At 42.9% G+C, this 40,659-nt stretch carries 32 protein-coding genes and 2 pseudogenes; 9 read left to right on the top strand and 25 right to left on the bottom strand.

Annotated features, from left to right (window positions below; translation table 11 throughout):
• Positions 1–277: 277 nt before the first annotated feature.
• From ACYRY3_RS22885 to ACYRY3_RS22895, 3 genes are all read right to left on the bottom strand, one after another.
• Positions 278–1,987 carry a glycosyltransferase family 39 protein gene (locus tag ACYRY3_RS22885; protein ID WP_460203938.1) on the bottom strand — a complete coding sequence of 570 codons (1,710 nt, stop codon included), beginning with the start codon at positions 1,985–1,987 and terminating at the stop codon, positions 278–280.
• A gap of 12 nt (positions 1,988–1,999) precedes the next feature.
• Positions 2,000–2,566: an aspartyl/asparaginyl beta-hydroxylase domain-containing protein gene (locus tag ACYRY3_RS22890; RefSeq protein WP_460203939.1), complete on the bottom strand. Its 567-nt coding sequence runs from the start codon at positions 2,564–2,566 to the stop codon at positions 2,000–2,002.
• A 405-nt stretch (positions 2,567–2,971) separates the two neighbouring features.
• Positions 2,972–3,808 carry a class I SAM-dependent methyltransferase gene (locus ACYRY3_RS22895; protein WP_460203940.1) on the bottom strand — a complete coding sequence of 279 codons (837 nt, stop codon included), beginning with the start codon at positions 3,806–3,808 and terminating at the stop codon, positions 2,972–2,974.
• Between the two features lie 511 nt (positions 3,809–4,319).
• Here ACYRY3_RS22895 and ACYRY3_RS22900 point away from each other — a divergent pair.
• Together ACYRY3_RS22900 and ACYRY3_RS22905 are read left to right on the top strand one after the other, a co-directional pair.
• On the top strand, positions 4,320–4,451 hold the full coding sequence (locus ACYRY3_RS22900; protein ID WP_460203942.1) for a hypothetical protein: 132 nt from the start codon (positions 4,320–4,322) through the stop codon (positions 4,449–4,451).
• 36 nt (positions 4,452–4,487) lie between these two features.
• Positions 4,488–6,305: an ArnT family glycosyltransferase gene (locus ACYRY3_RS22905; protein WP_460203943.1), complete on the top strand. Its 1,818-nt coding sequence runs from the start codon at positions 4,488–4,490 to the stop codon at positions 6,303–6,305.
• A 37-nt stretch (positions 6,306–6,342) separates the two neighbouring features.
• Here ACYRY3_RS22905 and ACYRY3_RS22910 read toward each other — a convergent pair whose 3' ends face one another.
• The 10 genes and pseudogenes from ACYRY3_RS22910 to ACYRY3_RS22955 all read right to left on the bottom strand — a co-directional run bounded on the left by ACYRY3_RS22910 (position 6,343) and on the right by ACYRY3_RS22955 (position 18,488).
• Positions 6,343–6,591, bottom strand: coding sequence for a hypothetical protein (locus ACYRY3_RS22910; protein ID WP_460203944.1), 249 nt, complete (start codon positions 6,589–6,591; stop codon positions 6,343–6,345).
• 47 nt (positions 6,592–6,638) lie between these two features.
• Positions 6,639–7,340, bottom strand: a complete 702-nt coding sequence (locus ACYRY3_RS22915) for a tetratricopeptide repeat protein (protein WP_460203945.1) — start codon at positions 7,338–7,340, stop codon at positions 6,639–6,641.
• A 26-nt stretch (positions 7,341–7,366) separates the two neighbouring features.
• A complete protein-coding gene (locus tag ACYRY3_RS22920) occupies positions 7,367–8,161 on the bottom strand; it encodes a Uma2 family endonuclease (RefSeq protein ID WP_460203975.1) in 795 nt (264 codons plus the stop codon).
• 118 nt (positions 8,162–8,279) lie between these two features.
• Positions 8,280–9,035 (bottom strand): annotated as a pseudogene (locus ACYRY3_RS22925) (AMP-binding enzyme); the annotation flags it as partial.
• A gap of 616 nt (positions 9,036–9,651) precedes the next feature.
• A pseudogene (locus tag ACYRY3_RS22930) lies at positions 9,652–9,873 on the bottom strand (PspA/IM30 family protein); the annotation flags it as partial.
• A gap of 292 nt (positions 9,874–10,165) precedes the next feature.
• On the bottom strand, positions 10,166–11,452 hold the full coding sequence (locus ACYRY3_RS22935; RefSeq protein ID WP_460203946.1) for a serine hydrolase: 1,287 nt from the start codon (positions 11,450–11,452) through the stop codon (positions 10,166–10,168).
• A gap of 215 nt (positions 11,453–11,667) precedes the next feature.
• Positions 11,668–13,050, bottom strand: coding sequence for an oxygen-independent coproporphyrinogen III oxidase (gene hemN / locus ACYRY3_RS22940; protein WP_460203947.1), 1,383 nt, complete (start codon positions 13,048–13,050; stop codon positions 11,668–11,670).
• 121 nt (positions 13,051–13,171) lie between these two features.
• Positions 13,172–13,882 (bottom strand): biliverdin-producing heme oxygenase, encoded by a 711-nt coding sequence (locus ACYRY3_RS22945; protein ID WP_460203948.1) that lies wholly within the window; start codon positions 13,880–13,882, stop codon positions 13,172–13,174.
• A 645-nt stretch (positions 13,883–14,527) separates the two neighbouring features.
• Positions 14,528–16,000, bottom strand: a complete 1,473-nt coding sequence (locus tag ACYRY3_RS22950; RefSeq protein WP_460203976.1) for a SulP family inorganic anion transporter — start codon at positions 15,998–16,000, stop codon at positions 14,528–14,530.
• 667 nt (positions 16,001–16,667) lie between these two features.
• Entirely contained in the window at positions 16,668–18,488 is a 1,821-nt protein-coding gene (locus tag ACYRY3_RS22955; protein WP_460203949.1) for an aspartate kinase, read from the bottom strand.
• 292 nt (positions 18,489–18,780) lie between these two features.
• On the opposite strand from ACYRY3_RS22955, the gene ACYRY3_RS22960 reads away from it, so the two are divergent.
• Both ACYRY3_RS22960 and ACYRY3_RS22965 read left to right on the top strand, forming a co-directional pair.
• Positions 18,781–19,959, top strand: coding sequence for an acyltransferase family protein (locus ACYRY3_RS22960; protein ID WP_460203950.1), 1,179 nt, complete (start codon positions 18,781–18,783; stop codon positions 19,957–19,959).
• A gap of 73 nt (positions 19,960–20,032) precedes the next feature.
• Entirely contained in the window at positions 20,033–20,335 is a 303-nt protein-coding gene (locus tag ACYRY3_RS22965) for a hypothetical protein (RefSeq protein WP_460203951.1), read from the top strand.
• A gap of 3 nt (positions 20,336–20,338) precedes the next feature.
• On the opposite strand, the gene ACYRY3_RS22970 is transcribed toward ACYRY3_RS22965, so the two are convergent.
• Together ACYRY3_RS22970 and ACYRY3_RS22975 are read right to left on the bottom strand one after the other, a co-directional pair.
• Positions 20,339–20,635, bottom strand: coding sequence for a Uma2 family endonuclease (locus tag ACYRY3_RS22970; RefSeq protein WP_460203952.1), 297 nt, complete (start codon positions 20,633–20,635; stop codon positions 20,339–20,341).
• Positions 20,636–21,039: 404 nt separating this feature from the next.
• Positions 21,040–21,876, bottom strand: a complete 837-nt coding sequence (locus tag ACYRY3_RS22975; RefSeq protein WP_460203953.1) for an alpha/beta fold hydrolase — start codon at positions 21,874–21,876, stop codon at positions 21,040–21,042.
• Positions 21,877–22,036: 160 nt separating this feature from the next.
• Between ACYRY3_RS22975 and ACYRY3_RS22980 the strand changes: the two genes are divergently transcribed.
• Entirely contained in the window at positions 22,037–23,587 is a 1,551-nt protein-coding gene (locus tag ACYRY3_RS22980) for an AAA family ATPase (protein WP_460203954.1), read from the top strand.
• Positions 23,588–23,956: 369 nt separating this feature from the next.
• On the opposite strand, the gene ACYRY3_RS22985 is transcribed toward ACYRY3_RS22980, so the two are convergent.
• The 10 genes from ACYRY3_RS22985 to ndhL form a co-directional block, all read right to left on the bottom strand.
• Positions 23,957–24,778, bottom strand: coding sequence for a GUN4 domain-containing protein (locus ACYRY3_RS22985; protein ID WP_460203955.1), 822 nt, complete (start codon positions 24,776–24,778; stop codon positions 23,957–23,959).
• 24 nt (positions 24,779–24,802) lie between these two features.
• A complete protein-coding gene (locus ACYRY3_RS22990) occupies positions 24,803–26,527 on the bottom strand; it encodes an SdrD B-like domain-containing protein (protein WP_460203956.1) in 1,725 nt (574 codons plus the stop codon).
• A gap of 61 nt (positions 26,528–26,588) precedes the next feature.
• Positions 26,589–28,955, bottom strand: coding sequence for an OmpA family protein (locus tag ACYRY3_RS22995; protein WP_460203957.1), 2,367 nt, complete (start codon positions 28,953–28,955; stop codon positions 26,589–26,591).
• Positions 28,955–32,833, bottom strand: a complete 3,879-nt coding sequence (locus ACYRY3_RS23000) for a hypothetical protein (RefSeq protein ID WP_460203958.1) — start codon at positions 32,831–32,833, stop codon at positions 28,955–28,957. The genes ACYRY3_RS22995 and ACYRY3_RS23000 overlap by 1 nt, the downstream gene beginning before the upstream one ends.
• Positions 32,830–33,765, bottom strand: a complete 936-nt coding sequence (locus ACYRY3_RS23005) for a hypothetical protein (RefSeq protein ID WP_460203959.1) — start codon at positions 33,763–33,765, stop codon at positions 32,830–32,832. Before ACYRY3_RS23005 ends, ACYRY3_RS23000 begins: the two co-directional genes overlap by 4 nt.
• A 139-nt stretch (positions 33,766–33,904) precedes the next feature.
• Entirely contained in the window at positions 33,905–34,048 is a 144-nt protein-coding gene (locus ACYRY3_RS23010; protein WP_460203960.1) for a hypothetical protein, read from the bottom strand.
• Positions 34,049–35,382: 1,334 nt separating this feature from the next.
• Positions 35,383–36,045, bottom strand: a complete 663-nt coding sequence (locus tag ACYRY3_RS23015; RefSeq protein WP_460203961.1) for a coiled-coil domain-containing protein — start codon at positions 36,043–36,045, stop codon at positions 35,383–35,385.
• A gap of 225 nt (positions 36,046–36,270) precedes the next feature.
• Positions 36,271–37,089, bottom strand: a complete 819-nt coding sequence (gene trpA, locus ACYRY3_RS23020; protein ID WP_460203962.1) for a tryptophan synthase subunit alpha — start codon at positions 37,087–37,089, stop codon at positions 36,271–36,273.
• Positions 37,090–37,169: 80 nt separating this feature from the next.
• Positions 37,170–37,481 (bottom strand): DUF3007 family protein, encoded by a 312-nt coding sequence (locus ACYRY3_RS23025; RefSeq protein ID WP_460203963.1) that lies wholly within the window; start codon positions 37,479–37,481, stop codon positions 37,170–37,172.
• 25 nt (positions 37,482–37,506) lie between these two features.
• A complete protein-coding gene (gene ndhL, locus ACYRY3_RS23030) occupies positions 37,507–37,719 on the bottom strand; it encodes an NAD(P)H-quinone oxidoreductase subunit L (RefSeq protein WP_460203964.1) in 213 nt (70 codons plus the stop codon).
• Between the two features lie 202 nt (positions 37,720–37,921).
• On the opposite strand from ndhL, the gene ACYRY3_RS23035 reads away from it, so the two are divergent.
• The 4 genes from ACYRY3_RS23035 to ACYRY3_RS23050 form a co-directional block, all read left to right on the top strand.
• The gene (locus ACYRY3_RS23035) at positions 37,922–38,071 is read left to right on the top strand and encodes a hypothetical protein (protein ID WP_460203965.1); all 150 of its coding nucleotides are present in this window, start codon (positions 37,922–37,924) and stop codon (positions 38,069–38,071) included.
• 352 nt (positions 38,072–38,423) lie between these two features.
• Entirely contained in the window at positions 38,424–38,615 is a 192-nt protein-coding gene (locus ACYRY3_RS23040; RefSeq protein ID WP_460203966.1) for a hypothetical protein, read from the top strand.
• A 236-nt stretch (positions 38,616–38,851) separates the two neighbouring features.
• On the top strand, positions 38,852–39,175 hold the full coding sequence (locus ACYRY3_RS23045; RefSeq protein WP_460203967.1) for a CU044_2847 family protein: 324 nt from the start codon (positions 38,852–38,854) through the stop codon (positions 39,173–39,175).
• The coding region (locus ACYRY3_RS23050) for a VMAP-C domain-containing protein (RefSeq protein WP_460203968.1) at positions 39,172–40,659 on the top strand (1,488 nt) is incomplete at its 3' end. The genes ACYRY3_RS23045 and ACYRY3_RS23050, both read left to right, overlap by 4 nt.

Below are 40,659 nucleotides of genomic sequence, written 5' to 3' on the forward strand. Positions count from 1 at the left end.
TAATTAATGAGTACTGAATTACCCTTTGTGAAGTACCTACACCAACTGCTAGGCGTGCGGTTAAATGTATAAGCAGTTAGAAAAAGGGTTTAAACAACCTATGCTTGAAATTGTTAATAGCCAAAACCCACGTATTTTTGCCAAATTAATTTAGAGCAAGTCTGGCTTAATGCAGGCTGCTGAGACTATTGAACAGGTTCTTACCAATGACAGTGCTTTTTAATATATCTCTAAATTGTATTCATGGATATTGCCTCCCCGATTTTTACTTTTGTTTTCAAAAGTTTGTCGTTTCCTGACAGTGATAAATTTGGTACTCGTAGCCGTACACGGGTGGAAAAGATTGGTTATCGGCGATGCAGTTATTAAGTTGTACTGGTGCATGGAAATTGACCAGCCACAAGTCCAGAGGTCGTGGTAGCTGGCTTAAGGTGTTTTGCAAAGTAGTTGTTGAAATCTCAGGTTTTTGGTTTTGATGGGCAAGGAGAAAAAGAGGGGATGGAGAAAGAGAACTTTGAATTTTTAACACTCTTGCTAAACCCATCATTTCTCCAGTTTGCACATGAGTTTTATGTGTTGTAGCAATAAGTACGGGTGACTGGGACACTTGCTGAATCAACGGAACTAAAAGGTCAGGACGGTAGTATTTTGGATAACCCAGGTTGCAGACAACTACCAGTGCGCTAACCATTCCCATTGATAAAATTATAGAAACAGCTGTTCTTCCAGAGGAAGGAAAAAAGTTTTGTTTATTGTTGGGAGTGTGCCAACAAATTGCAAGACTGGCACCTAGTAAAACTATCACTGCTGGAAAGTAGACAAAGTAGTATCTTGCACCTCGTGTCAGGTCAATCTCAAGAGCATAGGTGAAGAAAAAGAATAGGCTAATGCCACCGATAACCACCATGCTAAATAACTGAGCCATTAAACTACTTGTAGGTTGCTCGATCTGCCTAACAATACCATGCTTCAGAATTGGCAGCACCCAGATAAAGAAACCTAACATCGCTAAGCCAGAGATAATGACTACTACCAATGACGAAGCAGACACTGGCAATAAATATAACATACTAATTAACGTAACTAAGGCTTGAAATATTGGGCTAATCCACTCTAATAATCCGCGATCGCCACTTTGAATCCAGTCAGTCAACTCACCTCCACGGTTTGCTTGCAAAAATAGTGGTAGCCAGAGCAAACCCTCTATCATTGTGCTAATAATAACAACCAATATTTGCCACCAGGGAAAATAAGAAACACGTTGTTTCTGATTGAGGCTGACTGAAAATTTACCCTTAAACTGACGCCAAGCAAGAAAAATTAACCATATAATTTCAGTGCCAAAGGTAAGAGCAAAAAAATAATGAGTAGCAATACCGATACCATTAATACAGATCCAAAGCAATACAAGCCAAGCGGGTATGGGTATCCAGCGTTGAATGTGCTTTGTAGCAATGACCAGACAACTTAGGGAGGCAATGACCCACAGGATCGCTAGTGTGTAATGACGCGCTTCTTGGGCGATAAAAATGCCATAGGGAGAAACTGTCATCATTGCCGCAGCTAACTGACTCACTAGCTGCGATCGAAAAGCAAGCCAGCTTATCCCATAAATCGCTGGGATGGACAAAGCACCAAATAAAGCACTTAACGCTCGCGCTGCCCATACAGATGCTAAACCGTTAGAACTGGGCGAAAACAGCTTCATCCAGCAGTGAGATAGAATGAAGTAAAGCGGTGGATGATTGGTCTCTGTAAACAAGTGTTTCAGGACATCGGCAATTCCAGCATTTGGATTGGGTTGGAGTGGCTGCAACAGAACATCAAGGGTAATTGCTCGATCCAGTGGTACTGTACGAAAACTATTACCCAGACTAAAAACGATAGTGGAAAACTCATCAGTCCAAGGGGGCTTAGATTCTAACAGTGTAAGGCGTAAGCCAACGCCAATGACTACCCATATGAATAGAAATAACCACCACTTCACCTTTTTTTACCCTTAAAGAAAATTGAAAATTGAGGGAAAACGTTGCCGCTGTTGCAATTGTGATGAATCCAACGGGCTTTCAGGTTGTTTGAAATCAATCAATAAGACAACTCTAATGCTAGCTCCCTTATTCCATGCTTCGTGCTCTAGCTTATCACTAAATATTAAGCACTTGCCTTCAGACCAATTTCTTGTTTCAGTACAAACTCCGATCCCACATCCTTCAGGAATGATTAAACCGAGATGGTAGCGTAGCATTCCATCCGGGTATCCAGTGTGAGGTGCAATATGGGTACCAGGTGCTAGAGAGGAAAAGCCTGCCGTAGCCAAATTGGGAATAGCCTCTATCAGCTTAGTGATTTCCGGGCATAACTCACAGTTCTTATTTATTTTTATACCAAAGGCATATAAACCAAAAGTATCCCACCCTTTTCCGTATAAAAACTTTTCCGACCAAGGAATGAAATCACCTTGCCGCAGCTGATTGAGTTCTTGCTTAATGATTTGCCAATTAGATTTTAGAAGGGAAACAAATTCAAATTGAGAGGTTTCGTAAAATCCAGTCATTGTTTGACTCATTTCTATTAACTGTGTTTGAAAAATCCTAACTAAAGTTCAAGTTTATTGGTTTCAATGGATATAATTCAAGGGAGGTTTTACCTTGAAAAATTGCTGTGCTCTTTTTCTTGCAACTGTCCCAAGCTAATTTATTTCACCGTCTACTTAGTCAGACTACTATTTCTTGGGCTTAATGATTCCCCACTGAGCTAGTAATCTTGTAGTTAACAAAGAAATGATGAAGGACAAAGTACGGAGTCACGCGTTAAAACCACCTATGCGAGGTAACATTCTCCTAACAAGTCCCATTCACTCCCATCCTCTCTTTATTTCTTACCAAAGTGATGGTCTTTCTGGTTTTTCTTGATGGAAATTCGTTTAATAATAAATCTCGTTTTGTCATTTATTACTCATAGGTTCCGGTTTTCAAGATTGCATTTTAACAACTTTGTCTTTGTTTAATTTAAACAGGTAAATTATGTATTGTCTATGCTTTATAAAAAGTTGGCTATCTATCAACTGTATTTGGTTTTCTAAGTTATTCCATGATTTTTTAGCAAGGAATTTTACTGCTTTGTAGGGAATTGGTGCCCACCCTAGTAAAAGGTCATCAAAAAGCTCTAAAGTTGGTTTAACGTATTCGTTAAACTTTAACATGGCCAGGTCTAGAGTAGGTGTGACTCTCGATGTTATATCCTCAGATTTAACTATCTCAAAACCATATTCTTCAAGAGCTTTTAGATACTCGCTTTTTTCGTGTGTACAAAGGGCAAAGACATTATCGTTTGGAAATTTTTCCCTCAGAAAATAGTCAGAAATTAATAAGCTACCACCGTCTTCTAATAAAGTAGAACATTTGTCAAGCCCCTCTCTCAGAGGAATATATTGAGCACTCTCACTCATTAAAATCAGGTCATAGGTTTTATCTGTTTCAAACTTCTCAAATTTACTTAAATGAAATGGAACCTTTCCTTTAGCTATAAATGCTTTTTCTTGAGCTATATCTGGCGACAAAGCTTCAACTTCAAATCCCTTCTCTAGTAGTCGAAGTGTATTTCCTCCAATTCCACACCCAACATCTAGAACTGTTTTCACCTCTTGAGGAATAAATGAAATGAGATGATCGATGTACCTTTTTTGTGCTAAGAATAAATTTTCGATGTTTAATTCATCTTCTAAATTCCAATACCCATAGTGAAGGTAGTCTGATTTTGTCAGCTTGCGATAATAATCAAGTATAGGATCTTTAATTGGTTTGGACATTGCTTGTATTTGCTATATTTTGTTAACCCCACCCAGTTTAGCAAAAAGAACTATGCTCTTTAGAATGGATTTACATTGAAAAAGACTTGAAACTACGTTCGGGAGTTAAGAGGAATCATAAGTGAGTATAGCCCGATACTTGTTCGGGTCATAGCGACTAACGTCTTTGATTGTTTATCCAGTATCCAATAGATTTGTTTTAAATGAACTGGTTGATACGGGTAACGTAGTGAACTGCATATTACTGATGCTGTTTTCCTTTGATATTGAACTCTTAAACCATTATTTTACGTACTCTACCTTTAGATAATATATGTAGGTATAATGACACACATTATTGATGAAGGTTCCTCAAAGTTCAATAATTTAAGCAGGTTCAACTCAGTGTTGTAACTTTCAACTCAAGGCAAAAACAATAGTAAACGATATCAGCGATTTGAGATAGTGTGAACAAACTTTAGGATATACGCGACGCAACCAATAAGTTATTCAAAAGACAGGGGCACAGGGTATGGGAGAAGGTGGAAAAGTAGGGAACAAAAAATACGAATTAACAATCAAAACCCAGAAAGGTCTGATACGCGGTCTAGAAGCCGTATTGCCTGACCGCACAGTTACAATTAATATTGATAAACAAAGTTAGCTGCTCTGAGTACCACTTAATGATATCGTTTGCTAAATGAAACTGAGTTTTAATAGTGCTTTTGATTATTGGTTGAAAAACAAAGGCAAGCGCCCAGCCTTTGCTTGGGCTCTATCTATCCTATGGTTGCTTGTAATTTGCTGGCTAGCTTTCTTTTGGCATTTAGGCAGTACTGGCTTGGTGGATGAGACGGAACCACTATTTGCTGAAGCTGCTCGCCAGATGACAGTGACAGGTGATTGGATCACGCCGTTTTTCAATGGCGAGACTCGCTTCGATAAGCCGATTTTAATCTACTGGTTGATGGCAATAGCCTACAAAATCCTAGGTGTAAACACGTGGGCGGTGCGTTTCCCTTCAGCACTTAGTGCCATGGGATTAGTCAGCTTGGGCTTCTATACATTATGGTCTTTTGGTGTTGGCAGCTCAGCCCATTTTCAGTCCGAAACAAGTAGGGGCGCACATCAAACACGGCAATACTGGCTTTGCGCTGGATTGGGTTCTGCTTTGATAGCGTTAAATCCAGAAACCATCGTTTGGGCAAGAATTGGTGCTTCTGATATGTTGCTGACTGGATGCATCGGTGGGGCGTTGTTGTCTTTTTTTCTAGGATATGCCCAACCCTCGAAGCCCCGCATACAAGCACGTTGGTATCTTGTTTTTTACGTGCTAATTGCCTTGGCTATTTTGACAAAAGGACCAGTGGGAATTGTCTTGCCGGGACTGATTATCGGCGCTTTTCTATTGTATCTGGGTAACGGGCGGCAAGTTTTGCAGGAAATGCGTCCCCAGTGGGGTGGTCTTTTGATTCTGCTGCTTGCGCTGCCCTGGTACGTGTTGGTAATTTGGCACAATGGCTGGGATTATACTAATTCTTTTTTTGGGTATCACAATTTAGAACGTTTTACAAACGTTGTAAATCACCACTCGGGTCCCTGGTACTTTTACTTTTTAGTGGTGCTGATTGGTTTTGCTCCTTGGTCGATCTATTTACCGATATCGATCGCACGACTAAAATTTTGGCAGCGTGGTTACTGGCGCTCTTCAGAACGCTCCTCTCAACTAGGTCTATTCGCTCTATTCTGGTTTGTATGTGTTTTTGGTTTCTTCACCATTGCCAGTACCAAGTTGCCCAGCTACGTGTTGCCATTAATGCCAGCTGCAGCTATTTTGGTGGCGTTAATGTGGAGCGACCAATGGAATCAGACAAAGAAGCTGAAAAGTAAGGATGGAAGGAAGAACAGATTTTTCTTTTTTAGTGGCTGGTTCAATGTGGTATTTCTACTAGTATTGGCGGTCGCATTCTTCTACAGTCCCAACTTGATAAACAGTGACCCAGCTATAGTCAATCCGCGCCAAGTCATTGAACAATCGGGTTTACCGATTTTGGGATCTGCTATATGGGCAATGACTGCTGTGGCTGTGATGGTTTTAGTATGGCAGCGGAAGTGGCATGAAGTATTGAATATAAATTTGCTGGGATTTTTGGCATTTTTAATCTTTGTGCTCATGCCAGCTAATTTACTACTAGATCAAGCACGTCAGTTACCTTTACGTCAGCTATCTGCAATTATCACTCAAGTAGAACAACCAGGTGAGCCCTTAATTATGGTAGGCTTTAAAAAGCCTAGTGTTGTATTTTACACGCAGCGCTCGGTTAAGTATTTTTCATCATCTCGAATCGTTAAGTCAAGGATTAAAGAGTTTGTCATTACTCAGCCCCAATCACCTACCTTACTCATCCTCAGCCAGCCTAAAAAATTCGAGGAGATGGAACTAGATGCCAATCGATACCAAAATTTAGGTACAGCGGGTACGTACCAGCTGATCCGAATCTCTAAATCAGAATTTTAAGCATATTTTTATCCATTCTTGAGAGTGGTATTGCTTGCTAGGCGACCATCTTCTGTATGGATAATGCGATATCCCTCAAGTCAGCCTCTCTGCGTTCAATACCTTGCAGAATGGCTATGACTTGATTTGTCTTCACTTTATCACCTTCGTTGACAGGAATTTTGTTTACGCGGCTGTCTTGGGCTTTTGGAAATTTTAATGCGTTTGCCCTAGGATCGAGTTGCCTGTGGAGACGGTCTGGCGGGGGCAGCAGGAACAAAGGTGACCAGGAAGGAAGCCGAATCACATCTTTGAAGAATCCCCGTGCTTTTATGTTAAGAAGAACTACGTCAATTATATAAGAGTAAGTATTTGCTCAGTTATTTTAATTTGCTTTTGGCTAAACGCTGCTTGCTTAAGATGACTTAAAAACCCACGATCGCGATACCTTGAATCTAACTGTATGGTTTTTATATAAACTTGTTTTGCAGCGTCTTTATCGTTATTATCCCAATAAGCGATCGCAAGAGCAACTAAAGGGTGAGGATTCCTAGGTTCTAAAGTTGCAGCACGTTCAGCACAAAGAATAGCTAAGTTATAAATTTGTAGCCGATGCAAAGCCAAACTGAGATTAAAGTAAGCAATTTCATTATTGGGCTTGAGAAGAGCTGCCCAAGAGTGAATTAATGTTGCTGCTGCTACATTTCCATCAACTAGATAAACAATCCCCAAAGCATTGTAAGCAGGAACAAAGAATGGCTCTTGATATATAGCTTGCCATAAAGATAGAGCGGCTTCTTTTTCTTTGCCTGCCAAATGCTGGGTCCAACCCAAATTCACTCGTCCCGTAATATTTCTAGGTTCGAGTTCCACAGATTTTTGCATTGCTGCAATGGCTTCAGAAAAACGTCCTTGTTGGCGATATAACAGCCCTAATTGTCGGTACTCACCACCGGATTTTGCAGCAAGAGAAGGTGGTATGAAAGCAAAAGTCAAAAATAAACTGACACAGATTCCACTCGTTAATTTTGCTTTTGCTAATTTCAACACCTTCATTTTGAATTTCCTTTGTGAAGTTTCTGCTAATCCAACATTTCTGGATTAATTCCCAAAGCATTGAGTTGTTCTGGAGAAAGCGATCGCAACTTTTCTACCATTCTCTCTCGTTTTTGTCGCTCGAAATTGGCTCTTTGTCGCTCAACCTCAGCACGTTCCTCACCTGTTAGCAGTAAATTGCCCTCAGCATCCCACCACCGCAGCCAAGGCAATTCTAAATTTTGATACCATCCCTGCCAAATACCTAACTCTACTCCCATTGGTGTAATGGAATAATGACCCCTTTCATTTGGTGTCATCAGTTGATAGGCATTATCTACAAGATGGTAGACTTCTACTGCTGCTTTTTCAACTTCATAGATTGCATAATAAGGAACGCGAATAGCCTGCTCGTAAACCCAAAACTTACCAACTTCCCCTTCTCCCGCTTGTGATGGTGATGTTTTATCCCGTTCTTCACTACCATCGCCAGAGACAAATTCAATGACAATCAATGGCGCGACATACTCCTTCCACAAAACATAGGAACGGCGTACTTTGCCATTAAGAGTGGGTGGTACATTGGGTACGTAGAACCAATCTGGAGCTTCAGCACCCTTATAAAGGGGGTTTGTTAATCGCCAGTAGATACCAGAATCTTGACCTATACAATATTGACCATCAGGGTGCAGTTTTTCTAAAACAGGTTTAATCGAATCTGTCAGTAGAATACTTTGAGGGTGTTCTTGTAAGTTTTTCACAAATGTCCCGTCCGAGTCAGGCAATTGCGTGTGGTCGGGTAAACTCAGTACGGAGTTAGTTGGTGTAGTGACAGAAGTCATAGGCTCAACAGGCATCGATCCGATTTCCATTGTAGTATTGCAACCACAGATGCACGCGGATAGATGCAGATATTTTTTCGGTCTGCGGCTATCTGCATGCATCTGCGGTTCAAAATCCCTAAGCGCCTTCCCGCAGCTTATCCAACACACCCCTATCTTCTAAGGTAGAAGTATCGCCCGAAACTTCTTGTCCTGCAGCCAGATTTCGCAGCAACCGCCGCATAATCTTACCAGAACGAGTTTTAGGCAAAGCATCGGTAAAGCGGATTTCTCCCGGACGTGCGATCGCTCCAATCTCCCGGACAACGTGTTGCTTGAGTTCCTTACTCAGGTCTTCACTGGGGTTACTATCACCTTCTAAAGTCACAAAAGCAACAATATCTTCTCCTTTGAGTTCATCTGGCTTACCCACAACTGCGGCTTCAGCAACTGCTGGGTGGGAAACGAGGGCGGATTCAATTTCCATTGTACCGAGACGGTGACCCGATACATTAATCACATCATCCACACGTCCCATCACCCAGAAATACCCGTCTTCATCGCGTCTTGCCCCATCTCCAGCAAAGTAGAAATACTGACCATCTTGAGGGTGGATGTGTTCCCAGTAAGTGCGGCGGAAGCGGTCTGGGTCACCGTATACTGTTCGCATCATACCGGGCCAAGGATGGCGGACAACCAGGTAACCGCCTTCGTTGTCACCCACGGGGTTGCCATCCAAGTCCACAACATCAGCTAAGATTCCAGGGAAAGGACGAGTTGCCGAACCAGGTTTTGTGGAAATTGCCCCCGGTAAAGGTGTAATCATAATTCCACCTGTTTCCGTTTGCCACCAAGTATCGACAATCGGACAACGTTCAACACCTATGACCAGGTGTGAAACACGGCTGCGGCGACGATAGTTGGTGGGTAGCTGCCTGCTAAAATAGCTCGGTGCCAGGTTTATAAATTAATCAAAACCCTCTTTCTAAGATGAAGGAGGGTTTTGTTTTTGTATTAGCTAAAGGCTGACGACAATTTAACGCGAAGCTGTGTGATATCAAGTCCGGATAATCACTTACGATTAAACTCCAATCTGAAGCCACCAATGAAAACCAGTTAACCCGTGAATTAAATCTTGCTGTTGAAGTAAAGACTGACAGCGATGAAATAAGATATTCTCCAAATCATTGAGTGACGAAAATCCCCACTGCTTTCTTCCCCTGACGGCTTGGCGGTACTGCTGCTCTTCGATCGCTGCTTTCAGATATCTCTTGTGCTGCCATGTCTACAGGCTTATGTGTCTACGTAAATATTATAATGGTTATCTAAGGAAAATCCGCACCCTCGCTAGTCAATGTTTTCAGAGCGATCGCCCATTAGTAGTGCCGAAGCGATCGCGTTGATTGCGGTTGTTAGTAACCAATTATTCTATTTGCGGAAAATCCGCAGATAGCGATCTACCCAGAGAGCAGGAGCAAAGCTATCGGGAGTTAAGTGGGTGCTACGACTGGCTAGAGCCGATCCAATTGTCGGCGTAGCGATTCCAGTTCAGTGTCTGTGACTTCACCATTCCCGGTCTTTGTGTTGGGAGTTATTGGCTGAGTCGGTGAACTACCAGGAAGTAATAGTGCTTTCAGTGCTGCTAACTCATCATCAACATCGCTGCTTGCTTCCAATTCTGCAAATTGGCTTTCTAAATCTGCACCAGCCAACTCAGCTGCTGATTGGGTGCGGGTACCTAAAGGGTTACCTTGACTTTTTGTGGGTTGTGTGTATGTAGACGCCCCTTTTGCAAAACCCATTTCTTCTGGGTTTAGACCTTCACAATCTTTACCAGAATACGTTTCCGCATATGCAGAGCCTACTGCTACGGATGCAAATATGCCAGATAGTATTGGCAACATCAAAGCAACTAAAGAATTTTTTTGTCTTCTAATATACTAAGGAATTTAGTGAATTTGAGGTGATAATGAAGGCACTTAAGGTACTGACTGCGACTTTCCTTAGTATATAGACCAGCCATCATTAAGGCTGTTGGGATATTTTAGGTTGGTTGAGGTAACCGTAAACTAGCTTGGAAATTTGACTGATAAACTCTCTTGCTCTTGTATCACCAAAGGGTCTTTTCACAAAAATGCCTGCTAAATAACGTTTCCCGGTAGGCAACTCAACAATGCCTGCATCTCCAAGAATAATTCCAAGAGTTCCCGTTTTATGAGCAATAACCGCGCCTTTACCAAGACCTGATGGTAGCAATCGTCTATTCTGAACGCGACGCATGATACTTATGGCTTTGGAGCGGCTTGTATTAGTTAGTAGCTTATTATTATCCATTAACACTGAAAGTCTGACCAAATCTTTAGCGCTAGTTGTATTAGTTCCCTTAAAATCACCTAACAAATTGCGAATAACAGTATTTTGCAGCCCCCAACTGCGAAACCGCTGATTTAATTTAGCCTTGCCACCTAAACGGTCAATAATCATGTTGGTGGCAGTGTTGTCACTGATGGTAATCATTTTAGTAGCAGTTTCCAAAACGCTCAGTTTGGTTCCTGCAGGTTTGAATTGCAAAACTCCCGAACCTGCGGCTTCAGCTTTTAAGTCCCGTCGCAGTACTAGGGTTTCATTTAGCTTGACTTTACCAGCATCGACGTCTTGAAACAGAGCAATCAGAATAGGATATTTGATGGTGCTAGCAGCAGGAAATACCTTTTCCCCATAGATGTCTAGATAGTTTCCTGTTTCTAAGTCCAGGAAAAACATTCCCGGTGAGAGAAAACTGTAACGAGACATCAATTTTTTGATTGAAGGGTAAAGCTGTGACATTTCCTTGTTTAAAGGAACAGTTCCAGCAAAGGTAAATTCATCGCTGACTTGAATGGGAATCTTTTCTTCACTGGATGGGGTGTTCTCGGGTGTGGTGCGATCGATGGATGAAAATTTGACTATCCAGTGAGAGGAAGAATCTCCTTTAATCAATGAGTTCTCAGGCGCAACCGTGTAACCCGGTGCTAATTCAATCACCATTCTGGTAGTTTTGGAGTCTACAGATCCTATACGAATCTCCCTAACGGCTGAGCCAAAACTCTTACGAACTGTATTATCGTTAAGTTTAGTGGTACCCGGCAGGTCAATAACAAGCCTGGTTGGGTTGGTGAGTAAAAAGGCTTGGGGTCTGACTCCAGAATCAGTGGTTAAGTCTAGTTGATTTTTAACAGGGTCAAAGCGCCAAGACTGCAAACGTGCTGCTGATACTGGCGACGATAGCAGCATAATGCTGATGGCACTGAGTAGTAGAACGCGTAATTTCATCTGCGTAATTTGTGAGCGAGAGTAGAATTGGCTTGCAAAATTTTCCAGGTCTTTACAGTCTTGTCCGGAAGAAAACCCTATCAAAGTGTAGTTAATTCTTTTGACTGCGTTTTCTGCCTAACAAAGTTGTGACTCAGTTTTAACCTGCTTACCTTGCAATGACAATCTACAAATCACTCATTCGCAACTAAAATTTGAGGTTTCCAATGTTACACTCAGATGGCACGTGAAAATCTCTTTTCTTGCTTTCTAATATGTGTATCAAAAAGAACAGCAATGTTTCTTACCAGAAACCTGCCGATTTCTGTGACGCTGATATGGTTTTTCGATAACCTAACCAGCCCATCAGCTTCTAAGCGTTTCAACTGCTCCAACTCTATTGCAAAATACTCATCAAACTTAATGCCGAACTTGTCTTCGATGTCTTGCTTATAGAGTTGAAAATGACACATGAGACACATAATGACTTCCCGCCTGAGAATATCATCCCGATTGAGTTTGATGCCTCTACTAGTGGGTAAAATACCTGTATCAATTGCTTGATAATAATCTTTCAGTTGCTTGTGATTTTGAGCATAAGTGTCTTCTAGCATACTGATAGATGTCGCACCAAAACCAAACAGTTCGGCTTGTCCGAGGGTTGTATATCCTTGGAAATTGCGCTTGAGGGTGCGATCGCGTTGGGAAGCTGCGAGTTCATCATTAGGCTTGGCGAAATGATCCATACCAATGAACAAGTACTGATGATTTGTGAGTTCCTCAACAGTCATTTTCAGAATTTCTAACTTTTCCTCTGCTTTTGGCAGTGCATCTTCTGGGATATTTTTCTGCACTGGCTTTAACCAAGGTACATAGGCAAAGTTGAAAACAGCAATCCGATCCGGGTTGAGTGCCATTGTCTTTCTCAGCGTCTCCTCAAAGGACTGAACGGTTTGATAGGGTAAACCGTAAATGAGGTCTACATTGACGCTTTCAAACTGCGCTTCTTTTATCCAGCTCATGACATCAAACAGCATATCCTCTGGCTGGATGCGATTCACGGCTGCTTGAACTTGAGTATTAAAATCCTGGATTCCGAAACTAATTCGGTTAAACCCAAGTTTTCTTAAGAAGAAAATGTAATCTTTATCAATATAACGAGGATTAATCTCAATGGAGATTTCTGCTCTCGGGCTAAAATCAAACTGTTGAGTGATATTTGTCCACAACTCTTCTACTTGTTCAAGACTCAAGTAGTTAGGAGTCCCGCCACCCCAATGCATTTGAACTACTTTTCTATCTGAATCAATCAAACTGCCTGTTTTTCTAATGTCTCTTGCCAAATACTCCACATATGGTTTGGCAATATTTTTGTTGTTGGAAATCACAACATTACAGCCGCAAAAATAGCAAGCGCTTTGGCAAAAGGGAATGTGAAAATACAAAGATAGGGGCGATTTTCTTTGATTTGAGGCTGCGATCGCGTCTTGAAAATTGCTTTCTGTGAATTCTTCAGTTAATTCAGTAGCGGGTGGGTAACTGGTATATCTGGGTACAGGGGTGTCGTACTTTTTGATGATATCGAAATCCAATTTGGCACTAGGAACTTGAAAAACCATTGAAGCTGCTTCCAGTCAGTAAATGTACAAAGGATAAAATTGCTAGTTATTAGTTATCAGCCATCCAAAAATCCTACTTTCTCTGACTAATAACTCCTAACTACTAACTACTAACTACTAATTAATAACTGCCCACAGAACTTTCAGGGTTATTAGTACTAATCAAAGTATCAAACATTGCTTGACCTATTGTCTGAATGATTCCTGCCTCTAATTCTTGAGCTATCTGCATATTAAATAGAAAAGCATTGTTAGCTTCTGCAACAATTTTGTCTGCAGTAACTTCATCTACAGGTAGTGAATCTAATGCTTGTCGATACTTATCCTTAAATACTTTCTTATCAGGAATTTCCGCAAAATTGTAGAAAGATGTGCCTTCATAACCTGAAAGCTTCAACACTGACTGAGCAACTTTTTGTAACATCTGACCGCCAGAAATGTCACCCATATATCGCGTATAAGCATGACCTATTAATAATTCTGGTTCATTAGCAGAGAGTTCGCGAAGACGGGCTACGTACAACTGAGTAGCTTTTAGAGGTAAGCTTTGTCCTCGCCAATCATAACCGTAGTAAAACTGTAGGTCTTGCTCCAAATTGGCTTTACGATTAAGCTCGGGAAAGTATATGAAACTAATCAAAGAATGGTCTTTATAATGCTCTAATGCAGCTTCTAATTCACTGTATATGTAATACAAGTTACCTAAAAACTTTGCAAAGCTGCTTCTATCGACAACTCCTTTGAGAAAACATTTCATAAATCCCATATTTTCAGCAGCTGTGTGGGATTGTTGCGTTCCACAGCGAAGTTTTTGGGCTAGATTGCTACTCATCTTTGTGGCGTTTTTTAAATACAAATTGTTTGACAGCGATTCGGTTAACTATTCACCGATTGGACTTTCGCAGAATTTCCAAACCTTGTTAGGCGATATCTTGCCCCTCTATAAAGACTGCCCCTGTTTCACCAGCTGGCTAAATAAGTGTGTTTTCACTGGAACTAACAGCAGTTTATAACTAGCGTCAAAATTAGGGGTAGATAATCATTTAAAGTTGGCAGCAAAACTGTAGCAGTAACTACCACTGCGGCTTGTAGCTCCAAACCTTTAATGACTATCTCAACTATATAACTTTCAAAAGTTGTGTAACAACAAATCTATAAATATTTATTCACAATTTAAAGCAATCTGGAGTGAAGGGTAGGGTTTGTGGAATTGGTATTCTGCAGTAGAAAAGGTGTAATTTAAATCTACATTATTGTATCTGCATATACTTTATACGGGAAACTGCGATCGCACTTATCAACTAAACGAAAAATCTCCACACTACACCTGTAGTCGTACTATCATAAAATCACTTCAAACTGATTGTCTTATGGCACGGGCAAATGAGTCGTACTAGATTAAAGGGCGAGCATTAAGCCCACCCTAGAAGAGTTGTCTTGAACGCAATTGCAAAGAGCTATATTTTGCAACATCTAGCTAGTGGACTGGTTGCGTGGCATCACCCGACTTGTTATGAACAGCGAGTTTATCGACCAACGTAGCACTCGCTTCATTCAATCCCACTAAGTCTACCTCTACACCATTGCGGCGAAACTTAAGGACGACTTTATCAATACCTGCTACAGCTGCCTGATCCCATAAATGAGCGTGGGTAAGGTCAATCTTGACACGTTTCAAGTCTTCCTTAAAGTCAAAGGCTGCAAGCAAGTTGTCCGCTGACAAAAAGAACAATTGCCCGACAATAGTATATATACGGTAAGTTTTATCGGCGCTGAGAACTGAGTCAACAAAAATAACCTTGGCAATGTTACGTGAAAATAAGACCGTGCTCAGAATCACACCTACCATAACTCCAAGTGCTAAATTATGGCTGAGCATGGTTATGAACACTGTTGTCAGCATTACAGCAGTTTCACTTCTAGGCACGAGATGTAAGCTCTTGAGGGAAGACCAACTAAAAGTGCTGATGGAAACCATAATCATTACTGAAACCAGTGATGCCATTGGAATCTGCTTCACCCAGTCATCCAAAACAAGAAGAAAGAACAGTAAGAAAACGCCTGCACATAAAGTCGAAAGACGAGTGCGTCCACCAGACCGAATATTAATCACTGACTGACCGATCATGGCGCAACCCGCCATTCCTCCGAAAAACCCCGTAACAATGTTGGCAATGCCCTGACCTCTGGTTTCTCTGTTTTTGTCACTGGAAGTATCAGTAAGTTCGTCAAGAAGTGATGCTGTTAGCAATGATTCCAGCAAACCTACAATAGCTAAGGTGATTGCATAGGGAAATATCACTTGGAATGTCTCAACATTCAGAGGAACCTGAGGAATTCTGAAAACAGGAAAAGCTGCAGGCAATTCACCTATATCACCCACAGTAGGAATATCAATACCACCAAGAATAGAAATAGCTGTGAGAAGAATGATAGCAACCAATGGCGACGGTACAACTTTGGTAAACCGGGGCAAGATATAAATAATAGCAAGACCTGCAGCGACCATTGGATAGACTTGCCAAGGAACATTCACAAGGTGCTGTAACTGCGCCATAAAAATTAAAATTCCCAAGGCATTGACAAAGCCAGTCATGACGGCTCGTGGAACGTACTTCATCTTTTGACCTAACTTCAACAAGCCAAAGATGACCTGGATAATACCAGTCAGGATTGTCGCAGCAAATAGATATTCCAAGCCGTGTTGTTTCACCAAATTAATCATCAGCAATGACATTGCACCAGTTGCTGCTGAAATTAAGCCTGGTCGCCCGCCTACAAAGGCTGTGACTACGGCCATAGAAAAAGAGGCATACAGACCAACTTTTGGATCGACGCCTGCAATGAAGGAAAAAGCGATCGCTTCAGGAATGAGTGCTAAGGCGACCAGAGTACCTGACAATATATCTGCTGGAATATTACAGAACCATTCTACACGCAGAGCTTTTATATTCAAACTATCCTCCGTATTTGTACTCAGAAATAAAAACTAAGATACCTCATTACATTTACCAACCATAGAGGTTATTCAAAGCTTCTTATTTTCTTAACCGATTCCTATTAATTCTTAATCAGCATCTTTAGAATTTTCACAATGCCATTATTTACCCTCTTCTATTTTGTAATGCTTTTAAATAAAATTTAATAAAGACAATTAGGTTAATAGAAAAACTATAATCTTTCATTCCTGAATCGAAATCAATCTATTCAATTCACAACAAATCTTCAACAGATTGCCCAAACAGTCATCTGCTTAGAAAATTTATTTTGCCTCACCCATTTACTGCGGACACATTTCTCGTTCGATACTCCCTGAGACCTTTTCTAGTCTTAATATTTTACTCTAATTAATAATTACTAGAAAGCCCACATAATTCACATTTAAAAAGCTGTATAAGCTCATCTAACAATATCACGCGAGTTCTCACATTTGCCATAAAAATATAAAATTACTGTAAAATTAACGCTAAAAAAGTATAAAGTATCCGGATGTAATTTTGCTCGCCTGTTATCTACGTGAGATTTGATATATATAAAAGGTGTGCTACGCATATGCGAACACACCTACAGCGATTTTAAATTGCGTGGATTACAGCAATTAAACGTGTTGTAGCTTACTATGCTGGTACTTGAATTCTTTGTGTACCGGCAAGCTCAAATGCCGCATGAATGGCTTGCAGAGCTTTAACACCTTCGTCACGTGACACGACACAGCTAATTTTAATTTCTGAGGTAGCAATCATTTGGATGTTGATTCGATGGTGTGCCAGAGCTTCAAACATTTTAGCGGCAACACCAGGTTGACCGACCATACCAGCACCAACAACACTCACCTTGGCAATGTCACTATCTAGCACCACTTCATTCCAGCCGTGTTCTGCTGCTGCTTGCTGAAGCATTTTTTGTGCTGCTTCTGCATCCATTCGGGCGACGGTAAAAGCGATGTCTCTTGTAGGAATGCCATCTATCACGTGACAGCGCTGGGACTGAATAATCATGTCTACGCTGATGTTGTGTTGTGCCAACAGCCCAAAAATCTTCGCTGCCGTTCCCGGACGATCTTGGACTTGGCGAATTGCCAGTCGTGCTTGGTTCATATCCAAGGCAACACCTCTGACGTGAGGAGGGGGAGAGGGGGGTACGGGGAGAGAGGGAGACACCGGAGGAGTGGAGGAACTATATATCTCGAATGTTTTACAGAGTGCTGCAACAGCGCGATCGCAATCCGTATCAGCAATAACGCAGCTAACCTTCACTTCACTAGTAGAAATCATGCGGATATTAACACCGGCTTCAGCAAGGGTAGCAAACATCTGAGCCGCAACACCGGGACGTCCTATCATACCCGCCCCTGCGATGCTAACTTTGGCGATATCCTGCTGTACCATTACCTCAGCTTCTTCCGGGGAAGTGCTGTTGTGAGAGCGAAGAACCGGGGCTATAGCAGCGGCTACAGCTTCTGCCCGATTTAATATTGGTGTCATCACGGTAAAGGCAATATCATTTGTATTCCCTTCGTGAATCGACTGAATAATCAAATCTACATCTACATCTTGGCGAGCAATTTCTCCAAATAACCGTGCTGCGACACCTGGTTTATCCGGTACCCGTAACAGAGCAACCCGTGCCTGATTGGTATCAAATTCAATTTTATCTACCGGACGGGCAATCTCTAAATTTATTAACGGTCGTGGCTGGGGTTTTGGTGACATGACCCAGGTACCAGGCTCATCCGTCCAGCTAGAACGCACTACCAAAGGAACACCATAGTTCCGAGCAATTTCTACGGCACGGGGATGTAACACTTTCGCCCCCAGACTGGCAAGTTCGAGCATTTCATCGCTTGTGATTTCATCCATCAACCGTGCATCTGGAACCAACCGGGGGTCTGTCGTTAAAATTCCCGGCACATCGGTATAAATCTCACAAAAATTTGCTTGCAATGCTGCTGCCAAAGCTACCGCTGAAGTATCGGAACCGCCACGTCCCAAAGTAGTAATTTCCAACTCCTCAGTACTTGTAATACCTTGAAATCCTGCTACAACGACGACTTTGCCTTGATTGAGATGTTTCTGAATGCGTTCTGTTTCAATACGCAAAATACGGGCGCGAGTGTGTTCAGCCTCAGTTACAATTCCTACTTGAGCACCCGTCAGGGAAATGGCTGGTTGTCCGAGATCCTGCAATGCCATACTAACTAAAGCGATGGATACTTGCTCCCCCGTGGAAAGCAGCATATCCATTTCCCTACGGTTGGGAGTTTTTGCAATTTCGTAGGCTAGTTTAACCAGACCATCAGTAGTTTTTCCCATTGCGGAAACCACAACTACCAGCGAGTTTCCTGCTTTGACAGCTTTGCACACACGCTGTGCCACTGCTTGAATGCGTTCTACAGACCCGACCGACGTACCACCGTATTTTTGAACTATGAGAGCCATAAATTTATATAGTATTAAATATGCCTGTGTCATCAATGCCCGAGCTGAATGAAAAGCCTTGAAGGCGATTTAATTCCTGATAAGGATTAATACAGAACTACGGGCAGGTGATAAGGCAAGATCCTGATTTATATTAAGCGAATTATACACCAGTCATATGACACTTGTTTGATTTTTTCCTCGGAACAATTGCTATAGTTTTTGAGAATAAATTGATACACAAAATTGCATACAATCTTTTTTTGCAATTGGAAGAGATGTAACTTAAGCAGTATTCAGAAATGTAGATAATATGGAACAAGTAAAGTGTCAAGTCCAAGGGAAAAATCAACCGGAAAGACGCTACGAACTTGATTGGCTGAGGGTTCTGGCGGTACTGCTCCTACTTTATTTTCATACAGCAGCTATCTTTTATAGTGGTGAACTTGGAGAATTTTACATCAAGAACGACCCATTGAGTCATGGGATGAGTTGCTTCATAGTATTCGTCCATCAATGGCATATGCCGCTCTTTTTCCTGCTGTCAGGAGCTGCCAGTTGGTTTGCACTGTCATTTCGGTCACCTGGTGAGTACATGGGGGAGCGATTCCAAAGGCTGTTCATTCCATTCCTGTTTGGTACTTTGGTGCTTGTTCCGCCTATGGTTTACTACCGACTTCTCAGCAATCCAAGTTACCACGACTCTTACGTGCAATTCTATCCACAGTTCTTTAATGGCATTCGTCCTCAGGGGAATTTTGAGTGGGGTCACCTATGGTTTATAATCTATCTCTTCGTCTTTTCATTAATTGCCCTACCGCTCTTTGTACATTTGAAAGAGAAAGGATCTCATTTACTTTCAAAGCTCTCAGCTAGTATGGAAAAACCTGGAGCCATCTTACTGCTTGCTCTACCCTTAGCTGTTATTGAAGCAGGTTTGCGACCCAGATGGCCTGGTTTCCAAAATCTCTATGACGACTGGGCAAATTTCTGTTTATACCTTTTGTACTTTATTTACGGCTACCTTATTCCTTCTGACGCAAGATTTGGACAGGCTATAGATAAGCATCTCGCGATCGCTCTCGTCTTGGCTGTGACTTCTATGCTCGGTCTTTTTGGTTTGTGGGAGACTGATATCGTCCCAGAGCGAGGTTATTCTCTGGGATACATCTTGTACCAATTATGGCGGGGGGTTGACTCCTGGTTCTGGATTGTTGCCCTGGTAGGATTAGGTCGAAGGTACTTGAACTTCAGTAACAAGCTACTACAATACGCAAATGCTGCTGCTTATCCATTCTACCTACTTCACCAGACCGTCCTCGTGACAATTGGTTTTTATGTTGTGCGTTGGCATTGGGGCGTGCTGGAGAAATTTTGGGTGATCGGCACCACATCTCTAATTGCAACCATCGCCCTATATGAATTATTAATTAGGCGAAACAATGTGGCGAGATTTTTGTTCGGGCTCAAGCCAATTGAGTCTTGTGAGTAGCAATGAACATTTCAGGAATAAATACAGTTTTTATTTACAGCAATTTTCAGGTAAATAGGTTCCAATTGTAGGGGTGAACGGCTGTTCGCCCTTACTCAAATGTCCCTGGCATTCCGTAGAAATGTTTGCTTTCGCCCTAGTGCATGGACAAGAATTGGCATTTAATCTGAAAGTTGTTCCCGAAGAAATTGTTCAAATGCCTGGACAGCATCATACTGGTCGGGCATGGCGATATATTGCAGCAAAACATTTTTTCCAAAACCAAACTTCGGGAACTTGTTTGGGTTTGTATAATTCCTTTCTGTCTATGGTGCCACTGGTAACAATAATTTCAATAACAATGTCAGGAACTCCTTTTTTGGTGCCGATGCTATAAGATTCATGGCTGTGTACCAGAGGCATAACCCGGTGCTTGTAAGGTATAACCTCCACGTCCATAAAACCGGATACCCAGCACTCTCATATAAGCTTCTAGCAAATAACCGAGAGTTGTTTTCACGGACTCATGTTCTTCACCAATGGGAGCCATAATTTCTAAAATTCCTGATAAATAAGATAGCCGCACACTGCGATTATCGATGAGTTGTGCCTCAATTCCTTTAAATTGCTCCCAAGTTATATCTGTGAGGGTTACTAGTTTTTCTTCTATAGCACGGTCTAAAAGTGAAATATCCATAAATCCATTTGGCAACGGCACTAACTCTATTTTGGCATTCTAGACGGCAAGCTACGCTAACGCCCCTACATCGTCTTGATATCACTGTATTGGAGTCAAGTGAGAAGCGCTATAATCCTTTTTGAGAACAGAGAGGATGCAATCTTTTTTGATTTTGCGATCGCAGTGTTCCAGAATGGCTCCCTTTCCGTCATAAGACTACCGCTCTTCTTTTGCTTGAGAATTGGTTAAGTTATAGTATTTTGTAATGGTTTCTTGAACAGTATTGCGATAGTTTGTTAGTGTATCCATTGTACGATTTAGGCATGGAGTAGTATTTGTTTTACCGTTTACATAAGAAGGTTAGTTTGATTCTTGCTATCTCAGGATAAAAGTGGTGCTTGCCTTCAAGTGGGATACCAAAGCTAATTAGCTAAAAACTCCAAAACCAAACTATTAAACTCCTCCGAACGTTCAACCTGTGACCAATGACCGCAGGGGTCAAAAATATGTAGATTGGCACTTGGCAAACCCTTAATAGCTACCTCAGCGTGAGCAACTGGCAGTACGCGATCCTGCTGTCCCCACAGCACAAGTGTTGGTGCAGTGATGGTAGGCAATTTATCGACAATCGTATTATAAATTTCAGTTCGCACACCAAACAAGTCGATGTTTGTATTGATGAGCCCTAAAAGTGTTTCCCATGCCCTAGGAAGAGTAGAAATTTCGTAGTACAGTTCAACCCACTCATTGGTAATAACCGTTGGATCGAATACAGATTGGTTCAACAGCAAAGCCGTACCCATTCGAGTGGGCTTGAACAATTTGTCAACAAAAGGTAACGTTGCCAACCGCAGCGAAAGTGTTATTTCTTGACCTAACCCCAAGCTGTTCACCAGAACCAACTTCTCTACTCTTTGAGGGAAATTCAGTGCGAATTGTAAGACAACCCCGCCGCCCAATGAATTTCCGACTAAGCTAGCCGAACCTATGTTCATTGCATCCATAAAATCTTTGACAAACTCCGCCAAATAACTGAGGGAATAGGTTGCGGGTGGCTTATCGGATCGACCAGCACCCACTAAATCAACAGCGTAGACACGATGGTGTTGCGCTAAGACGCTAATGTTATACAGCCAAGTCTCTATACTACTGCCGATACCGTGAAGTAAGATGACTGCAGTTCCCTTCTCACCCACAGTCCAGTAACGTGTGTTGATTCCACCAACTTGAACATATTGGTCTTGTGGGGTTTTAAACATAAGTTTTTTTGTAGTATAGTCAATTACAATAGTTTACACAAGTCATGCGCCAATACGAGAAACTGAAGTCAGAGCAAACGCAATTTAAGTTCCACTAAGGAAGCAGAGCAAAGATAAACTTTGGTAGACTGAAAGCGTATTCGCACTCTTGTACGATCGCATGCCTTGTTGGTTCAACATTGCAGGTCCCTGCCAAGACGATATTCATTATATGCTATCGCCAACTGCTCGGTTGCCAGATTTAGAGGATCTCGTTCAACAGCGTAGTTATTTTGTAGTTCATGCTCCTCGGCAAACGGGTAAAACAACCGCAATGTTAGCACTGGCGCAACAGTTGACTCTAAGTGGACGCTACACGGCAGTGGTGGTATCGGCAGAAGTCGGAAGTGCGTTTAATAATGATATAGGTGCTGCAGAATTAGCGATTATTGGAACTTGGCACGATACAATTGCAGATGTATTACCCAAAGAGCTACAAGCACCTGGTTATCATAAAGAAGAACCCGGACGGAGAATTCGAGCTTATTTACGAGCTTGGGCGCAGGCTTCACCCCGACCTTTGATCGTATTTATAGATGAAATTGACTCGCTACAAAATGAAACTTTGATTTCAGTTTTACGCCAGATACGGGATGGTTATCCTAGACGTCCTAATAACTTTCCAGCTTCTGTGGGGTTGATTGGTTTACGCGATGTGTACGATTATAAAGTTGCTGCCGGTGGTAGCGATCGCTTAAATACAGCGAGTCCCTTCAATATAAAAGTGAGTTCCTTAACCCTCAGAAACTTTAATGCCGAAGAAGTAGCAGAATTATACCAACAACATACCGACGATACAGGGCAAGTTTTCACCCTCCAAGCAAAAGCGACAGCCTTTGATTTGACTAAAGGACAACCTTGGTTGGTAAACGCCCTCGCTAAAGAAGTTGTGGAAAAAATAGTCAAAGATAGAAGTATCCCGATTACCCACGAACATATTTTACAAGCCAAGGAAATATTAATCGCCCGTCAAGATACCCACCTCGATAGTTTAGCTGAACGCTTACGAGAACCAAGGATAAAGGCGATTATTGAACCAATGTTAGCAGGGTTGGAATTAGGAAATGTACCCCCGGACGATATTCAATTTGTTATTGACCTTGGTTTGTGTAAAATGAGCCCCCAAGGAGGATTGACGATCGCAAATCCTATTTACCGTGAAGTCGTACCTAGGGTGTTAACTTTCACACCTTCTGCTTCCTTACCTCAAATCGCACCTACTTGGTTAACAAAAGAAGGAGAATTAAATACTCATGCTTTATTGGAAGCATTTATTCGGTTTTGGCGACAACACGGTGAACCGTTGCTTGGTAGTACTGGGTACCATGAAATTGCACCGCATCTAGTACTTATGGCATTTTTACATCGCGTAGTGAATGGGGGTGGGACTCTTGAGCGGGAATACGCGATTGGACGAGACAGGATGGATTTGTGTCTGAGATATAGAAAAACGACTTTAGGAATTGAGTTAAAAGTTTGGCGGGATAAAAAGGGCGATCCAGAAGCGGAGGGAATTGAACAGTTAGATGAGTATTTAGCACGCATAGAAGTCAAAGAAGGCTGGTTATTTGTTTTTGACCGACGCAAAAATGCACCACCTTTTACCGAGCGCTTGTTAACTAAAACTGTAACTACCCAAACTGGGCGTTCTATTATTATCCAAAGAGCTTAATACAGCAGATTGCAACGCGGAGGAGGTACAGGTTGTTGTAAGGGCGCAAGGCCGCCGCGCCCCTACCTACGTATTTCATTTACCTGAAAAATGCTGTATTTAATGTAGTTGAAAAGACACTCTTGCAATGCTCGTTTCCTTGTTTAGTCACTATTAACTCTCCTGAAATAAATTTCTAATATAATAGTAGGCACTTACAAAACTTCCTACTCTGTTTCATTACTGCTTAAGATTTGCTAATTTATTAACCGCTCGACCTTGTAGAAATTAAGCACTAGTCTCTACACAGGGTGAAGCGATCGCCAAACAACCAAAAAATGAGTCGTATTGTACTCTCTTTCCATTGTTAAATTAGCTAAAAAAGTATCATTAAAAATGAAAATTGCGTAATTTAGGATTCCCAGGATTAGCTCTTTTTGCAGCTTCTAAAAGTTGTATTAGCTGTCCTCTGGCTTCAGCATAGTCAATTAACTTAAACGCAATTTGTTGATAATTATCTCCATAAGCTATTTGATTTAATTTCCAATCCAATTCATAGCTCAGCATCATCTCCAAATCAGTCTTACTACGGAAAGCATCAATTAAAGCTTCACAAAATTGTTTCCGTTGAGAACCTACTAAATTCACGGGTTCTTGCAAAGAAGGTGATTGTGGTACCCGTATTGTTTCTTCTTCACGGATACGACAGTCTGCCAGTCTTTGAGATAACACAGAGATAATAGTAGGTTCGGTGACGACCTTACCAAAAGTAAAATCTCCTAGATTCAATACAAATGAATTTAAACGCAAGCTTGTCATGATTCCTTCGGTAGGAAACAAGTACCTTCCTTGTGTATGCGGAAGATGTCCTACCGGAGCGTTCAACCTCCATTCGAGCTGATTGTAACCTATCCATTCCCCATTTCTTTGCCAACCAACACGTTCACAAAATTTATAGTATATTTGTTCTTCTTCCTGAAAAATACGTGCTTGAACTGAAAAGCCAAAACGTTCATTGCTGTATTTTCTCCAGAGGCGATCGATGTTATGCAAGTCTTCACAAGGTAATTGTTGAAGATTCACTGATGACAGAGTATTTTGTCGGTTAACAGCTTTCAGCATAACTTTGATGGTTTCTTGATCTGCTTCTTGCCACCTACCCACAGCCAGTAGTCTCTCCAACTGCGTGCAGTCAATTCCTTGTTTAGTCACTATTAACTCTCCTGAAATAAATTTCTAATATAATAGTAGGCACTTACAAAACTTCCTACTCCCCAGCTGACCGTCTGGTCCTGCACCAGTGAGGGTCAGGGTAAGGTTAGGAATACCAGTTTCCCCTGGGTCTTGGACATTATTGCCATTAGTATCATTAAATACCGTATCCCCAATTGTACCAACCGTGCTTTGTTGGAAACCAAAATCAACGGTGTTGATGGTTTGACCGGGTGTCAAAGTGACAGGATTGGGTTGAGTCAGGGTAGGGGTGAAACCAGTGGGCGGATTGGTAACGGCAACTCGATAAGAGCCAGGGGGTAAGTTAGTGAAACTGTAGTTACCGTTGCTATTGGTGGTCGTGGTTTGAGTGGTGTCGTCTGGTGTACCCAGCTGACCGTCTGGTCCTGCACCAGTGAGGGTCAGGGTAAGGTTAGGAATACCAGTTTCCCCTGGGTCTTGGACGTTATTACCATTAGTATCATTGAATACCGTATCCCCAATTGTACCCGTGCTTTGTTGGAAACCAAAATCAACGGTGTTGAGAGTTTGACCTGGTGTCAAAGTGACGGGATTGGGCTGAGTCAGGGTAGGGGTGAAACCAGTGGGTGGATTGGTAACGGCAACTCGATAAGAGCCAGGGGGTAAGCTGGTGAAACTGTAGTTACCAGTGTTATTGGTGGTCGTGGTTTGAGTGGTGTCGTCTGGTGTACCCAGCTGACCGTCTGGTCCTGCACCAGTGAGAGTCAGGGTAAGGTTAGGAATACCAGTTTCCCCTGGGTCTTGGACGTTATTGCCATTAGTATCATTGAATACCGTATCTCCAATTGAGCCCGTTGCTGTTGGTGTACAAATTTGTATTTGCGCCAGACCAATGGTTTCGTCTTGTAATGGCGAACCGAATTCCGTTCCCGGTTCATAAGTAATCTGAATTCGGTTAACCGGGTTTGCTATTGCGACTGAGACATTACCAAAGGTTTGATCGGGAAAAGCATTCTCTACGATCCCCTCTGCAAGGTTGCCAGTGACTCTAACGTATTGACCGGGTGATGTTAGGCTAAGAGGAACAGCTGTGTTTCCATTAAATGCATTAACCGTAACTCTATCTTGGTATATGAATGGAACACCTCCTCTAATATCCCGTTGACCGGATCGGTCAACATCCAAGAGGGTTAGGGGAGATGCTAGAGTGACTGGTTGTGAAAAAGTGATATTGAGGGTGGCGCTACTGCCTATTGGTGCTGGACCATCAAAGGGGGAGTTTGGATTGTTACTCTGAAAACCTATATTAAACCTCAAATTGGGTCCGGGAATGCCGCCATAAACATCATTGCTAATTAATGTTTCTTCTACGTCAATAACTTGGCCGGGGCTGGTCTCAGTAAAGCTGATGGTGGCGTTAATTCCATTAACACTCAAGTTTTGACCGATAATTCCTGCAAGGCCGTTAGTCGGATTCCAATTCAGCGTTGCTGGTGTGGTACCAGCCGGACAGCTTGTCTGTGCTAACACCTTTCCACCACCGGAAATACTTCCCAAAAGGGGTACTTGAGGCAAGGTGAACAGCAGTGTTAGGAGTGTTTGTTTGAAGGTCAGATGGCAAAACGGTTTTTTATCGTTTTTATTAAATTCAGGAGTCACAGCAAATTCCCTCTGTCCTGCCGACAGGCTATCTACTTCAATGACTCTGTGCGACAGCCAACGTTGGCGTTGGGCCGTCGCTTTTAGTTGCTGAAATAAAGCTTTCATTAGCTTTGGACTTTGGACTCGTGGACTTTTCACTATGGATTTTCAACTATTGACTTTTGGACTATCTTCTGCGTTGTTGCCTTTCGATCTGCAAATCTTGCTCTTGGTCTTCAATAATGAGGTCAATACCTCTAATATCTCTGAAGATGATTTCGACTCGGCGATCGCGGGCATAATCGACAATATCCGTACCACCTGGAACCTTCCTTTGACTTTCACCAAAGGAACGGATGGTCATGCGTTCTGGTGCAACGCCCTTGCGTAATAGGTAATTTCTCACAGACAATGCCCGCCGTCTGCCTAACGCTTGGTTATAAGCATCGCTAGCACGGGGATCGGTATGTCCTTGTAATTCAATGACGATGAAAGGATATTGTTGCAAGACTTCTGCGACGCGATCGAGAACAGCCGCACTGGCTTGACTGATAAAGGATTTGTCCAGGGCAAAGTGGACATTTCTGGGTACCTGTATCCGTATTGCTTCTGGTGGTGGTTCTGGTGCGGGTTCTGGTGGTGGTTCGGGAGGCGCAGGGCGTGAAGTACACTGCGGTGGTTGAATCCGCTGTGGTTTTGTCTCTGGAGTCAGGTTGGGTGAAGTTCCACTTGTCCCAATGAATGCAGCAACAGCAGGTTCAGATGTACCATATCTGGGGTCGGTAGCGATCGCGCTTACAATATCACCATTCTGTAAATTATCTATCGTGACGCTAAAATTCCCTTTTTCGTCAACTTTTGCAGTCCCCAAAGGTTCTCGCAATGCCCCATAACCCGGTTCATAGAGTGCCTGTTTGCCTGATTGATAATCGCCAAGACGATATATAGTGACTTCTGAACCAGGGTCAGCTTTCCCTTGCAAGGTAATGGTATTCCCTGTAGGAACAAATGTTCTTGTGGCAAATTCTGGAGCATTGATGGCAGCGTTGCCCGTATCTTGGCGACGATTGGCAGAATTTCGCCTCGGATTGGGTCCATCACCTCTTTGAAAGTCGCTGACATCAAGATTTCCTTGAGTATTTAGGTCAATGCTCAAACCCTCAAGTGCTGCAAATTTATTATTTTGAATAATATTTTGCTTGCTATTAGGGAAAGCTGACACGACCACTCCAGGTCCTGTTTGATAATCAATTTCATTCCCTGTCACCTGATGGTTGCTGCCCATCAAGTAAACTGCTGCCCGTCGCAAACGCCTGCCATTGTAAGTGATGCGGTTATTCTGAATTTGGACATCCCCTTCCGGTTTAAATAAATACACGCCAGCACCATCATTGGCACAAATTAAATTGCCTACAATCTGAGATTTATTAATCACACCTTCAAAACGCAAAGCATCTGGCATTCCGGCAAGCCCGTTACCAACAATAATATTTTCAGTAACTACCGTATTTTCACCGCGTACAGATGTAATAATTGCGCTACCTTCATGGTAATAGATCCGATTGCGGCGAATTGTTGCCCCTTGGGAGTTAAAAACGTAAACTCCAAAAGCTGAGGTTGTCTCCGGCACTTTTTCATCCACGGTCAATCCCAACCAGTTGTTTTCAATCACAACGTTTTTTGGAGGGACATCTTTGTCATAAAACGGAAAATCATCATTTGGGGGTTGTTGTTCCCTGGTATTTGGAGGTGGCAAGGGATGGGAAATCACAATATCCCCTGGTGGCGTCGTCAGGGTAACCGGCTTGGGCACGCCATCATATATCAGTAAATTGCCCAATTGCTGCTTAATCGGGTTAGCTGTAAAACCATAGAGGTTTAAACCTCGAATGGTGACGCCATCCGCGACCACTGTTAAACCACGAAAAATTTCCCGATTGGGTGCGGGGGTTATTGCCACGACAGGAATTGGAATCGCAATTTCAGCAGTTGCTGAAGTTGACGCATCGTATCCGGGCTGAGTAGTACCGTCTATAACTAATCCTGGCGCAGCCAAATCTGGTAGTTGTCTCTGTAACTGGATAGTAGTGGCACCCCCAGAAAGATTAAATTCAATGAGAGAACCACCGCCATTTGTTGGTTGAATTTGCGTTCTTTCTGCACTGCTGAGTTGTTCAACTGATAGCGTACCGTTGGCTATTTCAATTGCTTCGCGCAAAGTCAGTTGTTCATCAGCCTTGACATCACTATCTTGATTGCTGTTAACAACTACCCGATACGAGGAAGGGGATCGGGAAGGAGTGGGGGCTGGGATCTCCCTCTGGGATTGGAGTTTAGGGGGAAGCATTTGTGCAGAACCGCCATGGCGCGTCTCTACTGTTGACTTCTGTAGGGGCGCTATGCCTTGTCCCCCCACAGCAACATCTGAGGGTAAAAGATAAAAGGTAATGGGTAAAAGGTAAAAAACTAGGGGATGGGAAATGGGAAATTGTCCCGACTTCAATTGCCAGTCCCCTGTTCCCAATTGCTTAAAACGAACTTTGCTCTTCGACATCACTCCTCCTGTCCACCTCCGAATCTGCGAAAAGCTGATAGCTTTCTGAGGGTATTAATAAGATTTATTTTGGGCTTCCCTGATTCTATGTTTTCCGGATTGGCTAGCGCTTGTACCTGCCTTAAACGCTCAATAAGTTTGTTTTGAGGCGTTTTTGATTGATTTCCAGGTGCTCTTTGTGCCGTTGGTATCTCTGATTCTCGTTGCTGTCTGGGTACAGGCTTCTGCAATCCAAAGCCACCCAAAAGTTCATTTAGCTTGAGGCTGATATTGACGTAGAAACCGCCTTCAGATCGGTAACCGTTAAAATCACGGTCATAATCTACGCTACCAAAGCTGTAACCTACTCCCAAGCGCAAATCTGGTGTTAAATAATACCCTCCTTCTACGGCAACTCCAAACTGATTGTAGTTTGTTCCGCTGTCAAAGTCTTGACCGATCCAGCGTCCCTCCACAGCTAAATCAGTTCGATAACCCGTTCTGTAAGTAGCTCGCAGTTGTGCCAAGTGAGTGTTACTATCGTTACTTTCATTTCCGGGCAAATCTCCGCTAGTAGCTAAGCGAAAGGCGTACTTACCATAAAACTCCCATCGCCAGTTAGGGGCATAAATACCTTCACCGGATAAGACGTGAGCGTTGCCATTTCTGTCGGTGTTAAATTCAGGAATTGAACCGTAGTTTTGACGCCACTCGTACTTAAACAAGCCGTTGAATTTATCACTTCTGGGGTCACGGTAGGCTAAACCAACTCTCAAGTTGATAGCGTCTCCCAAATCATCGACTCTGCCAACAAATCCAGAACCCGTTGAGGGGAGATATAGGGGAATATTTGCGCCCCCTGCTTGTTGAAAGCGGACTAATCCTGTGAGGGCAGGTGAGATTTTCCCAGCTGCTGCAGCTGTAATCACAAGGTTGTCGTCTTCATTGCCGTCACGATATTCAAATTTGGCACCTGCTTTGAAGTTGGGATTATCTGTATAGTCCAGCCCAATGCTGTAAACACTCCCAGCAAACAACCCTAATGAAGCGGTGTTGGAACCGACAACTGATGTTTGGAAAATCCCACCAGCCCCAGTGTTATTGAAGATGCTCTTAAAAACGTATTGATAACCCACACTGAGTTTTAATCCGGGAGCAATGCGAGCACCGTGATTGACCCCTACGATTCCCTGACCCTGTAAGCCATTAAATCCAGATAAAACTGAGTACTGACCTGTCAGAGTGGTATCGTCAGAAAATTTGTGTTCGACAATTGTGTCTAGTGAAGTGATGGCGTTACCCCGGAGTACACTGCTGTCATCGTAAAACTGATGGGCAAGTCGAAATGTCACGCCGGGATAAGCTTTCCAGTCTAGTGCTAAGGTCGTTCGGTTGGGATACAACGGGTCGCTATCACCCAAGTTCAGTTCATTTTGTGCTTGGAAAGTTAAGGATTGGGTGAGGGGAAGCTTGAGACGGGATACTAACTGACTGGCATCACCTTCAAATTGATCCCCGACGCGATCGTCACGGGAGCGATTGACATATTCCAGACTCAAATCCGCAAGGCGATTAATAAAGTTAAATTTTTGTAAAATACCCGCACGGATGGTTTCTAGTTCGTTGTTGACTCTAGACCCGGCGCTGACTGGTGGTGGTTCTGGATTGAATACGTCAAAAAATGGTGTAGCGCCTAAAGACTGTCCGAAGTTTTCTTCGTAGTCGTATGCGGCTGTTAGGAAGGTAGTGTCAGTAACCCTTGCTAAGAGTGACCCGCCATAGCGTGTTTGTCCCGCTGTATAGCTAAATGTGGCGTTGTTGGAAAAACCTTCGTCAGTCGAGCGGTAATAGGCTCTTGCTTGAAGGCGATCGCCAAGATTACCAATAGCTTCCAATCGGTAAGCATTACCAGTGTCCTCATCCCCGTTTAAGAGGCTACCGCTGGAGCGGGCAAATTCTCCAATAATCTGGCTGCCATTTCCTAAGGAGAGGAGGAAATCTGCTCCATACAGTTCAAAGTCTCGACCATCTTGGTATTCCCGCAAGTAACTTCCTGCCAAGAAAGTTTTATTTTCTAAATCTTGAGAGACATTAAACTGCACCCGTCCACCAAGGAGGGTGGTTTCTTCCCCTCCTTCAGGTTGGTAGGAAATAACAAGCCGCCTTACTAGAGTTGCCCCAAAGGTCTGTTGTGAAATGGAGAGAATTGATTTGTAAAGCTTGATTGTTCCTCGGTTATAGTCAATTTCGTAATCGCGACCGCGAAACAGTTGTTTGCGGTCTAGGACTGTACCGGGACGATTGATTTCTTCTTCCTCTAAATAAACGTTTTCACTACCGGGAATAACTAAACGCCTTGACAAGAAGTATTCACCACTGGTACCGTCAGGAACGATGATATCCCGTGCATAGCCTTCAATATTGTTGGCGTATAAACCTGTTATTTGAACCGGACCAAAGCTGTAGTTCCCTTTAAAGCCGTGTAACTGACGGCTTGTAGCGGTGTATAGTTGGGAGGGTCTGGAAAACTCTTCAGTATTGTAGTCCCCCCACATAAAGTAATCAGGGTCGGCTCCTATTACGGAACTACTGCGCTCAAAGCGAAGATAGAGGCTATCTATAGAGGGTGCAGTGGAGGTGACGGTAGAACTATCACCGTAGACGGGATACTGTTGTTCGCAAAACTGCTCCGGTTTACCAAACAAGCGAACATTGCCTTCACAGTCTTGATTGAGCGGGCGATCGCTATTATACGCTCCTGTAAATAACCAATTTCCCACTTTACCCGTCGCAAAGACAGCCGCATCTAAATCAAACTCAGTTCCCTCATCCAAATTTTCTGGCACAAATTCCCGAAAACTGCCCCAGTAATCTGTCCCCCGCGCACCTATCCGCAAATTGACAATCCCTGTTGCTAGGGAAGGACGCAGGTAGGTTGTAAATTCCACCTGGGTATAGGCTTCAATGGGGATATCTTTAAAGTTCTGGACGATCGAGGTGTCCGTTTGTTGTGGGAATGGAATTTCGTTTAAGGTACCCCTTTCTCCAAAAATTGGTGATTCTCTTAAAATATCCCTTTCGCTTTGGAAGGGGTTTTGCGTCCTAATACTGTCTACTGCTGCCCGAACTCGAACTTGTTGGGGTTTGATATCAGATTGCAAAGTGGCGGTGAATTCTCCACCTCGTGCGATTACCTGAAACCCACCTTGGTCTTTATCTTGGTCAGCGCCTACAAATTTTCCTGCGCTAGAAGTGAGAGTGACTACTATGTCCTCACGAATGATTTGACCGTTTTCATCGGTAATTTGTCCGGTGAACCTAATTGTGGAACGTCCATCAGCTTGGACTCGCGGATCGCCCACAGGGACAATTTCAATTTTTATCTTGTTGCCAATGACCTCGGCAGGAGTTTTGACCGTGTTATTTTCTGTTGGAGGAATTTCTTGTGTTTGGGCTGTTTGTTCTGCTGGAGGGGAGGAGAGAGGGAGGGAGGGAGAGGAGGGGGTGGAGGAGGGAGGGAGGGAGGGAGAGGGGGTAGACAAGGTAGAAGTTGCTTCCTTGTCCTCCTTGTTCTCCTTGTCCCCCAAGTCCACCTTGTCTTCCTTGTTTTCCTTGTCCTCCTTGTCCCCCAAGTCCCCTTGTGCCTGAATCTTGGTGTCTTCTTGTGGTAATGTTTGTGTTTGGCTGTTACCGGGCAAGCTAGCGATCGCAGTGCTGGAAAATATTGACTCTGCGCCTATAAAAGAAGGTAAAAAGAATGCTGCAAATGCTGGCAAAATGCTTGCACTACCCTTGGTAGCTAGGAAAAAGTGCAAAATCGAAAATGCTAGCTTTTGGCTTTTTTCAGGTCTAGTTCCAAATTCGTTTGTGTATCTAACTTCAAGCTTTCTTGTTTTCATCGCTTATCCTCTGAAAACGCTGGCGTAACCGCAAAATTCACTCTTGCCATACTGTTCGGTGCTAACTTTATTAAGCGTGACTGGCTATTTCTTTCAATAAAGTAGGAGTTAGGTGCCAATGCATAGCCTGGTAAGCTCGTCAAGTCCAGCGCTGCTGTGCGATAACCAGGAATGACATTTGCTAGGGAGAACAATCCGTTAGCGTCAGTAACGATGCGATTACCATCATCCATGTAAATTACGGCATTCGGGACTCCCGGTTCGTTTGGCTGCTGTTCGCCATCAAAGTTTTTATCAACAAATACTCGTCCAATTAGGGTGCCGCAATCTGAGACTATGCCGGGTCGAATCCGCAGTAAATGGCTTGCTTGATTACTTGTCAAGTTTCCAGAACTTGCTTGTGCTAAGTTTCTTCCTGTTCCTTGAACTGCATCTGGTGTGACTTCCACAGCATAAAGGACATTTAAGGTTTGGTTGGGTTGTAACTGTAGTGTTGCTGGCGTGGATATTGTAACTAGCCGATTTGACGTTACGTTAGCAGTTAGGGCAACTGGCGTATTCCCTATAGAACCTTGTAATGTTTTTGGGAGAAATTGCAGCCCCACAGGAAGCCTATCTGTAATTCTTGGACTCCCTAGTGATGATGTACCTGTATTTCTAATCGCTAGGCGATAAACGACTGTATCCCCCGGTTCAGCGGCAGCTCTATCACCTGTTTTGAGTATTTGTAAACCAGCTTGACCTGCTCTGAATGTCACTGGATTAGATTCTCTTGTTCCTGTAACGTTGCTCGCACCAGAACCAGCAGTGTTAGTGATGACTCCTGTTTGTGCTTGAGCCACAGAGGGTATAACTCTGTAAGTGAACATACCTAAGAAGGTAAAGAGAAAAAAGAGGCTCTTATGCCTTAGCCATGAGGATGTAAAAGTCATTGAAGGTATTAATCCAGTAGCAAAACTTTTTCTTGCGTTTGGGCTTTAACCGAATAACCTAAAGTTTTTCTTTTTTTGAATTTTGAATTTTTTTGAATGACTTAATTGTGCATCTGTCTTTGTAAGTGCAGAATAATTGTCAAGCAAAACTGCATTCAAATGGCTTAAGCTTTGATAAACTTTGGTGGTTTGCTAAAACCACCGTCTTCCCATTCTCTTGAAATGCTGACACGCGATCTGTGACCAGCCAATAGGCTAGATATTTACCAGCTTTTGATACCATTGCAGTTTTTTCGTCATCTAGGTTACAAAATATTTAATTTTTTTTTTCTAGAGTATAATGTGCATTCATCACCCGTGGTTTAAAAAACTTTCCGGCTTAACGGTAATTAGCAGATGAACACCATTGAGGATGTAGCCGGAACACAGCCATGCAGATATGAAAAACAATCAATGCAGAAACGTCGTAGAAAGCACGAAACAAAACTGCAATGTTGCCTCTTTTTCTGCTGGGCTACTCGGCTTACAATTACTGCTCAAAGTTATCTTTAGAATCTTGAACCCAAGAATCAGAGCAGTTAATAGAGAAGTAACTTGGTAAGTAGGAAGCACCACACGTTACCAAATCTTTACCCCCAAGAATCATTGGATTTGGCATTGAATAAATACGTTTTAGAAGAATAATACAGTAAAGTGTAAACGATGCACCAGATTGCTTTACTGAATCTTTATTTTTTTCATGTTCATGTAAATATAATTATCATGCAGAAGCTACTTAGAAGCAATTAGACAGCAAATAATTTATTGATTATTTTCTACGTATTACTTATTTCTATGAAAAGTGCTAATTCACATTAATATACCATTAGCTTTGGCATTGTCTCATATAAAGTCTGGTTCATTGCTTGTTTGATAGACGGGTAAAAAACTTGCGAGAGGGAAAATCTGCTTCTTGGGACATCTCGTGTTGATTATCCCACTCACAGAGTTATAATGCCCTAAATTAGAATAAACGCGCCGTTACAATCGAGATACTTAGATAAGTAGGATGACACAAATCAAGTTAACTCATGAGGATCGTCCTCAGTCCTTTGTCATTGGTTATTGGTATAGTTGCAATATAAAAGCGGAACTTTGGCTAGGACAAAACGGCTGAAGCATGAAGGCTAGCAGTAGGAAGGCTAAAGGATGAAAGTAATACTTACTGGATATGAAAGCACGTGGCTGTGTGTAAATGACAAGATATGAGTGTGAGAGGTTGCTCAACAGGATGGCTCAGACATGGTTAAATGCCGATATAACTATGTAGCGAAGTCATGGCGATCGCGAAGAGCAACGACGGCAGCAAAAATTATGCGCTCAAAGGCTGTGCCACATTTGAGCGTTCTTTTAACAAAGAAATATTTCAGAGAACTTCAGTTGACAATTAAAAAAGACTTAATGGTCAAAAGAATTGTGAATTTACAGTGACAAACTATGAACAACTAATTAAGTAAGTAGACAGAAATAAATAGAACTGTGTTACGAAATTTAAAACGAGCTAAAACCCTTACCAATGACTAATGACAAAGGACTGAGGACGATCCTTATGAATTCACTTTATTTGTGTCATCCTACTTAATAAACATCATCGTAATCTTGTGCTTCAACTCTTCTGACCTCGTTACGAGGGGGTAAAAACTCGGAGCGACGTACAGGAGCTAAAGGAGGTGTAGGACCATTATACGGGTGAATAACTTGTACAGTCCGTGTAGGACGTGGCTTTTGTGAGAACAAAGCATTTATTCCAGCTACCACAACACCACCGCCAACAGTCAAAGCCATACCGCCCACTGCCCAGACAATACCTGATGACCACCAAGGATTTTGATTTTGTGATTGCTGCAATGCTGCTTGTTGCGCTGCACTAGCTTGGCTTTGCTGCTGGGCATTCCATTGAGCTATGTTGTTATAGGTTTGCTGAATTTGCGCCTGAAGCTGTTGGTTTTGTTGTTTGAGGTCGGTGTTCTCTTTTTGAAGTTGGGCGTTGTCCATCTTCATCCGTTCCATTTGGACTCGCAGCTCTTCGGTATTAGGGCTTACGGGTACTGGATTGGGATACGGTTGCCCTGGATAGGTAGTCGTGGGTGGCATAACTGCTGGGGGTGCTACGACAGTCGTTGGCATTTGTGGGGTAACACTAAAGCCAGACTGTATTGGAGTTCCTGAGCCTTTAAGTAATAGAAGCGCCGCTAACCCAGCTACGGCAACTCCGCCGATAAAAGCCATGCTCTCACTCATTGCTCTCTCCCTTATTCTGCGACGAAATTGCTGTCGTCGGTAACTGACACTCTCTCACACTCATAACATTCATATCCTACTGAATTTCACATACGGTCTTTACCCTATTTTGCGGTATCATTCAGTTTTTTACCGCTACATACACGCTTTTTCTATTCAAGACGATATCTGTTAAATTGTCTACCAATGAATCTGAAAAAAAACTTTACTCAACTATAGGAAACATTAAGCATTTATACTTGATGGTGATGTAGCGATCGCACTCTTCAAACTTTGACAAAACTCGGATATTGCATTGAGTCCCTGCTGCGGTGTGCCTTCTGCCAAACGCTTTACAAAGGCACTGCCTACTATAACTGCATCTGCGCCCCAGTCTTTCACCTGACGGGCTTGTTCTGGTTGCGAAATCCCAAAGCCCACACCTATAGGCTTATCAGTAACGCTACGAATTTGCTGTACTAAATCTGAAACCCGTACTTCCATTTGCGATCGCATTCCCGTCACTCCCGTGACACTTACCAAATAAATAAACCCTTGGGAAGAGCGAGCAATTGCTTCTATCCGTTCCACCGAACTGGTAGGGGCTACCAGCAAAATCACATCAATACCTATTTCGGAAGCTGATTGGAGTAAGGCTGCTGCTTCTTCCAAGGGTAAATCCGGTACAACCAACCCCGCTACCCCAGCCCTTGCAATTTCTTGAAGAAAGCTTTGAATTCCAAGATTCAGAATGGGGTTGTAGTAAATAAAGAGAATGATAGGCGCTTGCAAGGTAGGAGTTACAGTTTTTAACATTTCCAGCACCTTGCCCAAAGTTGTGCCTTGCTGCAAAGCACGGGTAGCTGCTGCTTGAATGACCGGACCATCTGCCAAAGGATCGGAGTAAGGAATACCCAATTCGATGAAATCTGCCCCGTTGCGATCTAGAACTCGCAATGCTTCTGCTGTTGTTTCCAGATCGGGATCGCCAGCAGTAATAAATGGAATCAGAGCACACTGGGACTGATTGGCAAGGGTTTCAAAGCGATTGGAAATGGCAGTCATTGGTTACTGGGTATTAGTCATTTGTCATTTGTCACTATAACCAAATACAAAGGGCAAATGACAAAAGACAAACGACTAATTTACACCTGAGATTGCTCTTCTCGTTCTAATTCGGCTTGAATTTTTGCTAATTCCTCAGGGGAAAGTTCTTCCAAGCGCTTCTTAAAATAGGCGTCTTCGTACTGTTCCCGCTGAGTGTGGTAGGTCATTTTGTTTCCCACCGCACGGAACACATAGGTTAGCAACCAGACAATCAACCCACCGAATAGAACAGTTTGACTCCAGATACCAGCTTGGGCGCTATCAAAACCCACAAGCTGTAGTACAAGGTATACCAAACCACCTGTAACAAAAACGCCAAAACCTATTCCAATAGCGTCAATGCGTCGCATGAGAGTTATGACCTACCAATTTTCGTTAAACTGTAATTTTGCGCCGTTGCGGTCGATAGTTTATAAACGGCGACAGGAGCAACAAACCTGGGAAGAACAGAAATACTAGAAAGTACATAAATGTACGCTCTATAGAACTCGCATCATACCACCGGAATTTGAGGTACAGCATGACGCCTGCTGGTATGACTAGCAGGTAAGCTCCAGCCAAAATCAAATAGAGTAGCGCTACAACCATAATTCTTGGCTCTCAGTAAAAAAGACCTGTTGGTGCATCTGTTTCCCATCATAGGCTGAACGCCCTAACTCAGGGAAGCTTATTGCAGACCGAGGGGCTTGGCAAAGAAATTTTTTGATTTTGATTGGACAAAAAAACCAATTAGTGGTGAAATAAATAAAAGAGATAAACAAAAACCTGTTTTCTTTGCTATAATCATCTAATGTTGACTAAACCAAGCACTAACTTGTCAGTCAACAAATCCCAGCTCTATCTGGGGGTGTGGCGGAATGGTAGACGCTACGGACTTAGAAAACTGAGCCTTGGTGGAGAAATCTATCAAGTGACTGCTCTCAAACTCAGGGAAACCTAAATCTGGTAACAGACATGGCAATCCTGAGCCAAGCCAAATTCGTCGTCAGTCATTGGTCATTGGTCATTTGGCAGATTGTAAAAAACAAATGACGAATCACAAATGACAAAAGACAATTCGGAAGGTGCAGAGGCCCGACGGGAGCTACCCTAACGTAAAAGCCGAGGGTAAAGGGAGGGTCCGATTCTCAAAGCCGCGTTCATCCAGTAGGAATGCGAGGCAGTAGCGAAAGCTGCAGGAGAATGAAAATCCGTTGACCGTAAAAGGTCGTGTGGGTTCAAGTCCCTCCACCCCCATATAAAAATTAACTCGTAGGTTGGGTTGAGGAACGAAACCCAACACAATCAGTCATTTGTCATTAGTCAATTGCCATTTGCCATCAGTGGTAGGTTGGGTTGAGGAACGAAACCCAACACAATCAGTCATTTGTCATTTGTCATTGGTCAATTGTCAATTGCCATCAGTGGTAGGTTGGGTTGAGGAACGAAACCCAACACAATCGGTCATTTGTCATTGGTCAATTGTCAATTGCCATCAGTGGTAGATTGGGTTGAGGAACGAAACCCAACATTGATGCGTTGAGAAACTTTAGCATTGCTTAATCTTAGCTACTACCGTAAATCTACCGTTACTGATAACATCTGTTTAAAAGCGGTTCTGTATATTTTGTACATTTGTACGCACTATTTAAACTAGCAGCTATGGAATTGTTGTGAATTACAGTTTGCTAGGCGATTGTTGCACGATAAATTTCATAATCGTTATTGAGAGTACAGTGTTATGCTCAGACTGGTGGAGTTCGACGTTGGTGATGGTGAGACAGTTTTGATTGAGGTTGAGGACGTTGAATCTGAGGATATCCAGCCAGTTGCAAAATCGCCAGGAGAACTAGCAGCTAAGGCACGCAAAACCTTGAGTGAAGCACTAGATAATTTTGCACCAATGGTACGAACGTTGAAGCGAAAGCTCAATAACCTGACCGACCCGGAAGATGAAGTCGAGGTGAAATTCAGTGTCAAGCTGAATAGTGAAATCGGTGCTGTTGTTACTAAGATAAGTGGTGAAGCAACCTACGAAATCACCCTGAAATGGAAAAATAAATGACCTTCGGTGTTGACGATTACGAAAAGGCAATCACCCGTATATTTGATAGCAAAGGGAATGTAGTAGGGACGGGATTTTTGATTGCACCCGGTTACGTGCTGACCTGTGCCCACGTAGTGTTGCAAGCGATGGGTATTAAGATTGAGGAATACCCCCAACACGTAAACCAGCCACAAGAAAGTATTGCCCTGGATTTTCATGTCCTCGCTAGTCGTCAAACTATCTACGCGAAAGTAGTCGCATGGTTGCCCTACAATCTAGAAAGTGGTGATGTTGCCGCACTCAAACTGCTAACTCCGCAGCCAAAGAGAGCAAAGCCAATCCCTCTGATTGAAGTTTCACGGGCTGAGGTAGAGAACGATCCGCATTCAGTTTACGGCTTCGGCAAGAGTGTGATGGGTGGGCGATCTGATGCCTATCGACCTAAAGCTAATGTTGCCGGAGGTAGATTCCAACTGTGTAGATACGGCGATCCAAATGATGAGACAATAGCGCCAGGGTTTAGTGGTGCTCCTGTTTGGAACGATTCTCGTCAAGGCGTCGTAGGCATGGTAGCAACGGCAGGTGTAGTTAGAGAACAGCAACAGAGTACAGCTTATGCTATCCCAACCAGAGAGCTACAACGTATCTTGAGGCAGGTTGATGCTTTCTGCTTACACGATATCCTAACACATAGTCTCCAAGAGTGTAGCAGCGATCGCCAGCTACATTTTTCGCTCAAAACTGCAATTAATACCGCTTTGCAGCACTGTAATCCTAATGGAAGCGATCGCTCCTGGCAACAACAGCTAGTTGAATTGAGTATCGATCGTGCTGCTACCCCTGGCTGGGAAACAGAAGGCAGGCTTGTCCACTTTGCGATGATTTTAGCTTGGATGAAAGACACGCCACAATCCGCCTTAAAAGAACTAAAAGCTTGGGTAGAGCGATGCGGACATAACTATTCAGATTTATTTGTTCGTATTGATAGCGAAATGAGACAGAAAAACGTCTCACGCAGTAATGAATGTGAATGTCTCATGGTGGCTGTTGAGCAAGTAGAGACATCAACGGATAAGTTGCGTGTGTCCCTATGGGCTGTTCCCAATCTCGAAACCCATAACCCAAACAACCCACCAATGCCGCTTGTCTTGGAAGAAGAACTTTCGCGTCAAGAGCTACCTGTATTTGTACGTAAGAAAATTCGGGACAAGCTTGGGAAAAAGCCGACTCCAACTATTCATTTGTTTGTGCCACGGATGTTGTTTGGTTACGATTTTGAGATGCTGACAAGTAGCAATTTGGGTGCTGTTCTGGGTAGTGAATACCCATTTGTTGTCCGAACAAACTTGAAGACTCACCCAATCGGACGCTACTATTACGACGATTGGCATGAGAAATGGGAACAGGTTGAAAAAGCTTTTGAAAATAATACCTGTGAGGTGGCCCAGTTTATAGACTGTTCACTGCCAGAAGAGGATTTGATTCCAGAACTAGTAGAAACC

The organism is Scytonema sp. NUACC21 (assembly GCF_054684315.1).

Excerpts from the sequence above, each read along its gene's own strand:
- ACYRY3_RS22970 (WP_460203952.1), bottom strand. The coding sequence starts at position 20,635 with ATGGATATTTCACTTTTAGACCGTGCTATAGAAGAAAAACTAGTAACC.
- ACYRY3_RS23005 (WP_460203959.1), bottom strand. The coding sequence starts at position 33,765 with ATGACTTTTACATCCTCATGGCTAAGGCATAAGAGCCTCTTTTTTCTC.
- ndhL (WP_460203964.1), bottom strand. The coding sequence starts at position 37,719 with ATGGTTGTAGCGCTACTCTATTTGATTTTGGCTGGAGCTTACCTGCTA.
- ACYRY3_RS22995 (WP_460203957.1), bottom strand. The coding sequence starts at position 28,955 with ATGTCGAAGAGCAAAGTTCGTTTTAAGCAATTGGGAACAGGGGACTGG.
- ACYRY3_RS22990 (WP_460203956.1), bottom strand. The coding sequence starts at position 26,527 with ATGAAAGCTTTATTTCAGCAACTAAAAGCGACGGCCCAACGCCAACGT.
- trpA (WP_460203962.1), bottom strand. The coding sequence starts at position 37,089 with ATGACTGCCATTTCCAATCGCTTTGAAACCCTTGCCAATCAGTCCCAG.
- ACYRY3_RS23015 (WP_460203961.1), bottom strand. The coding sequence starts at position 36,045 with ATGAGTGAGAGCATGGCTTTTATCGGCGGAGTTGCCGTAGCTGGGTTA.
- ACYRY3_RS22935 (WP_460203946.1), bottom strand. The coding sequence starts at position 11,452 with ATGAAATTACGCGTTCTACTACTCAGTGCCATCAGCATTATGCTGCTA.
- ACYRY3_RS22955 (WP_460203949.1), bottom strand. The coding sequence starts at position 18,488 with ATGGCTCTCATAGTTCAAAAATACGGTGGTACGTCGGTCGGGTCTGTA.
- ACYRY3_RS22890 (WP_460203939.1), bottom strand. The coding sequence starts at position 2,566 with ATGAGTCAAACAATGACTGGATTTTACGAAACCTCTCAATTTGAATTT.
- hemN (WP_460203947.1), bottom strand. The coding sequence starts at position 13,050 with ATGGTTTTTCAAGTTCCTAGTGCCAAATTGGATTTCGATATCATCAAA.
- ACYRY3_RS23010 (WP_460203960.1), bottom strand. The coding sequence starts at position 34,048 with ATGGTATCAAAAGCTGGTAAATATCTAGCCTATTGGCTGGTCACAGAT.
- ACYRY3_RS22975 (WP_460203953.1), bottom strand. The coding sequence starts at position 21,876 with ATGTTTAAAACCCCACAAGACCAATATGTTCAAGTTGGTGGAATCAAC.
- ACYRY3_RS22960 (WP_460203950.1), top strand. The coding sequence starts at position 18,781 with ATGGAACAAGTAAAGTGTCAAGTCCAAGGGAAAAATCAACCGGAAAGA.
- ACYRY3_RS22905 (WP_460203943.1), top strand. The coding sequence starts at position 4,488 with ATGAAACTGAGTTTTAATAGTGCTTTTGATTATTGGTTGAAAAACAAA.
- ACYRY3_RS23035 (WP_460203965.1), top strand. The coding sequence starts at position 37,922 with ATGTTGACTAAACCAAGCACTAACTTGTCAGTCAACAAATCCCAGCTC.
- ACYRY3_RS22945 (WP_460203948.1), bottom strand. The coding sequence starts at position 13,882 with ATGAGTAGCAATCTAGCCCAAAAACTTCGCTGTGGAACGCAACAATCC.
- ACYRY3_RS22980 (WP_460203954.1), top strand. The coding sequence starts at position 22,037 with ATGCCTTGTTGGTTCAACATTGCAGGTCCCTGCCAAGACGATATTCAT.
- ACYRY3_RS23000 (WP_460203958.1), bottom strand. The coding sequence starts at position 32,833 with ATGAAAACAAGAAAGCTTGAAGTTAGATACACAAACGAATTTGGAACT.
- ACYRY3_RS23025 (WP_460203963.1), bottom strand. The coding sequence starts at position 37,481 with ATGCGACGCATTGACGCTATTGGAATAGGTTTTGGCGTTTTTGTTACA.
- ACYRY3_RS23045 (WP_460203967.1), top strand. The coding sequence starts at position 38,852 with ATGCTCAGACTGGTGGAGTTCGACGTTGGTGATGGTGAGACAGTTTTG.
- ACYRY3_RS22895 (WP_460203940.1), bottom strand. The coding sequence starts at position 3,808 with ATGTCCAAACCAATTAAAGATCCTATACTTGATTATTATCGCAAGCTG.
- ACYRY3_RS22920 (WP_460203975.1), bottom strand. The coding sequence starts at position 8,161 with ATGACTTCTGTCACTACACCAACTAACTCCGTACTGAGTTTACCCGAC.
- ACYRY3_RS22915 (WP_460203945.1), bottom strand. The coding sequence starts at position 7,340 with ATGAAGGTGTTGAAATTAGCAAAAGCAAAATTAACGAGTGGAATCTGT.
- ACYRY3_RS22900 (WP_460203942.1), top strand. The coding sequence starts at position 4,320 with ATGGGAGAAGGTGGAAAAGTAGGGAACAAAAAATACGAATTAACAATC.